Here is a 57,671-nt window from a genome sequence, read left to right as displayed (position 1 = left end):
AACGTCGCCCTGGGCGGCACCCTCGTCCAGCACATCGAGGGGCACGCCGAGGTGGTGGGCGTGTTCGGCGGCCACCTGGTCCAGCCGGTGCCGGGGACGCTGTACGCCGGTGCGGTGCCGGAGGAGACGTTCGTGCCGACGTACCACCACCAGGCGGTGGACCGGCTCGGTACGGGCCTGGTCGCCTCGGCCCACGCGGCGGACGGCACCGTGGAGGCCGTGGAACTGCCGTCCGGCCCCGGCTGGGTCCTGGGCGTGCAGTGGCACCCGGAGATGGGCCAGGACGTCCGCGTGATGCGGGCCCTGGTGGACGCGGCCCGGGCGAGCTGAGCGGGGCCCGAGGGACTGCCTACGGGTCAGTGACAGCAGCCGGCGGGCCGGACCCGGGCGACGGTGACCGGTCCCGCCCCACCGCTCGCATGCCCGCGGACGAGAACGGAGCCACACGCACCCCCACCGGGCAGGCGGACCCGCCCACCCCCGCCGGCACCTGCCCACCCCCCCGCCGGCACGCCTACGCCCGGGTCGGGGACAGCAGCCGGCGGGCCAGGCCCGGGCGACGGTGACCGGTCCCGCCACACCCCTCGCAGGCCGCGGACGAGAACGGAGCCGCACGCACCCCCCACCGGGCAGGCGGACCCGCCCACCCCCGCCGGCACCTGCCCACCCCCCGCCGGCACGCCTACGCCCGGGTCAGGGACAGCAGCCGACGGGCCAGGCCCGGGCGACGGTGACCGGTCCCGCCACACCCCTCGCAGGCCGCGGACGAGAACGGAGCCGCACGCACCCCCACCAGGCAGGCGGACCCGCCCACCCCCGCCGGCACCTCCCCACCCCCCGCCGGCACGCCTACGCCCGGGTCAGCGACAGCAGCCGACGGGCCGGGCCCGCGGGGCGGTGGCCGGTGGGCCATACCGCTCGCAGGTCGCGGGCCAGGACGACGTCCGCCACGGGGACGCTCACCAGGCGCCGGGTGGTCAGTTCCTCGCCGACGGCGAGTTCGCTGAGGACGGAGGGGCCGGCGCCGCCCACCGCGGCCGCCTTCACCGCCGTGGTCGAGGACAGTTCGATCAGGGGGCGGGCCAGGCCGCCCAGCGCCGCGTCCAGGACCTGCCGGGTGCCCGAGCCCTTCTCCCGCAGGATCAGCGGGGTGGCCGCCAGCTCCGCCGCCTCAAGGGGGCGCCTGCGGCGGGCCCAGGGATGCCCCGGCGCGGTCACGACGATGAGCCGGTCGTGACCGATGACCGCGGAGTCGAGGCCGGTCGGCACACTCACCCCCTCCACGAAGCCGAGGTCGGCGTCGTCGGCCAGCAGACGTTCCGCGACCGCCGCCGAGTTGCCCGCGAGCAGCGACACCGCGGTGTCCGGCAGCTGGGCCCGCAGGGCGACCAGCCAGCCCGGCAGCAGGTACTCGGCGATCGTCATGCTCGCCGCGACCCGCAGCCGCGAGTCCCGCCGGTCCCGCAGCGCCTGCGCGCCCGCGTCGAACGCCTCGGCGGCCTCCACGATCCGCCGTGCCCAGTCCGTGACCAGCGCGCCCGCGTCGGTGAGCCGGGAGCCGCGCGGCGAGCGGTCCACCAGGGCGACGCCCAGCTGCCGTTCCATCGAGCGGATGCGGCTGCTGGCGGCCGGCTGCGTGATGCCCAGTTCGCGCGCCGCGCCGCCGAGGCTGCCCAGGCGCGCCACCGCCAGCAGCAGCTCCATCGCCCCGAGGTCCGGCACCCGGTGCGCCAGCGAGCCCGCCACGGACCGTCCCCGGTCGTCGTGGCCGCCCTCCAGACCGCCCAGGCCACCACCCGCGCCGCCCACGCCACCGCCCGTGCCGCTCCCCGTACCGCCCGCCGTACTCCTGCTCATAACTCCAGCTTATGTCCTCATAGGGACATGGTCCCTGGTCAGGGCTTTCACCGGACGGGACCGTGGAGCCATGGTCACCGCAGCCCAGCCCCGCTCCCCTTCCCCCTCCCCCGCCGTCGGCCCGGCCGTCCGGCGGGTCCCGGCCGTCCGCCATCTCGGACCCAACTGGTACGCCTGCGTCATGGGTACCTCCATCGTCGGCACGGCGGGAGCCGCGCTGCCCGGGCACGTACCCGGCCTGCGTGCCGCCTGTGCCGCGGTCTGGGCCCTGTCCCTCGTCCTGCTGGTGGTCCTGCTGGCCGCCCGGTCCCTGCACTGGCTCCACCACCGCGACCAGGCCCGCGCCCATCTCCTCGATCCGGCCGCGGCCCCGTTCTACGGCTGTCTGTCGATGGCCCTGCTGGCCGTCGGCGGCGGCGCCCTGACCGTCGGCAGGGACTGGATCGGCACCCGGGCCGCGGTCGCCCTGGACACCGTGCTGTTCACCGCCGGAACGGTGATCGGGCTCGCGGCGGCGGTCGCCGTGCCGTACCTGATGGCCGTACGCCACCGCATCGAGCCGGGCTCGGCCAGTCCGGTCTGGCTGCTCCCGCTCGTCGCACCGATGGTGTCCGCGGCCGTCGGTCCGCTGCTCGTCCCGCACCTCGCACCCGGGCAGCCCCGGCAGACGCTGCTCCTCGCCTGCGTCGCGATGTTCGGGGTGAGTCTGTTCGCGACCCTGGTGACGCTGCCGGTGGTCTTCGGACGGCTGCTCACCGGCGGACCGCTGCCGCTCGCGCTCACCCCGTCGCTGTTCCTCGTCCTGGGGCCGCTCGGGCAGTCGACGACCGCCGTGGGGAAGTTCGCGGACGCGGCACCGGGAATCGTGCCGGCGCCGTACGCCGAGGGCTTCTCGGTCTTCGCCGTGCTGTACGGGGTGCCCGTGATGGGCTTCGCGCTGATGTGGCTGGCCCTCGCCGCCGCGCACGTCGTACGGGCCCGCCGGGAGGGCATGGGCTTCTCGATGACGTGGTGGTCGTTCACCTTCCCGGTGGGCACCTGCGTCACCGGCGCCGAGGCGCTGGCCCGGGAGACGGGGCTGGTCGTCTACGACGGGCTCACCGTCGCTCTGTACGCCCTCCTCGTCGCCGCCTGGGCTGTCGCCGCCGTCAACACCTCGCGGGGCCTGCTCAGCGGCGCGCTCCTCGCAGGGCCGCGGCCAGTGTCCGGGGCGCCTCGGCCAGTGACGGCCCGTACCACGTGAGGTACCGCCCGTCGACGAGGGCGCAGGGCAGGCCGGGGAAGGCCTCCGGGCCGTCGTCGGCGGTGAAGCGGTACGGCTCGTCCGGCAGGACCACGACGTCCGGGCGGGCCGCCCGCAGTTCGTCCACCGGGACCTTCGGGTAGCGCTCGGGGTGAGCGGCGTACAGGTGGTCGACGCCGAGGCGGGCCAGGACGTCCCCGGCGAAGGTGTCGCGGCCCAGCACCATCCAGGGCCTGCGCCAGACGGGTACGACGGCTGTGGCACGCCGCTCGGGGGCGGGCGGGTCGGCCCAGGCCGCCTCCGCCTCGTCCAGCCACCGGGGCCGGGAGGGCGCGCCGCAGGCGGTGAGCGTCCGGTCCAGCTCGGTGAAGGCCTGCGGGACGGTGCGCACCTCGGTCACCAGCACCTCGACGCCCGCGGCGCGCAGGGCGTCGAGATCGGGAGCGCGGTTCTCCTCCTCGTTGGCGATCACCAGGTCGGGGGCGAGGGAGAGGATCCGGTCGGTCTTCGGGTTCTTGGTGCCGCCGACGCGTACGACGTCCAGGCCGGACGGACGGGTGCACCAGTCGGTCGCGCCCACCAGCGCCCTGGGGACGGTGCGGGCCACCGCCTCGGTCAGCGACGGCACCAGGGAGACGACCCTCACCCGTGCGCCCTCACCTGCGGGGGCCTTCCCGGACCGCCTCGATGTGCTCGGCGACGGCGACGACGATCAGGCGGGTGTCGGGCACCGTGGCCCGCCAGCGGTGTCGCACCCCGCCGGTGAGGTACAGAGTGTCGCCGCGCCCGAGCCGGTAGGCGCGGCCCTCGGCCTCGATCTCCACGGCGCCCTCGGCGACGAACATCAACTGGTCGTTGCGGTATTGCAGTTCCCGGCCGGCGTCGTGGTCGCCGGTGAACTCGGAGGCGTGCATCTGGTGGTGTCCGCGCACCAGCGAGCGCACCTTGGGTGCCAGTTCGGGGTCGGGGTCCTCGGCGCGGACCACGTCGACGCTGCACGCGGGGTCGGCCGCGGCGAGCAGTTCCACGGCGGTGGTGCGCAGGGCGTCGGCCACCTTCTCCAGGGAGCTCTGGCTGGGCCGCGCCCGGTCGTTCTCGATCTGGCTGAGGAAGGGCACGGACAGGCCGCTGCGCTCGGACACCACGGCGAGGGTGAGTTCGAGGTCCCGGCGCCGCCGCCGTACGGCCGCGCCCACCCGGAGGTGCTGATCTTTGTGGTCGCCCATCGCTCCGGCTCCCTCCTTCACCCGTCGTCGTGCCGTCGACGTGTCCCGTGCGGGGCGCCGTCCTCCTGATGAGTTCTCTGCACCCTACGCATGTTCGGCAAACTGTTTCATGCGGCCGTCACATCGATGTCACGGTGCGGTGGCCGCGACCTCACGGTTCTCGCCACCGGCGGGACGGTCCGCGGGCCCTGTCGGTTCAAGGCGCGGGCGGCCTTCCGTGTTCCCGCCAGCCGATCCGGCCCCGGCGCGGTCCTGCTCAGGCGCGGGGTTGGCGCTCCGTGGTTGGCCGAATCCTTACCGTGTCCGGCTCCAGGACGACTCGAGGGGTGGGCCCGGCGGCGCGCCGTCAGGAGGCGCCGCCGGGCCCACCCCTCGGGGTGACCGTCACGGAGTACACCGAGCACCACGTGCCGCGGAGTACCCCGGTCCGGGCTACTGCGGGGTCATCCGGCCGACCATGTCCGGGTGCTCCTTCAGCCAGGCCGCGACGGCTTCCTCCTCGTGGCCCTGGCCGCGGTCCTTGATCTCGGCCTCCAGGCTCCCCAGCTCGTCCTCGCTCATCTTGAAGTTCTTGATCCACTCGGTGAGCTGCGGGTACTGCTCGGGGAACTTCTTGCTGGAGATGGTGCGGATCGTGTTGCCCTCGCCGAAGGCCTTCTTGGGGTCCTTCAGCTTGGTCAGCTCGTAGTCGCTGTAGGCCCAGTGCGGTGACCACAGAGTGACCGCGACCGGCTCCTTCTTGGCGAGGGCGCGCTTGAGCTCGGCCAGCATGGCGGGCGTGGAGCCGTCGACGACCTCGTACTCGTCCTCCAGGCCGTAGCCCGGCAGCACCTCGTTCTTCAGCAGCTGCATCTCACCGGTGCCGGGCTCGATCCCGATGATCTTCCCGTCGAAGAGGTCGCCCTTGCCCTTGAGGTCCGCGAGGGACTTGACGTCCTTGACGTACGAGGGGACGGCGACCTCCAGGGAGGTCGGCTCGTACCAGGTGCCCAGGTCGGTGAGGTTGTCCTTGTGCTTCTTCCAGTAGTTGCTCTGGGCGTAGGGCAGCCACGCGTCGAAGTTGAGGTCGATGCCGCCGGAGGCCAGGCCGGTGTAGACCGGGCCGACGTCCATCTGCTTCAGGTTCATCTTGTAGCCGCGGCGCTCCAGGACGTTCTTCCACAGGTAGGTGACGGCGACGTCCTCCTCCCACGGGAACCAGGCCACGTCGAGGGTCTGCTTGGCCTCGGCGGGGGTGGCGCCGGTGCCGCCCTCGACCGGGGCGAGCTTGTCGACGACGCCCGGGTTGGCCTTGAGCCAGGTGCGGACGGCCTCCTGCTGCTGGCCCTTGCCGGCCTTGTTGATCTCGGCCTCGAGGCTGGTGAGCTGCTTCTCCGTCATGGAGAAGTCCTTCAGCCACTTGGCTACGACCGGGTTGTCGTCCGAGAAGCCCTTGCGGGACAGCGAGTGCACGCCGTCGCCCTTGCCCCAGGCGCCCTTGGGGTCCTTCAGCTTCTTCAGGTCGTAGTCGTTGTACGCCCAGTGCGGGGACCACAGCGGGACGACGATCGGTTCCTGCTTGCTGTAGGCCCGCTTCAGCTCGGCCAGCATCGCCGGCGTGGAGCTGTCGACGACCTTGTACTCCTTGTCGAGACCGTACTCCTTGAGGATCTTGGTCTTGAGGAGGTTCGTCTCGCCGGCGCTCGACTCGATGCCGGTGATCTTCCCGCCGAAGAGGTCGGCCTTGCCCTTGAGGTCCTCGAGGGAGTTGATGTCCTTCATGTACGCCGGGACGGTCAGCTCCAGGGACGTCTCGTCGTACCAGGAGCCGAGGTCCTCGAGCTGCTTGCCGTACTTCTTCCAGTACTGCTCGTGGGTCGTGGGCAGCCACGAGTCGGTCTGGAAGTCGACGTTGCCCTGGGCGAGCGCGGTGTAGAGCGGGCCGGCCTCGAACTGCTTGGCCTCGACCTCGAAGCCGCGCTGTTCGAGGATCTCCTTCCACAGGAACGTGGAGGCGACGCCCTCGTCCCAGGGGATGTAGCCGATGGAGACCTTCTTGCCCGCGCCGATGTTCTTGCCGTCGGCGGCCGTGTCGGTGTCGTCGGCGGTGCCGCCGAACAGGCCCATGCCGCCGGCCACCAGGCCGAGGATCACGATGCCGATCACGGCGACCTGCGGCTGGGGACGGTAGGACCAGATCTTCAGGCCCTTGGCGGCGCGTGCCTTGGCTGCGGCGCGGCGGCCCAGCGGGGAGACGTGCGTGCCCAGCGCGCTGGTCATGCGGTCCAGGTAGATCGCCAGGATCACGATGGCCACACCGGCCTCGGCGCCGAGGCCGACGTTGAGCTGGCCGATGGACTCCATGACGTCGCCGCCGAGGCCGCCGGTGCCGACCATGCCGGCGATGGCGGCCATGGACAGGCCGAGCATGATGACCTGGTTGACGCCCGCCATCACCGTGGGCAGCGCCAGCGGGAGCTGGACGCGCAGCAGGGTGTTGCGGGGCGTGGTGCCGAACGCCTCGGCCGCCTCGACCAGTTCCTTGTCGACCTGGCGGATGCCCAGCTCGGTCATGCGGACGCCGGGGGCGAGCGCGAAGATCAGCGTGGCCACGATGCCCGGGGCGGAACCGGTCCCGAAGAACAGGATCGCCGGGATCAGGTAGATCATCGCGGGCAGCGTCTGCATGAAGTCCAGGACCGGCCGGACGAACGCGCTGACCCGGTCCGAGCGTGCCGCCCAGATGCCCACCGGCACCGCCACCACCAGGGCGATGATCGTGGCGACCAGCAGGAGTGCCAGGGTGACCATCGCGTTCTCCCACAGACCGAGGGAGTCGATGAAGGCGAATCCGGCGAAGGAGAGGACACCGGCGACCGTGCCGCGCAGCCAGAAGGCCAGCACGGCGAAGATGCCGGCGAGCAGCAGCGGCTCGGGGGCCTGGAGGACGGCGTTGATGCCGTCGTAGGCGCCGGTGAAGAGGCTCTTGAGGAAGGTGAAGAGCCAGGAGACGTTGTCGAGCAGCCAGTCGACGGTGCTGTTGACCCAGTCACCGAGGGGAATCCTAGGCACGGCTGATCACCTTCTTGCCGCCCTTGTCCCGCGGGGACTGGCAGACGCCGGGAGCGACGTCCTCGTCGCCGAGGAAGCCGATGAGGCGCTGGGCGGGGACGACGCCGACGAGCCGGCGGTCGCCGTCGAGCACCGCCACCGCGTGGGGCACCCGGGCGCTGATCGCGCACAGCTCCGAGAACGGTGTGCCGGGCGTGGCGGTCTCGCAGTCGCAGTCGGCCTCGTCGCCGCGCACGTCGGCCTCCATGACGGCGCCGGCGGTCAGGACGCGGGAGCGGTCGACGTCCTTGGTGAAGGAGGCGACGTAGTCGTTGGCGGGACGTATCAGGATGTCCTGCGCGGTGCCTATCTGCACGATCCGGCCGTCGCGCATCATGGCGATGCGGTCGCCCAGGCGCATGGCCTCGTTGAGGTCGTGGGTGATGAAGACGATGGTCTTCTTCAGGGTCTTCTGCAGGTCGAGCAGCTGGTCCTGCATGTCGCGGCGGATCAGCGGGTCGAGGGCGCTGAAGGACTCGTCCATCAGCAGCAGGTCGGCGTCCGTGGCGAGGGCGCGGGCCAGGCCGACACGCTGCTGCATGCCGCCGGACAGCTCGTCGGGCCAGGACTTCTCCCAGCCGGCCAGGCCGCACAGGGCGAGCGCCTCGTCGGCGCGGCGTTCGCGCTCGGCGCGGGGCACGCCCTGCACTTCAAGACCGTAGGCAGCGTTGTCACGGACGCTGCGGTGGGGGAAGAGCGCGAAGTGCTGGAAGACCATGCTGATCTTCTTGGAACGGACCTCGCGCAGATCGCGGTCGCTGAGCTCGGTGAGGTCCTGGCCCCCGAAGCGGACGTGCCCGGCGGTCGGCTCCGACAGACCGTTGAGCATGCGCAGCAGCGTGGACTTTCCTGATCCCGACAGGCCCATGACCACGAAGATCTCGCCGGGCTCCACGGTGAAGGACGCGTCGATGACGGCCGCCGTGGTGCCGTCGGTGCGCAGTTCCTCCCGGACGTCTCCCTGGTCCTTCCGGACGTCCCCCTGGCGCAGTCGTTCGACTGCCTGATCCGGTTTCCTGCCGAAGACCTTGTACAGGTTCTCGGCCTCTAGTCTCGCTGACACGCTTACCTCTTGGCTCGGGGGCAGGGGCAGGGTGCGAAGCCTCCCTAACAGTTGAATGCATCAACCAGCTTCGGCCCGGCTGCGCGCCTGCCCCGATGCTTATACGCCAAACATTTAAGTGAGCCAGTTCACACGTCCTCCCCCGTCCACCCACACGACCTGCGGCATGATTGCGAGGCGTGACCGGACGACTGATGCTTCTCGACACCGCCTCCCTCTACTTCCGCGCCTACTTCGGCGTGCCGGACTCGGTGAAGGCGCCCGACGGCACGCCGGTGAACGCCGTGCGCGGGCTGCTGGACTTCATCGACCGCCTGGTGAAGGACCACCGCCCCGACCAGCTGGTGGCCTGTATGGACGCCGACTGGCGGCCGCACTGGCGGGTGGAGCTGATCCCCTCCTACAAGGCGCACCGGGTGGCCCAGGAACGCCCGGCGGGTCCCGACGAGGAGGAGGTGCCCGACACCCTGTCCCCGCAGGTGCCGGTCATCGAGGCGGTCCTCGACGCGCTCGGCATCGCCCGCGTCGGCGTTTGCGGGTACGAGGCGGACGACGTCATCGGCACCTACACCGCGCGGGCCACGGGCCCGGTCGACATCGTCACCGGCGACCGGGACCTCTACCAGCTCGTCGACGACGCCCGCGGCGTGCGCGTGCTCTACCCGGTCAAGGGGGTCGGCACGCTCAACCTCGTCGACGAGGCCGAGCTGCGCGAGAAGTACGGCGTCGACGGGCGCGGCTACGCCGATCTGGCGCTGCTGCGGGGCGACCCGAGCGACGGTCTGCCCGGCGTGCCCGGCATCGGCGAGAAGACGGCGGCCAAGCTGCTCGCCGAGTTCGGGGACCTGGCCGGGATCCAGGCCGCCGTCGGCGATGCGAAGGCGAAACTCACGCCCTCGCAGCGCAAGCGGCTGACGGAGGCCGGGCCGTATCTCGCGGTCGCCCCGAAGGTCGTGCGGGTGGCGGACGACGTCCCGCTGCCGGACGCCGACACGGCGCTGCCGCACGGCCCGCGCGATGCCGGGGCGCTGGACGCGCTGGCCGCCCGCTGGGGGCTCGGCGGGTCACTGCAGCGACTGCTGACCACGCTCACCGCCTGAGCCGTGCAGCGCGGCCACCGTTTCTTGAGCGACAAGCAAGACCGGGATGCTAGCTTAGGTATACCTAACTCAGGGAATCACCCGCAGGTAACAGGGAGGCCGTCATGGCAGACCGTCCGGCACGCAAGCCGCGCAAGCCGCACACCGCGCAGGTCGTCCGCACCGAGCGGCTGACCCCGCACATGCAGCGCGTGGTGCTCGGCGGCGAGGGACTGGCCGCGTTCTCGGCGGACACCTGTACCGACCACTACGTGAAGCTGCTCTTCCCCTCCGGGGGCGCGACGTATCCGGAACCCTTCGACATGGAGCGGATCCGCGAGGAGTTCCCGCGCGAGCAGTGGCCGGTGACCCGGACGTACACCGTGCGCCACTGGGACGCCGAGCACCGCGAGATGGCGCTGGACTTCGTCATCCACGGCGACGAGGGTCTTGCCGGGCCGTGGGCCAAGCGTGTGCGGCCGGGCGAGCGGGTCCACTTCATGGGCCCGGGCGGGGCCTACGCCCCCGACCCGGCCGCCGACTGGCACCTGCTCGCCGGTGACGAGAGCGCGCTGCCCGCGATCGCCCGCTCCCTGGAGGCGCTGCCCGACGGCACCCGCGCGTTCGCCTTCGTCGAGGTCGAGGGGCCCGAGGAGGAGCAGAAGATCGACTCCGACGTGGAGGTCGTCTGGCTGCACCGCGCGGGGCGTCCGACCGGGCAGGCCCTGGTCGAGGCCGTGCGCGCGCTGGAGTTCCCCGAGGGCAGGCTGCACGCGTTCGTCCACGGCGAGGCGGCCTGCGTGAAGGAGCTGCGCCGGTACCTGCGCCTGGAGCGCGAGGTCCCCCGCGAGGACCTGTCCATCTCCGGCTACTGGCGGCTCGGCCACAACGAGGACGGCTGGCAGGCCTCGAAGCGCGAGTGGAACGCCGTCATCGAGGCCGAGCAGGAGGGCACGACGGCGGCGTAACGTCCCTCCCCCCGCCGCGGCCGCACGACTTCGCCCTCGGTGCCGTCCAGGGCGACTCCCGCGCCGCAAGCCGATCCCGCCCGCCTGCCCCGCGCGGCAACACTCCGATCACGCCGCGCGAACCCTGTCGCCCCACCGCCCGGCCCGGCCGGCGACGACGCGCCCTCTCACAGTCGCCGCGCACGCACGCGCGCGTGCAGGTGCATGCCGTGCCGGCCGTCGCGGTGGAGCAGGGCCCTGCGCTGTGGTCCACCAGAGGCGCCCACGCCCGAAGCCGGCCCGTCCGTGCCCAGCGGGCAAGCGCGCACCCGCCGCCCGACCGCCGGACCGCCCGGCGGGCTCGCCGGCCCGCGACCACGCTTCCGGCCACGCCCCGCCGTCCCACCGCGCCCGGCGCGTCCGGTCGGCCCGCGACGACGCGCCCCACTCAGTCGCCGCGCACGCGCGCGTGCAGGTGCATGTCGTGCCAGCCGTCGGGGTGGAGCAGGGCGCTGCGCTTGGTGCCCTCCAGGGCGAAGCCTGCCTTCTGGGCCACTCGGCACGAGGCCTCGTTGGCCACGGCGTGCAGGAGTTCCAGGCGCTGGAAGCCGATCTCGTCCAGGGCCCAGTGGGCGAGCGTTCGCGTGGCCCGCGCGGCGACGCCACGGCCGCGGGCACCCGCCGTCGTCCAGTAGGCGATCTCCGCCACCCCGTCGCCGAGCAGTACCTGCCGCAGGGCGACCCGGCCGAGCAGCCGGTCGTCGGCCGCGTCGGCGACCGCCCACTGGACGCTGCGCTCCCGCTCCCACGCCTGCTGCCACTCGGTGATCCAGCCCCGTACCTCCTCCTCGGAGTCGGCGGCGCGGACGTGCCACTGGTGCATCACCGGGTCCTGGAAGGCCGCGTGCACGGCGGGCGCGTCCTCGGTGCGCCACGGGCGCAGCACCAGCCCGTCGCCGGTGGGGAGGGCGGGCTGCGGGGTGCGGGAAAGGGTGCCGGCGGGGAGGACCGGGCGGGTCAAGTAGGGCATGGCGGCATCCTGCCAACGGGGGCGGCCGGCGGCCCAGCGGTTTTCCGGGACGGTCACCACTGCCTCGGACCACCGCCGCACGTCACCGCCTCGTACGCTGGCAGGTGATGAGACGCCGTACCCCTCCCCCGCCCTCGCCGCTGCCGCAGCGCGACGGCATCGACGCGGTGCGGGTGCGGCTGCCCGCGGACGGGCCGTGGCCCACGGTGCGGGAGTACCTGGCGGAGCGGCTGTCGGGCGCGGGCGCCGGCGTGGTGGACGGCATGTTCGACGCCGGGCTGTTCGTCGGGGCGGACGGGCGCCCCGTGGCGGGCGACGCGCCGTACGGGCCGGGCATGTTCGTGTGGTTCCACCGCGAGCCGCCCGCGGAGGTGCCGGTGCCCTTCCCGCTGGAGGTCGTGCACCGCGACGAGCACATCGTCGTCGTGGACAAGCCGCACTTCCTGGCCACCACCCCGCGCGGCGGCCACGTCACGCAGACCGCGCTGGCGCGCCTGCGCCAGGAGCTGGGCATTCCGGCGCTCGGCGCCGCGCACCGCCTCGACCGGCTCACGGCGGGGCTGGTCCTGTTCACCGTGCGCCCCGAGGAACGCGGCGCGTACCAGAGCCTGTTCGCCGACCGGCGGGTGGGCAAGGAGTACGAGGCCGTCGCCCCGTACGATCCCTCGCTCGCCCTCCCCCGGACGGTCCGCAGCCGGATCCTGAAGGAGCGCGGCGTCCTCGCCGCCCGCGAGGTGGACGGCGAGCCGAACGCCGTCACCCGCGTCGAGCTGCTCGCCCACCGACCGGAACGCGGGCTCGGCCGGTACCGGCTGGTGCCCGGTACCGGCCAGACCCATCAGCTGCGCGTGCACATGAGCGCGCTCGGCGTGCCGATCCTCGGCGACCCCCTGTATCCCGAGGTGGCCGCCCCCGTGCCGGCCGGTGACTTCCGGCGCCCGCTGCAACTGCTCGCGCGGGAGCTGGCGTTCACCGATCCGGTCACGGGGAGCGAGCATCGTTTCCGCAGCGGCCGGTCCCTCGGCGCCTGGACGGCGTACGAGGACTGGGCGGCGTACGAGGAGCGGGACGGCCGTCAGTAGCCGCGCCACCAGCGCAGGAAGCGCTGCCAGGCACCGCGGGGGCGGGGGCCGTCCGGTTCCGGCACCTGCTGGGGTTCCGCGGCCGTCACCGACACGGGCTGCGGCGGGTGGGACGGGAGGGGCGGCTGGGCCCGCTGTTCCGGCTTCGGGATGCCGACGTGCCAGGGGGCGCGCCGCGCCGGTGCGGGGGCGTGGCTCGGCTGCTGCCTGATGTCCTGCTGTGCCCTGGGCTCGAACCGCACCGGCAGTTCCACCAGGTGCCGCGAGGCGATCGACGACCGCCACCGCAGTTCGTCCTCGTCGCAGTCGAGCTGGATGTCGGGCAGCCGCATCAGCAGCGCGTCGATGCCGGCGTCGGCGATGGCCCGCCCGATGTCCTGCCCGGGGCACTCGTGCGGGCCGCCGCCGAAGGCGAGGTGGGCGCGGTTGCCCATCATGCTCGCGTCCAGGTCCGGACGGATGCGCGGATCGACGTTGCCCGGCGCGATGCCGAACAGCAGGCCGTCGCCGGCGCGGATGCGCTGACCGCCGAGTTCCGTCTCCTGTTTGGCGAAGTAGGCGAAGACCGTGCTGAACGGCGGCTCGTCCCACAGGGACTGCTCGACCGCCTGGGGCACCGTCATCTGCCCGCCGCTGAGCTGGGCGCGGAAGCCCGGGTCGGTGAGCACCACCCGCATCACGTTGGCGATCAGGTTGACAGTCGCCTCGTAGGCGGCCAGCAGCACCACCCGCAGGTGTTCGCGGACCTCGTCGTCGGTGAGGCCGGCCGGGTGGGTGACGAGGTGGCCGGCGATGTCGTCGGCCGGTTCGGCCCGTCGGGCGGCGGTGAGCCGTCCCAGTGCCTCCATGACGTAGGCGTGGCTGGCGATCGCCGTCTCGGTGCCCTTGAGGGTGTCGCGGGCGGCCTCCACCAGCCGGTCGTTGTACTCCTCGGGCATGCCGAGCAGGTGGCACATCACGCCCATCGGCAGATGCTCGGCGAACTGGCCGACCAGGTCGGCGCGGCCCTCCTCGCAGAACCGGTTGACGACGCGCTGGGTGTAGCGCTTGATGTGCCGGCGCAGCTCCCGGAAGTCGAGGTCGGACATGGCGCTGGTGACCGCCCCGCGCAGCCGCTTGTGCTCGTCGCCCTCGGCATGGGAGCAGATGGGCTGCCAGGCGATGTGCGGCATCAGCGGGTGGTCGGGTTTGACCATGCCCTCGTTGAGCGGCGTCCAGATCCGGCTGTCGCGGCAGAACTGGGAGGGGGTGCTGACCATGTGCAGGTTCTCGGCGTGCCCGAGGACCACCCACATGGGTACGTCGTCGTGGAGCAGCGCGGGCGCCACCGGCCCGTGCCGCTCGCGCAGCTTCTCGTACAGCTCCTCCAGGTCGTCCGCCTCGTGCAGCCGGTGCAGTCCGCCCGGCCCGAGGCCGTGCGCGGGGCAGCCGGGGGGTGGTTCGAGCAGGGGTTCGCCCGTTCCGGTCGGGGAGTGGCGTTCAGGCGTCACAGTCTCGCTCCGCAGCAAAGGGTGTGGTTCACGTCAAAGGGGTGTCGGTGGGCACGCGGCTCAGGTCAGCGCGCCCTTCATGGCGAGGGAGTGCAGGAAGCGCATCAGGGTCATCAGGACGTCCCGGCTGGAGGCCCGGCGCCGCACGTCGCAGTCGAGGATGGGGATCTCCTCGGGCAGGTCGAGCGCGGTGCGCAGTTCCGCGACGGGGTAACGGGGCGCGTCGGGGAAGGTGTTGACGGCGACGACGAAGGGCACGCCGCGCTCCTCCAGGCGCCCCATCACATCGAAGCTGACCTCCAGGCGGCGGGTGTCGACGAGGACGACCGCGCCGAGGGCCCCTTCGAACAGGCCGTTCCACAGGAACCAGAAACGCTCCTGGCCGGGCGTGCCGAAGAGGTAGAGCACCAGTTCGTCGGTGATGCTGATGCGGCCGAAGTCCATGGCGACGGTGGTGGCCGTCTTGGAGGCGGAACCGTAGTTGTCGTCGACGCCGATGCCGGCCTGGGTCATCGTCTCCTCGGTGGTCAGCGGTCTGATCTCGCTGACCGAGCCGACCATCGTGGTCTTGCCGACCCCGAAGCCGCCCACGATGACGATCTTCACGGCGGCCTCGGCCGTGTGCGGCAGCCGGTCCTCGGTCCGTGGGCCCGGGATCGTGTCAGAGCTTTTGAAGTCCATGCATCACCGCTTCGAGGAGGTTTCGGTCGGCGACCTTCTGGCGGACGATCGGGGCGCGGGCCTGCACCAGTTCCTTCGCCAGCAAGTCGGTGAGCAGCACGGTCACCACGCTGAACGGCAGGCTCAGGTAGGCCGACAGCTCGGCTGTGGACAGGGGCGCGGCGCACAGTCGCAGCAGGGCGGCCTGTTCCGGGGTGGCGGACACCGGGGGGTCGGCGCGGGCCACGATCAGGGTGACGAGGTCGATGTCCGCGCGTTCGCCGCCCCCTTCGCCGCCGATGACGAAGAGCCGCTCGGGGTTGGGGAGCTCGCCTTCCTCGGCGGGTGCGCGGGGCGGGGCCGGCGCGGCGGGCCGGTCCGGCCCGGGGGATCGCCTCTGGCGCCTGGGAGGAGTCATACGGTCTGCCCGTTGCGCCGTGCGGGACTGGTCAGGTGGGGGCCGATCCGGGCGACCAGGTCGGCCATGCTCAGGCCCATCCGGCCGGGTTCGCAGCGGACGTCGGAGAGCACGGCGAGGTAGGCGTTGGGTCCCGCGGCCATCAGGTAGAAGTAGCCGCCGTTCATCTCGATGAGCACCATCTTCATGTCGCCGTCGCTGGTGGGGATCTCCTGGCTGACGGCGCTCGCGAGGCTCTGCAGGCCGGCGCAGGCGGCGGCGACGCGGTCGGCGGCGTCCGGGTCGCCGGAGTAGCGGGCGATGCGCAGGCCGTCGGCGGAGAGCACCACGATCATCTCGATACCGGGAACGCCGTCGTAGAGGTCCCGGAGCATCCAGTCGAACTTGCCTTGCTGCTCGATCACTTGAGGTTCCCCTCGTCGTCTGCCGGGGCGTGGGCCGGCTCGTTGCTGCTGGACTGCTGGTGGGCCTGGGTGCTGCCCGGGTGCTGCTTGAGCCCCTCCCAGAAGGCGCCGATGAAGTGGCCCGGCGGGAGGCCGCCCTGGTCCTTCTCCTGCGCGGGCTCCGGCTCCGCGGGCGCCGGGATGCCGTTGCGGGCGCGTTCGGCGGCCTGGCGGGCCTCGCGTTCGGCGTCCTCCCGCTCCCACGCCGCCTGCTCGGCGAGGCGCTGGCTGAGTGGCATCTTGACCCGGCTGCGGCGCTGCGGGAGGCCGCCCGCCGTCCACTCGGTCACCTCGGGAACGTCGTCCTCGAGGGAGACCGTGGCGGGGATCCGGGGGCTGGTGGGGCGGCGCTTCTTGGGCTTGCGCTCCGGTCCGGGCAGGGCGTCCGGGCCCGGGGTGGGGATCGAGGTGGCGCCGATGCCGTGGGCGAGGCCGACGCCGGGCTCGGTGGTCATCATCTTGCTGGGCACGATGAGGATGGCGCGGACGCCGCCGTAGGCGGAGGCGCGCAGCGAGACGTCCATGCCGAACTGCGTGCACAGCCGGCCGACCACGGACAGGCCGAGGCGCGGGTGCTGGGCGAGGTCCTGCACGTCGGTGCCGCGCTTGGCCTGTTCGAGCAGGCCCTCGATGCGGGCGCGGGACTCCTCGCTGAGGCTGACGCCGGCGTCCTCGATCTCGATGCACACACCGCTCTGCACCTCGGTCGCGGTGACGTGCACCTTGGCCGCGGGCGGCGAGTAGCGGGTGGCGTTGTCGAGGAGTTCGGCCGCGGCGTGGATGACCGGTTCGACCGCGGTGCCCTTGATGTTGACCTTGGCGATGGAGGCCAGGTTGATCCGGCGGTACTCCAGGATCCGGGACATGGCGCCGCGCAGCACGCTGTAGAGGGCGACCGGCTGGGGCCACTGGCGTCCGGGACGGCCGCCGCCGATCACGGAGATGGAGTCGGCGAGGCGGCCGATCAGCGAGGTGCCGTGGTCGATGCGCAGGAGGTCGTCGAAGACCTCGGGGTTGCGCCCGTGATCCTCCTCCATCTCGCGGAGTTCCTTGTTCTGCTGGTGGACGATCGCCTGGACGCGGCGGGCGATGTCGACGAAGGAGCGCTCGGCGGACTCGCGCATGGAGTCCTCGTGGTCGACGATCTCGCAGACCATGCGGATCAGCTTGCGCTGGGGTTCACCGAGTTCGGTGTAGGAGGGATCCACCTCGCCGAGGCGGTTCATCACCTCTCGGGGCGTGGTGCCCCCGCGCATGAAGTGCAGGACGTTCGGGATGACTTCGGCGCCGAGGCGGACCATCTCCTCGTGGTGGCTCGCGGCCCGGTGTTCCAGATACGCGTTGTGACGGGCGTGCTCGGCACGCAGGGCCCGCAGCGCGCGGCCGCGGCGGACCGCTTCGGCGGCCGCGGTGAGCACCAGGAGGGTGGCGACGGCACCGCACAGGCCGACGGCGAGCCGGGCCGGTTCCGTCACGAGGGCGACGGCGGCCCCGGTGGCCGCGGCCATCAGTATGGCCGGCAGCAACAGCGTTCGCGCGTAGGGAAGTTCACGGCGACCTGGAGGGGAATCAACACTCACCATGTAGGCCCTCTGAAAACGAATCGGCTGGGATGGGGGAGCTTGCGGCGGGGTATGTCTGGGAGTTGTCGGGATCTTCGGCGCATTGGGAACAAACGCGCGATTACACCCCAACTCGGTGCGCTGCGGGCGAGCTTAGTCCGACCGGATCATCGCCGTGTCATATTCGGCAAGCACCTGAAACGGGCATGGGGACTGGAGTATGGTCGGGCCCATTTGCACGCCGGGGAGTCATTCGAACGCATGGAGTAATGCCTTCAGGGCGTACGGAAATCACTCACCGTGATGAGGGAAAGCGGCCCGGAACGCGCGCGGGCCCGGCGGGGTTTCCCGCCGGGCCTGTGAGGTGGGGCCGGGGTCAGCCCACGGACGAGTAGGCGACCACCCCGCGCAGCAGTTCGTCGACCGCCTTGCGCGCGTTCTTCGGGACGGTGGAGCCCGCGCCGGGCGCGGCGGCCGCGATCTGGCCGAGGACGTCGATGACCTGCTTGCACCAGCGCACGAAGTCACCGGCCGGCATCTCCACCTCGCGCAGCACCTCGTCGAGGCCCTTGCCGGAGGCCCACATGTACGCCGCCCAGGCGAAGCCGAGGTCGGGCTCGCGCTGGCCGACCCCCTCGGTCTGGCTGATCCGGAAGTCCTCCTCCAGCGCGTCGAGGCGGCCCCAGATGCGGACCGTCTCACCGAGCGCGGCCTTGGCCTTGCCCGAGGGCACCTTCGGCGCCATCGCGTCGTCGGCGGCCCGGGACTCGAAGACCAGCGCCGAGACGCAGGCGGCCAGCTCGGCCGGGGACAGCCCCTCCCACACGCCCTCGCGCAGGCACTCGCTGGCGAGCAGGTCCAGCTCGCCGTAGAGCCGCGCCAGGCGCTTGCCGTGCTCGGTGACCTCGTCGCCGCGCAGGTAGTCCAGCTCCGTCAGCAGCGCCACGATCCGGTCGAAGGTGCGGGCGATGGTGTTCGTCCGGCCCTCGATCCGGCGCTCCAGCTGCGAGGTGTCACGCAGCAGCCGGTGGTAGCGCTCGGCCCAGCGGGCGTGGTCCTCGCGGTCGTCGCAGCCGTGGCAGGGGTGCGCGCGGATCGCCTTGCGCAGGCGGGCGATCTCCCGGTCGTCGGCCGCCTGGGAGCGCTTCTTGCGGGCCCGCTCCGGCGGGATGTGCCCGGCCTTGGTGCGCAGCGCGGAGGCCAGGTCGCGGCGGGACTGCGGCGAGCGCGGGTTGAAGGACTTGGGGATCCGCATCCGGTCCAGCGCCTCGACGGGCACCGGGAAGTCGATCGACGCCAGCCGCTTGACCTGCCGCTCGGCGGTCAGCACCAGCGGGCGCGGCCCGTCGTGGTGGTCGAAACCGCGGTGGCCGTTGGACCGCCCGGCGGGCAGACCCGGGTCGAGGACCAGGGCGAGGCCCGCGTACTTGCCCGTGGGCACGTGGATGACGTCGCCCGGCTTCAGCTTCTCCAGCGCCACGGCGGCCTCGGCACGCCGCTGGTTGGCGCCCTGCCGGGCCAGCTCCTGCTCCCGGTCCTTCAGCTCGCGGCGCAGCCCGGCGTACTCCTCGAAGTCGCCGAGGTGGCAGGTCATGGAGGCCTTGTAGCCCTCCAGGCCCTCCTCGTTGCGCTGCACCTGCCGGGAGATGCCGACGACCGACTTGTCCGCCTGGAACTGCGCGAACGACGTCTCCAGCAGCTCGCGCGAGCGGTGCCGGCCGAACTGCTCGACCAGGTTGACCGCCATGTTGTACGACGGCCTGAAGCTGGAGCGCAGCGGATACGTGCGGGTGCCGGCCAGTCCCGCGAGGTGTTCGGGGTTCATGCCGCGCTGCCACAGCACCACGGCGTGACCCTCGACATCGATGCCGCGCCGGCCGGCCCGGCCGGTCAGCTGGGTGAACTCGCCGGGAGTGATGTCGGCGTGCTGCTCGCCGTTCCACTTGACGAGCTTCTCCAGCACGACCGAGCGGGCGGGCATGTTGATGCCGAGGGCGAGGGTCTCGGTCGCGAAGACGGCCTTCACCAGGCCGCGGACGAACAGCTCCTCGACGACCTCCTTGAAGGTGGGCAGCATGCCCGCGTGGTGGGCGGCGATGCCGCGCTCCAGTCCCTCCAGCCACTCGTAGTAGCCCAGGACGTGCAGGTCCTCGCGGGGGATGGAGGCGGTGCGCTCCTCGACGAGGGCCCTGACCCGCTCACGGGCACCCTCGTCGTTGAGCCTGAGACCCGCGTACAGGCACTGCTGGACGGCGGCCTCGCAGCCGGCCCGGCTGAAGATGAAGGTGATCGCGGGCAGCAGCCCCTCGGAGTCCAGCCGCTCGATGACCTCGGGCCGGCTCGGCGTCCACACGCGCGAGCGCTGTCTGCGCTCCCGCTCCCGGTCGGCCTCCTTCATGGCGCGCCCGCGCCTGCGGTCCTGGTAGGACGGGCGGCTCGCCTCCAGGCGTGCCATGCGCGTCAGGTCGGGGTTGACGGCCTTCTTGTGGCCCTCGGCCTCCTCGAACAGGTCGTACATCCGGCGCCCGGCCAGCACGTGCTGGAACAGCGGCACGGGCCGGTGCTCGGAGACGATCACCTGGGTGTCGCCGCGCACGGTGTCGAGCCAGTCGCCGAACTCCTCCGCGTTCGACACGGTCGCCGACAGTGAGACCAGGGTCACGGACTCGGGGAGGTGGATGATCACCTCCTCCCACACGGCGCCGCGGAAGCGGTCGGAGAGGTAGTGCACCTCGTCCATGACCACGTAAGCGAGGCCGAGGAGGGTCTGCGAGCCCGCGTACAGCATGTTCCGCAGCACCTCGGTGGTCATCACGACCACCGGGGCGTCGGAGTTCACGCTGTTGTCGCCGGTGAGCAGGCCCACCTTGTCCGTGCCGTAGCGGCGGCACAGGTCGGCGTACTTCTGGTTCGACAGCGCCTTGATGGGCGTCGTGTAGAAGCACTTCCTGCCCTGCTGGAGGGCGAGGTGGACGGCGAACTCGCCGACGATCGTCTTGCCGGAGCCGGTGGGCGCGGCCACGAGCACGCCCTTGCCCGCCTCGAGCGCCTGACAGGCCTCGATCTGGAAGGGGTCGAGGCCGAAGTCGTACATCTCGCGGAAGGAGGCGAGCGCGGTGGCCTGCTCGACAGCGCGCTGACGGGCTGCCGCGTACCGCTCGGCCGGTGAGAGATCCTCTGTCATCGTGCTTTCGAGCGTACCGGGCCGCACTGACAACAGGACGATCATTATCCGGATCGGCCGTGTGGGGGTTCCGTGGGGGCGGCGACGCCTGCCGTCACCGCCCCGGCGGTCCTCAGGTCACGTCGTCGTACCCGTTGACCCGGTCCTTCGTGGCCTGCTCGGGCAGGGCGCGGGCGGTGGTCACGGGTTCGATCTCGCCGATGTCCTCGGGCGTGAGGTCCAGCTCGGACGCCTCGTCGTCGTCGGGCTCCAGGGCCTCGCTGCGGGCCTTGCGGCGGTCGTTCAGCAGGGAGACGGTGACCGCGGCGAAGTACAGGATCCAGATCGGTCCGGCCAGCATGAGCATGGTCAGGGGGTCCGTGCTGGGCGTGGCGATGGCCGCGAACAGCGTGATCCCCATGATCATCGCGCGCCACCAGCCGAGCATCCGCTTGCCGGAGAGCACTCCGGTGAAGTTGAGCATCACCAGCAGCAGGGGCAGCTCGAAGGAGAGACCGAAGACGACCACCATGCGTGTGACGAGGTCGAGGAGCTCGTCCAGCGGCAGCAGGTTGTCGACGTCGCTCGGGGTGAAGTCGATCAGCACCTTCGCGGAGGTGGGCAGCACCGCGTAGGCGAAGTAGGCGCCGACCAGGAACAGCGGGGCGCCGCTGGCGACGAACGCGTAGGCGTACTTCTTCTCGTTCCGGTGCAGTCCCGGGGCGACGAACGCCCACAGCTGGTAGAGCCAGACCGGGGACGCCAGCACGACGCCCGCAGTCAGGGACACCTTCAGAGCCAGGGTGAAGGGACCGAGCAGACCGTTGATGGTGATCTGCGCGCACGGCTCGGAGCCGGTCTCCGACTGGGCCAGATCCGCGAACGACTTCTCGCAACCGATCGACTCGAGGATCGGATCGGTGAGGACGTTGATGATCTCTCGGTAGAAGAAGGCGGCGACCACGGTGACGACGACAATGGCCAGCAGCGCCTTCGCGAGCCGGTTGCGGAGCTCACGAAGGTGCTCCGCGAGCGGCATCCGCCCCTCGGGATCCTTCTCCTTGTTGCGGGCAGACTTCAGCAACCCACGTTCCCATCTCGTGCGGCGGGCCGGGAGGTCACCGGCCCTGCGTCAGCGCTTGGTCGTGTCCGTCGGCTCGGTGACCGGCCGGGAGCTGGTCACGTCGCCGGGGGCGGCCTGGATGGTGCGCTGCGCCGCGGACTGCTCCGGGTTCGGCGGGTCGGCGGGGGCGGCCTCGTCGGACTTGCCCTCGCTCTTCATGGCCTTGGCCTCGCTCTTGAGGATGCGCGCCGACTTGCCGAGCGACCGCGCCATGTCCGGAAGCTTCTTCGCGCCGAACAGCAGGATGATGACGACGAGGATGAGAATGATCTCGGGGGCGCCGAGCCTTCCGAACATAAGTCTTTACCTTCTCACCGAGGCGGCTGGGTGGGGGTGCTGTCCGACCGGCCGGACACGTGTCCGATCGATCGGCTTGTGCAGCGATCGTAACGCTCAGGGGTGAACGTGAGGCAATCCCCGTACGTACTCCCGTCCGCGACCGGGCCTCGTTTTCCTGGCCGCGACCAGCAGCGTACCGTCCGGAACCCGTGTGGTGACAGGGCGAAGTGTCCCAAAACATAACTCACACCCGCCCGTAGGGTCATCGACGCCGTCTCGCGAGGGACTTCAGCCGTTCACAACGCGTCCACGGCACGGGCGGCGCTCTCGGTCGCGCGCTCCAGGTCCTCCGCGGCCCGGCTGATCCGGCGGGCGGAGTCCGTCACCTGCCGGCCGAGGCGCTGCGCCTCCACGAACACCTTCACGGCGAACACCGCGAGGACGGCAAGACCCAGGAAACCCACGGCAACCGCGAACATCGGCCAGAACATGACGTCGAGACTAGACGGTGGAGTGCAGCCGCAGCGTCCTGACCCCGCCGCCGGTGAGCAGCTCCACGACCCGCTCCCCCGCCGGCTTGCGCACGGCCGACCCGCACTCGGGGCAGGTGAACGAGTAGAACGTGGTACGGCTCGTGGCGCCGATGGCCAGGCGCAGGGCGCTCGCGGCGAGCTCGAAACGGCCCCGGCAGTCCGGGCAGCCCGCCTTGAACACGACCGGTGACACGCGTCTCATGCCGGCGAACGCGGCCGCCGCCGTCATGCCCTGCCCGGTCGGCCCGGACGTCCCGGTCGGCCCCAGGGGGTCGCTCACAGTCCTCGCTCCTGCCTGTCGTGCCGCCCCTCGACCGTCCCGGTCCGCCGGCGCTCACCGGCCACCGCGACCGTCTCGGTCCCGCCGGGCGTCCCGGCCGCCTCGACCCCGTCGTACGCGGCCAGCGCCTCGCGGGCGGCCTGCCGGGCGCTGTCGGCGAGCGCGGGCGGGGAGACGATCCGCCCGTCGCGCCCGAGCCGCAGCGCCAGCCGCCGCAGGGAGGCCGGGTCGGGGGTGCGCAGAGTGATACGCAGGCCGCCGTCGGGGAGTTCGTCCGCGCTGTCGTGCGGGTAGTACTCGGCGACCCAGCGCCCGCCGGGGCCGACCTCCACGACCACCTCGGGGTCCTCGGCCGCGGGCTGCACCAGTCCCTCCGACAGGTCCCGCAGCTCCACCTCCGGCGGTGCGGACGGCTCGTCCAGGATGCGGATCTCGGCCACCCGGTCCAGTCGGAAGGTGCGCCGGGCCTCGGAGCGGCGGCACCAGGCCTCCACGTACGTGTGCCCGACGCTGACCAGCCGGACGGGGTCGATCTCGCGCTCGGTGACCTCGTCACGGGCCGGCGAGTAGTAGCGGATCCACAGCCGGCGGCGCTCGGAGATGGCCCGGTCGACGTCGGCGAAGACGCCGCCCTCGGACTCGAAGGTGACGGACAGGCGCGAGCTGGCACCGGCGGCCTCGCCGGCCGAGGTCTCCACCTTCGCCGTCGCCCGCAGCAGCGCCTGCCGGTCGCTCTCGCGCAGGCCCGGAAGGGTCGCGACCGCCCGGGCGGCGACCAGCAGCGCGGTGGCCTCGTCGGCGGCCAGCCGCAGCGGCTCGGCGGCGTCCGCGCCGAGAGCGGCGGGGTTGTGCCACCAGATGCGCTCACCGTCGGTGTCGATGTCGAGGAGGTCGCCGCCGCGGAAGCTGGTCCCGCACATCGGGAGCACGTCGAGGTCGGAGACCAGCTCGTCCTCGGTGATGCCGAAGGCCCGCGCGACGTCCTCCACCCGGGCCCCGGGGCGCTCGCGCAGATACGTCACCAGGGACAGCAACCGTCGGGTCTGGTCGATGGCGTTCACGGGCCTGACCGGTTTGCCTGCCACAGTGTTGTCCGCTCCCCCTCAGCCCTTGGCCACGGCACGCAGCCGGTCCACCACGTCCGCACGCAACTCCGCCGGCTCCAGCACCACCACGTCCGGCCCGAACTCCACCAGCCAGGCGTCCAGGCCGTGCCCGTACGGAATCTCCAACTCGTCCCAGCCGTCACCCAGTTCCCGCACTCCGGTGGCCTTCGCCCGAAGCGGGTACCCCGCGCCCTTGCGCAGCCGGATCAGCGCGGACCGGTCGGCGGTCTCCCCCGCCCAGCTCGCGACCGTCTCCCGGACGGTGACGACGTCCGGCACGGGAGCGGTGAAGCGCGCGCCGCGCGACCGCACCTTCCCCGTGATCCGCGACAGCCGGAACACCCGCTCCGCGCCCCGGTCGCGGTCGAAACCCGCCAGGTACCAGTGACCACGCCAGCACTCCAGCGCCCACGGCTCCACGTGCCGGGGCTCGGGCTGCGCGGCATTCGCCTTGCGGTAGTCGAAGACGACCGGCCGGCGGTCGCGGCAGGCCAGCATCAGCGGCTCGAAGGCGGCCTCGTGCACCGGGATGCGCGGCTCCAGCGCACCGTGCGCCTCGTACGGATCGACGTCCTCGGGCAGCCCGGCCGCCCGCAGCTTCTGCAGCGCGCCGCTCGCGGCACCGGCGAGCCGGGCCTGCTGCCACACCTTCGCGGCCAGCCCCAGAGCGGCGGCCTCCTCGGCGTCCAGGGTGATGGGCGGCAGCCGGTTGCTGTCCCGGCGGGCCAGGTAGCCGATCTCGCCGTCGAGACTCTCCACGGTCTCGATGACCAGTCCGAGTTCGCGCAGATCGTCCTTGTCGCGCTCGAACATGCGGTTGAAGGAGTCGTCGGAGCCCGCCTCGAGGTAGGCCTCGAGGGACTCGCGCAGCTCGCGCTTGCTGAGTGGCCGCCGTGTCCCGAGCAGACACAGCGCCAGGTTCATCAGCCGCTCGGCCTTGGCAATGGCCATCGACGCCCTTCTCCCTGTGGTGCTTACGACGGATGACCGTACCGCCCCGCGGTGGCGCGGCAAAAGCCGAGGGCCCATGCCCGGACAGGCATGGACCCCAGGTGACCGGCTCTGATCGTCGTCCGCTCGGACTTCGATCAGACTCCGAGCAGATCGACCACGAAGATCAGCGTCTCGCCGGGCTTGATCGCCGGGGTCGGGCTCTGGTTGCCGTAGGCGAGGTGCGCGGGGATGGTCAGCTGGCGGCGGCCGCCGACCTTCATGCCCTGCACGCCCTGGTCCCAGCCCGCGATGACGCGGCCGCCACCGAGCGGGAAGCGGAACGGCGCACCGCGGTTCCAGCTGGCGTCGAACTCCTCGCCCGTGCTGAAGGCCACGCCCACGTAGTGGACGGTCACGGTCTGACCGGCCTCGGCAACCGGGCCGTCGCCCTCCCAGATGTCCTTGATCTCGAGGTCCGCCGGGGGCTCGCCGCCCGGGAAGTCGACCTCGGGCTTGTCGATGCTCACGTGTTCAGCTCCTGCTTGTCTGCGGAAAGGCAACGGCCCAAGTCTTACATCTCCGACGGGTCACATCTTCGCGAGGATGTCCACGGAGAACACCAGCGTGGAGTCCTTCTCGATACCGCTGCCCTCCGGCGGGCTGTCGCCGTAACCCAGGTCCGGCGGAATGACGATGAGGACGCGGCTGCCGACCTTCCTGCCCGTCAGACCCTGCGCCCAGCCCTTGACGACCTGCTGCAGCGAGAACGACGTCAGCTGCTGCCGGTCGTACGTCGAGTCGAACCCCTTGTCCGTCGACGAGAACGTCTTGCCCTTCTCCCACAGCACGCCCTTGTACTGCACGAGCACACTGTCCTGGGCGCCCACCTCGGCACCGTCGCCCTCCAGGACGTACTCCGCGGCGAGCTTCTTCGGCGCGTCGGCGTCCGGCACCTCGATGGAGGGCGCCTTGCCGTCCGTGTCGGTACCGACCTTCGGCAGCGCGGCGTCGTCCTGCGGGACCTTCTTGCCCCTGGCGCTGCTCCTGGCGTTGAAGGTGTCCTGGATGTCGACCACGAACACCAGCGTGTCGTCACCCTTGATGCCCGCCTGCTCATTGCCCTGCTCCCCGTACCCCCAGGTGGGCGGCACGGAGAACTGGACGCGGCTGCCGGTCTTCTTGCCGGTGAGCGCGTACCGCCAGCCGTCGATGATGCTGCCCTGGGCGAGCTGGATGACGAGAGGGGTCTTGCGGTCGTAGGAGTTGTCGAAGACCTTCGCGCTCCGCCAGACCTGGCCGAGGTAGTTCGCCGAGACGAAGTCGTTCTCCGCGACGGCCTTGCCGCCGCCCGCGATGACCGTCTTGACCGCGAGGTCCTTGGACGGCTCACCACTGCCCTTGGCGACGGTCGGCTTCTCGTCGAACTTCGTCCCCGCGGTGATCGCCGGCAGCGGACCGTCGACGATCTTCGGCGGCGGTGGCGCCGAGGTGGCCGACGCCTCCGGCGACGCGCTGTCGCTCGCGTTGCTCGATGAGCCGGAGTCGTCGTCACCGCAGGCGGCGAGCGTGACCAGTCCCGCGGGGACGGCGATGAGGAGTGAGCGTCGGCGCACGGTGGGGGCCTCGTATCGGTATCGGGTCGGTCCTGATGGCTGGCGTGCGCGCAACTCTACGGCGTGAGAAGGGCACCGTACGGCTAACGTACGGTGCCCGTGTGGCGTTCCGCCCTTTCGTGCGGAGACGCGTGTCTCACCCGTCCGGCCTCACCGCGTCCGGGTCACATGCCGGCGATCAGCTTCTCCACCCGGTCGTCCACCGAACGGAACGGGTCCTTGCACAACACGGTGCGCTGCGCCTGGTCGTTGAGCTTGAGATGGACCCAGTCGACCGTGAAGTCCCGGCGCTGCTCCTGGGCCCGCCGGATGAAGTCGCCGCGCAACCGGGCCCGAGTGGTCTGCGGCGGAACGGACTTGCCCTCGAAGATCTTCAAGTCGTTGGCGACCCGGGCGGCCTGGCCCTTCTTCTCGAGCAGGTAGTACAGACCACGACGACGGTGGATGTCGTGGTAGGCGAGGTCTATCTGCGCGACCCGCGGATGCGACATGGTCATGTTGTGCTTGGCCCGGTACCGCTCCAGCAGCTTGTACTTCATGACCCAGTCGATCTCGGTGTCGATGCGGTCGAGGTCCTCGGCCTCGATCGCCTCCAGCGTGCGGCCCCACAGCTCCAGCACACGCTCCACGGTGCCGGTGCGAATACCGCGCCGGTCGACGAAGTCGACCGCCTTCTCGTAGTACTCCCGCTGCACCTCCAGCGCGGACGCCTCCCGGCCGCTGGCCAGGCGCACCTTGCGCCGCCCGGTGATGTCGTGGCTGACCTCGCGGATCGCCCGGATCGGGTTCTCCAGGGTCAGGTCCCGCATCACCGTGCCCGCCTCGATCATGCGCAGCACCAGGTCGGTCGCGCCGACCTTGAGCAGCATGGTCGTCTCGGACATGTTCGAGTCGCCCACGATGACGTGCAGACGCCGGTAGCGCTCCGCGTCGGCGTGCGGCTCGTCCCGCGTGTTGATGATCGGCCGGGACCGGGTCGTCGCCGAGGAGACGCCCTCCCAGATGTGCTCCGCCCGCTGGCTGACGCAGTACACCGCACCGCGCGGCGTCTGCAGCACCTTGCCCGCACCGCAGAGCAGCTGCCTCGTCACCAGGAACGGAATAAGGATGTCCGCGAGCCGCGAGAACTCCCCGTGCCGGGCCACGAGGTAATTCTCGTGACAGCCGTAGGAGTTGCCCGCGGAGTCGGTGTTGTTCTTGAAGAGGTAGACGTCGCCCGCGATTCCCTCCTCGTGCAGGCGTCGTTCGGCGTCCACCAGGAGTCCTTCGAGAATGCGCTCGCCCGCCTTGTCGTGGGTGACGAGTTCGGTCACGTTGTCACACTCGGGTGTCGCGTACTCCGGATGTGATCCCACGTCGAGATACAGGCGGGCGCCGTTGCGCAGAAAGACGTTGCTGCTGCGGCCCCATGACACGACACGGCGGAAGAGGTACCGCGCCACCTCGTCAGGCGACAGGCGGCGCTGTCCCCTGAACGTGCACGTGACGCCGTACTCGTTCTCCAGCCCGAAAATGCGGCGGTCCATGACTGAACATTACGCCTGATGACCCGAACTGAAACGGGGTTCGACGGCACGGTTTGGATCATTTTCCGATGAAGCCGCAACGACCGCACCCCGCGCGGGAGCTGCGAGGACCCGCCCGGTGCACGCCAGCACGAGCAGCGAGACGCACCCCGCCGCCCCCGGCACCGCGAAGCCCCACAGCGCCCCGCCGTGCTCCACGACGGGCCCCGCGAGGCCCGTACCCACCGAGGCACCCACCGTGAACGTCGTCACCAACCACGAGAACGCCTCCGTCACCGTGCCCTGCGGCGCGTGCACATCGACGAGGACGAACGCACACGCGATGCACGGCGCCAGGAACACCCCCGCCACGACCGTCAGCAGCACCATGGCCACCGCGCCCGGCATCAGCATCAACGGCAGATAACAGACCGCCAGCAGCGCCACCAGCATCCGCAGCCGCCGCGCCGGCTCACCGGCCCACCGCCGCGCCCCGTACACCACTCCCCCGACCAGCGCGCCCAGCCCCAGAGCGGCCATCAGCCACCCGTACACGGCGTCACCACCGTGCTCGTCGGCGTACGGCACCGAAGCGACCGTGATCGACCCGAGCGCCATCCCGATGAACAGGAAGGCCCCCAGCAACGCCAGCAGCCCACCCGAACGCAACGCCCCCAGCCAGTGCGCCTCCCGGGGCGCCGACCGCCACGCCCGCGAGGGCGGCGACACGACCACGGACAGCGCACCCAGCACACCGACGCCGTTCAGCACGAGCAGGGCCGCCTGCGGCGACCACAGCGACACGCACACCGTCACCAGCAGCGGCCCGACGGTGAACATGACCTCCTGCGCCACGGCGTCCATCGCGTACGCCGTGTGCACCTGGTCCTCCTTGCCCAGCACGCTCGGCCACAACGCCCGCAGCCCGCCCTCCAGCGGCGGCGTGAACAAGCCCGCCGCCCCCACGGCCACATACGCGAGCACGGCCGTCCCGGTGCCCGAGAAGGCGAACACGGCCATGGCCAGCGCCGACAGCACCGCGGCCGGCAACTGCACCCGCGGCTGCCCGTGCAGGTCCACCAGCCGCCCCAGCACCGGCTGCCCGACGGCGTTGGCGACGCCGTAGACGGCCGCCAGCGCGCCCGCCAGGCTGTACGAGCCGCCCTCGGCCCGCACGAACAGCACGATCGCGATCGCCGCGGTCGCGTTGGGCAACCGCCCGACCAGCGTGCCGGCGAGCAGCCGTACGGCATGCCGCGCCCGGAGAATGTCCAGATATCCGGCGACCACGACGCACCTCCCTGTCCTCACTCACCCAAGTGTTACGTATAACTTCTGCCGCCATACGTACCATGTCGCCTGTTCAGCAGTCCAGACGAAAGCGCAGGCGAACGGTGGCACGAGGCAGCACCCGCCCCACGAGCCGGGACGTCGCCCAGGCCGCCGGCGTCTCCCAGGCAGCCGTCTCGCTGGTCCTGGGCGACAAGTGGCGCGGCCGCGTCTCCGAACCGACGGCCCAGCGGGTCCGCGAGGCCGCATCGGAACTGGGCTACCGCCCCAACCTCGCGGCACGCAATCTCCGCCTCGGCCGCACCCGCACCGTCCTGCTGGTCGTCCCCGCCCTCACCACGGAGTTCTTCGCCGAGGTGTACACGGGCGCCGCCCGGGTCGCCGCCGAGCACGGCTTCGGCGTGGTCCTCTACCCCTCACCCGAAGGCGTGGGCCCCGCCCGGGACCCCTTCGCCTCCGCACAGGCCGCACTCGACGGCGTCATCGCCTCCTCCATGGCCGCCGACGCCCTCTCCGCCATCCGGGGCGACCAGCTCCCCCTGGTCATGCTGGACAGCGACCCCGAGGGCAGCCTGGGCGCCGCGACGGTCAACCTCGACATCGCCGACGGCATCCGCCAGGTCACCGAACACCTGCTGTCCCTGGGCCACCGCAGCTTCCTCCACCTCGCGGCCGACATCCCGTCCTGGACCTTCGAGGTACGCGCCCGCGAACTCGCCACACGCCTCGCCGACGTCCCCGGCACCGACCTCCGCACCATCCGCGCCCCCATCTCCATCGAGGGCGCCCTGAACGCCACGGAGGCCGCCCTCGCCGCACCCGGGCCCCGGCCCACGGCACTGGTCTGCGACGACGACAAACTGGCGGCCGGCGCGTACAAGGCCGTCCGGCGCGCCGGACTCCGCGTCCCCGACGACCTCTCGGTCACCGGCCTCGACGACCTCGGCCTCGCCACCGCCATCGACCCCGAACTCACCACCGTCCGCCTGGACGCGGAAGCCTTCGGCGAACGGGGCATGCGCGCACTGCTGGCCGTAATGGAAGGCAGGCCCCCCGAGAAGGGGGACCTGCCGGTGAGCCTTGTGGTACGGGGGTCTACAGCCCCGCCGCGGTGACCCGAGCCGCTACTCCTCGTCCGACCCGGAGCCGGTCTCGGTCTCCGTCTCGCTCTCCGCCGACACCTCGCCCGCAGCCGCACCGGAATCCAGCAGCCGCGACAGCTGGCTCCCCACGATGCGCTTGAACTTGCGCTGCTGCGGACGCGTCCGGTCCAGCACCGCGACCTCCAGACGCTCCGCCGGAATCTCCCGCTCACTCCCGTTCGTGTCCCGGGACAGCGCCTGCACCGCCAGCTTCAGCGCCTCGGCCAGCGTCATGCCGTCCCGGTGCCGCTGGTCCAGATACCCGCTGATCTGCTCCGCGTTGCCCCCGACCGCCACCGAGCCGTGCTCGTCCACGATCGAACCGTCGTGCGGCAACCGGTAGATCTGGTCGTTCTCCGGACTGTCGCCCACCTCGGCGACGACCAGCTCCACCTCGTACGGCTTCTCGGCCTGGCTGGAGAAGATCGTGCCCAGCGTCTGGGCGTACACGTTGGCCAGACCGCGCGCCGTCACGTCGTCACGGTCGTAGGTGTAACCACGCAGGTCGGCGTAGCGCACCCCACCGATCCGCAGGTTCTCGTACTCGTTGTACTTGCCGGCGGCCGCGAAGCCGATCCGGTCGTAGATCTCGCTGAACTTGTGCAGCGCGCGGGACGGATTCTCACCGACGAACACGATGCCGTCGGCGTACTGCAGCACGACCAGGCTGCGGCCACGGGCGATGCCCTTGCGGGCGTACTCCGCCCGGTCGGCCATCGCCTGCTGAGGAGATACATAGAACGGCGTCGACACCGGTTATCCGTCCCTTTCTGTCGAAGTCACTGGACCACCTGACAACACGACCGCACCCGCTACAGCAGCGCGGCCCGCGGACCGTCGGGCTGCTCGAGCCGGGCCTGCAGCACCGAGCCGGCCAGCTCCGCGGCCTCGTCCTCACCGAGCCGGCGGAAACCGCCCTCGGTGATCACAGTGATGATCGGATAGATCCGGCGGGCGACATCGGGACCACCGGTCGCCGAGTCGTCGTCAGCCGCGTCGTACAGCGCCTGCACCACGAGCGTCGTGGCCTGCTCCTCGGTCAGGTCGTCGCGGAACAGCTTCTTCATCGCACCGCGCGCGAAGACCGAGCCCGACCCCGTGGTCGCGTAGTTCCGCTCCTCGGACCGGCCGCCCGTCACGTCGTACGAGAAGATGCGGCCCCTGCCCCGGTCCACGTCGTACCCGGCGAACAGCGGCACCACGGCCAGCCCCTGCATCGCCATGCCCAGGTTGGACCGGATCATCGTCGACAGACGGTTCGCCTTGCCCTCCAGGGACAGCTGGGCGCCCTCGACCTTCTCGAAGTGCTCCAGCTCCAGCTGGAACAGCTTCACCATCTCCACGGCCAGACCCGCCGTACCGGCGATGCCCACCGCCGAGTACTCGTCGGCCGGGAAGACCTTCTCGATGTCCCGCTGGGCGATCATGTTGCCCATGGTGGCCCGCCGGTCACCGGCGAGGACGACCCCCCCGGGGAACGTGACCGCCACGATCGTGGTGCCGTGCGGTGCCTCGATGACGCCCTGCACCGGCGGGAGCTGCCGGTTGCCCGGGAGCATCTCCGGCTGGTGCTCACCGAGGAAGTCCATGAAGGAAGAGGACCCGGGCGTCAGGAAGGCAGCTGGTAGACGCCCGGTGCTACGAGTGTTGGCTTCCACGAAGTTCCCTCCAGGTAGGCGGCAGCCCGACGAACAGCGTCGGGATCGTCTCCCAACTTGCCGATGGCCGAATTGCAGTTGAAGCACAGTACGCCACGGACCTTACCCGTCTTGTGACAGTGATCCACATGAACGGCAGGAGCCTTCAAACAGATCACGCAGAGACCTTTTTGAGAGGCGACGATCTTGTCCCGCTCAGCCTCGGTGAGGCCGTACTGGCGTTTTAGGTGGCGCGCACGCCCCGCCACTGCCCGGCAGGCCTTGCAACGCGTCGACAGCCCGTCCGAGGCCGCCGCGTTGCGATGCCACTCGCTCCACGGCTTGACCTCGTCACAACCCAGGCAGTGCTTGTACCCCTCGGGCACGTCCGCACGACGGACCTTCTTGCCCTCAGCCTCCCGGCGGCGGCGGTATGCCTGGGACCCGCATTCGCGGCAACGGTCCTGAAGCCTGTCGAGCCTGGACCTGTTGGCCGCGAATGCACTGGCAGGCAGAGTCCGCTTGGATGCCGAGCATCTCTTCTCGGCATCCAAATTGGACATTAAGGACTATTCCCCACCTTTTTGGACGAATGACCTCACGAAATCCTCGGCGTTCTCCTCGAGTACGTCGTCGATCTCGTCCAGGACGGAGTCCACGTCGTCGTTCAGCTTTTCCTGGCGCTCCTTGAGGTCCTCCGATGCCTGCGCGTCCTGCGCCTGCTCCTCGACCTCCTCGGTGGACCGCGTGGCCTTCTGCTGCCCGCCGCCGGTGTCCTTGGTCGCCATAACCCTCACCCCGCTCGGTTCGCCCGACACAGTTGCTCGGTCAAGATCAGACCCTACAAGCCCGGTCCGACATCGGCCCCGCACTTTCCTCAACGTACGGGGACCATCTCCATGGTTCCCGGACCTGGGGTATTCCACCCCGTCCGGCTGTCTACTCCCCGGTACCCGCTCGGTCCGCTCACCCGCCGGACAGGACCCTGACCAGGTCGTCCGCGGTGCGGCAGCGGTCCAGGAGCTCCTTGACGTGATTACGCGTTCCGCGAAGCGGTTCCAGGGTTGGGACCCGCTGCAGCGAGTCCCGGCCCGGCAGGTCGAAGATCACCGAGTCCCAGGAGGCCGCCGCGACGTCGTCCGCGTACTGCTCCAGGCAGCGTCCGCGGAAGTAGGCGCGGGTGTCCTCCGGGGGCTTGGTACGGGCCCGCTCGACGTCGTTCTCGTCCAGCAGACGCTTGATGCGGCCGCGGTCCACCAGACGGTTGTAGAGGCCCTTGTCGGGCCGTACGTCGGCGTACTGGAGGTCGACGAGGTGCAGCCGGGCGGCGTCCCAGTCGACGTTGTCGCGGCGGCGGTAGCCCTCCATGAGCTCCCGCTTGGCGACCCAGTCCAGTTCACCGGCGAGGCTCATGGGGTCGTTCTCGAGCCGGTTGAGGGTGTCCTCCCAGCGGCCGAGGACGTCCTTGGTCTGGTCGTCGGCGTCCGCGCCGTACCGTTCCTCGACGTACTTGCGGGCCAGCTCGTAGTACTCCATCTGGAGCTGTACGGCGGTCAGTGTGCGGCCGCTGCGCAGCGTGACGAGGTGCTTGAGCGTCGGGTCGTGCGAGACCTGGTGGAGGGTGCGTACGGGCTGGTCGACGGCGAGGTCGACGGCGATGAAGCCGTCTTCGATCATGGACAGGACCAGGGCCGTCGTGCCCAGCTTGAGGTACGTCGAGATCTCCGACAGGTTCGCGTCGCCGATGATCACGTGCAGTCGGCGCCATTTCTCGGCGTCGGCGTGCGGTTCGTCGCGGGTGTTGATGATGGGGCGCTTCAGCGTCGTCTCCAGGCCGACCTCGACCTCGAAGTAGTCGGCGCGCTGGCTGAGCTGGAAGCCGTGTTCGTGGCCGTCCTGGCCGATGCCGACGCGGCCGGCGCCGGTGAAGACCTGGCGGGAGACGAAGAAGGGCGTCAGGTGGCGCACGATGTCCGAGAAGGCGGTTTCCCGCTTCATCAGGTAGTTCTCGTGCGTGCCGTAGGAGGCGCCCTTGTTGTCGGTGTTGTTCTTGTAGAGGTGGATGGGCTGGGCGCCGGGCAGCTGGGCGGCGCGTTCGGCGGCTTCGGCCATGATGCGTTCGCCGGCCTTGTCCCACAGGACGGCGTCGCGCGGGTTGGTGACCTCCGGAGCGCTGTACTCGGGGTGGGCGTGGTCGACGTAGAGCCGTGCTCCGTTGGTGAGGATGACGTTGGCGAGGCCGATGTCCTCGTCGGTGAGCTGGCTGTTGTCGGCGGCCTCGCGGGCGAGGTCGAAGCCTCGCGCGTCCCGGAGGGGGTTCTCCTCCTCGAAGTCCCAGCGGGCCCGGCGGGCCCGGTGCATCGCCGCCGCGTAGGCGTTGACGATCTGGGACGAGGTGAGCATGGCATTGGCGTTCGGGTGGCCGGGGACGGAGATTCCGTACTCCGTCTCGATGCCCATTACTCGCCGTACGGTCATGCGGCCCTCCTTGCCCGGCAGCGCCCGTAGTGGGCGCCGCTCAAGTACCGCTGGCGCTCCGATGCGTGTGCGGTGCCCGTCCCCGCACTGCGCGACTCGGCGGTATGGAAGAGCCTAGAACGCCTTTGCGCTGGTGGGGAGATCATTTGCGTCATTGCCTTGCTCCAGCCGGGGCTCCGGAAAACAGTCGGCTGCGGGTACCCGGTGAGGGCACCCGCAGCCGCCCAGCCTTTTACAGGTACTGACCGGTGTTTGCCACCGTGTCGATGGAGCGTCCGGTGTCCGCGCCCTGCTTTCCGGTGACGAGCGTACGGATGTACACGATCCGTTCGCCCTTCTTTCCGGAGATGCGGGCCCAGTCGTCCGGGTTGGTGGTGTTGGGCAGGTCCTCGTTCTCCTTGAACTCGTCCACGCAGGCCTGGAGGAGGTGGGAGACGCGGAGGCCCTTCTGGTTCTTGTCGAGGAAGTCCTTGATCGCCATTTTCTTGGCGCGGCCCACGATGTTCTCGATCATGGCGCCGGAATTGAAGTCCTTGAAATAGAGGACTTCCTTGTCGCCGTTGGCGTAGGTGACTTCCAGGAAGCGGTTTTCCTCGGATTCGGCGTACATCTGTTCCACCGCCGTCTGGATCATGCTCTGGACGGTGGCCGCCTTGTCCTTCTCGTGCTCCGCGAGGTCGTCGGAGTGGAGGGGGAGGCGTTCGGTGAGGTACTTGCCGAAGATGTCCTTGGCCGCTTCGGCGTCCGGACGTTCGATCTTGATCTTCACGTCGAGCCGGCCGGGCCGCAGGATGGCGGGGTCGATCATGTCCTCGCGGTTGGAGGCGCCGATGACGACCACGTTCTGCAGGCCTTCCACGCCGTCGATCTCGGCGAGCAGCTGCGGGACGATGGTGTTCTCCACGTCCGAGCTGACGCCGGAGCCGCGGGTGCGGAAGAGGGATTCCATCTCGTCGAAGAAGACGATGACGGGGGTGCCCTCGCTGGCCTTCTCCCGGGCTCGCTGGAAGACGAGGCGGATCTGCCGCTCGGTCTCGCCGACGTACTTGTTGAGGAGCTCGGGTCCCTTGATGTTGAGGAAGAAGCTCTTGCCGGCGGCCTGGCCGGTGACCTCGGCGACCTTCTTGGCCAGCGAGTTGGCGACGGCCTTGGCGATGAGCGTCTTGCCGCATCCGGGGGGCCCGTAGAGCAGGACGCCCTTGGGCGGGCGGAGCTCGTGCTCCCGGAACAGGTCGGGGTAGAGATAGGGGAGCTCGACCGCGTCGCGGATGGCTTCGATCTGTCCGCCGAGGCCACCGATCTGCTCGTAGCCGATGTCGGGGACTTCTTCGAGGACGAGTTCTTCGACCTCGCTCTTGGGGACGACCTCGTAGACGTAGCCGGAACGGGGTTCGAGCAGGAGGGCGTCGCCGGCGCGGATGGTGAGGCCGCGCAGGGGTTCGGCGAGCCGTACCACCCTTTCCTCGTCGGTGTGGCCGAGCACCAGGGCGCGCTCGCCGTCCTCGAGGATCTCCTTGAGGGTGACGATGTCGCCGACGCTCTCGAACTCCATGGCCTCGACCACGTTGAGTGCTTCGTTGAGCATCACTTCCTGGCCGCGCCGGAGCTCGTCGAGCTCGACGCTCGGGCTGACGTTCACCCTGAGTTTGCGGCCGCCGGTGAAGATGTCGGCGGTGCCGTCCTCGTTGGCCTGCAGGAAGACGCCGAAGCCGGCGGGCGGCTGGGCCAGCCGGTCGACCTCTTCCTTGAGGGCCACGATCTGGTCGCGGGCCTCGCGGAGTGTGCCGGCGAGTCGCTCGTTCTGGGCGGACACGCCGGCCAGGTTGGTCTGCAGTTCGACGATCCGCTCTTCGAGAATTCTCGTGTGTCGCGGAGATTCGGCGAGCTTGCGTCGCAGGACGGCGATCTCCTGCTCAAGGTAGGCCACCTGCCCGGCCGGGTCCTCGGACCCGCGTCCCGGGCGGATGCCGCGGTTCATGTCGTCGTCGTGGGCTGCCACGGTCCTCACCTCCTCCAAGGGGAGCTGGACGCTTCCAGACCCTACCTGGGTGGGTGTCGATTGAAACCCCTAGATCACAAAGACGGTAGGGGTGTGTCCGATCTTCACCCTTGCGCTCTCCCTCACGCCAGGGGAATACCCACGGAACGTGATTGGAACCCAGGCGGGGGTAGGGTCGAAGTGTTCAACACCCGTCAGAGCTGGCCGGATTCCCGAACGGCTCGGCGCAGGAAACGGCAGGAGAGATGAGCGTGCAGCAGGAGGCCGGAGTCGGCGGCGAGGCTCTGGAGGTCTGGATCGACCAGGACCTGTGTACCGGTGACGGCATCTGCGCCCAGTACGCGCCCGAGGTGTTCGAGCTGGACATCGACGGTCTGGCCTATGTGAAGGGCGCGAACGACGAGCTTCTGCAGGCCCCGGGGGCGACAACGCCCGTGCCGCTGCCGCTTCTCACGGATGTGGTCGACTCGGCGAAGGAGTGTCCGGGCGAGTGCATCCACGTGCGTCGCGTTTCGGACAGGGCCGAGGTCTACGGCCCGGACTCAGAGTGACCAAATCGTGACTTGGCGCGTACGTTCCGTGACTGCTGTCTGGTGTGTCACACCGTCCGTCCCGGGAGCACCGGTCAGACGGTGCGTGCCTGCGAGGGCGTGTCGCTGACGAACGTGCCGTTCTTCCACTGCCACTTCACGTCGTCGGTGACGTCGGGGCAGCAACTGGGCACGTCGGCCGAGGAGTAGCCGAGGAGCGTGGCGCGGACGACGCCGTCGCGCACCGAGAGTTCGGTGGCCGTGTGGCGGTCCTCGGGGTCGACGAGGGTGGCCACGACGCGGGGCTTGCCGCCGTCGGCGTTCCGCGTGATGACGTACACGCCGTCGGGCGGGGTGCCCATGGGCGCGTCGCAGTGCACGACGGCCACCGTCTCGGGCCGGCCGTCGCCGTCGAGGTCGCCGGAGGCCTTCTTCTGCACGAGGGCTTTGACGGGGCCGCATTCCAGGGGGAAGGCCACGGCGGCGGGATCGGGCGGTGCGATGTGTGCCGGCGCGCTCTTCGGGCCGGCGGCGGCTGCCTGGTCGGCGGTCTGGGCCGCTGTCGCGGCGTCGGGCTGGAGGACCGAGGACAGGGCGACCACGCCGGCGACGGCCGTGGCGGTGGCGACCCAGTGGATCGGCCGCGTGTGCGTGTGCGAGAGCTCCGGAACGGCGGGGTGCTGCACGAGGAGGGTCTCCTGTGAGGGCTGTGCCGGTGGGGTGGCCAGCATCGTGCCACATGTCACAGTGCGGGGGAACGGCGGGGTGGGTACTGGTTCCGTTTTCCGCGGGGTCGCTTCTCTCGTGGGGTGGTGCTGGTCAACGCGACGACGCCGTGGTGGAGTTCCGGGACGCGGCCGGAACTGCCGGACGCCCCTCAGGCGGCGCTCTCCGGGTACGGGCTGTTCTGGGGGCTGTTCATCGGCCAGCTGATGGTGCTCGTGGTGCTGACGGTGTTCGTGATGGGCACGNGAGACCGCCGATACTTCCACGCCCGTCATGTTCCTCACCGACGCCAACATGATGGTGACGACCGGGGGACGCGAACGGACCGAAAGCGAGTTCCGGGACGCGGCCGGAACTCCACCACGGCGTCTGTACGTTGTGTGCGGCACGGGGCCGCTTCAGCGGCCGGAGCCTCCGCCGGCGTTGGGGCCGTCGTAGTCCTCGCCGTAGGCGCCCTTGGCGGGGCGGCGGCGGCGCATGGGCGGCTCGACGCCGTCGGCGAGGCGGCGGGCGGTGAGCAGGAAGCCGGTGTGGCCGATCATCCGGTGGTCGGGGCGGACGGCGAGGCCCTCGACGTGCCAGTTGCGGATCATGGTTTCCCAGGAGGTCGGCTCGTTGAAGCAGCCGATCTCGCGGATGGACTCGACGGTCCGGGCGAGCTGGGTGGTGGTGGCGACGTAGCAGCACAGGATGCCGCCGGGCACGAGCGCCTTGGAGACGGCCTCGAGGCACTCCCAGGGGGCGAGCATGTCGAGGATGACGCGGTCGACGTCGGCGTCGGACAGGTTGTCCTGGAGGTCGCCGACGGTGAGCTGCCAGGCGGGGTGCGGGCCGCCGAAGTAGCGCTGCACGTTCTGCTGGGCGATCTCGGCGAAGTCCTCGCGGCGCTCGTAGGAGTGCAGCATGCCCTGGTCGCCGATGGCGCGCAGCAGGAAGCTGCTGAGGGAGCCGGAGCCCACGCCCGCCTCGACGACGCGTGCGCCGGGGAAGATGTCGGCGAAGGCGAGGATCTGTCCCGCGTCCTTCGGGTAGACGACGGCTGCCCCGCGGGGCATGGACAGGACGTAGTCGGGGAGCAGGGGGCGCAGCGCGAGGTAGGCGACGTTCCCGGTGGTGCGGACAACGCTGCCCTCGGGAGCACCGATCAGTTCGTCGTGGGGGAAGGAACCCTTGTGGGTGTGGAAGTTCTTCCCGGCCTCGAGCGTGAACGTGTAGTGGCGGCCCTTGGGGTCGGTCAGCTGAACCTGGTCCCCGACCTTGAAGGGCCCGCGCCTGCGGGCGGCACCGGTCGGTTCGGACATGTGACCAGCCTACCGGTCCCGGGCGGGGGCTCCGACCACCGCTGGGGAGAGCGGGGCTCAGGAGGGCCGGGCCATGGCCTTGACGAAGGCCCGCTCCACGTCGGCCGCGGACAGGACGCCGTAGATCTCGCCGGTCTCCTCGACGACGAGGTACTCGGTGGCCGGGTTGGCGCGCAGGGCGTCCAGAAGTTCCTCGCCGGACAGTTCCGCGGAGACGCGCATGCCGTCGGTGAGGTCCTGGGCGAGGGTGCTGACCGGTACCCAGGGGCGGCGGTGCTCGGGTACGCCGACGATGGCGGCCTCGCGGACCAGTGAGGCGGGAGTGCCGTCGGCGTCGACGACGACCAGGGCGCGGGCGCCGGAGGCGTTGGCGCGGCGCAGGGCCTCGGACAGGGGGGTGTCGGCCTGGACGGGGACGGCGCGCCGGGTGAGGGCGCGGGCGCGCAGTTCGGGGAGGTGTTCGCGCAGGCGGGCCATGCGGAGGCTGTTTCCGGCGCCGGTCCAGATGATCGCGGCGAGGATGGCGGCGAGCAGGGCGTCCATGACGGTGTCCATGCCGACGTCGTCGGCGGCGTCGCTGCCGAGCGACTGGGTGAGCAGCGGCAGGCCGATCAGTACGGCGATGGCGAGGGCGCGGCCGACCCAGGCTGCGGCGATGGTCCCGCTCATCGGCTTGCCGGTGATCTTCCAGACGACGGCGCGGAGCATGCGGCCGCCGTCGAGGGGGAGGCCGGGCAGCAGGTTGAAGACGGCCACGATGAGGTTGGAGACCATCAGCCCTGCCAGGAGGACGCCGGGGACGCTGTCGGGTTCGACGGGCAGCAGGGCGGCGTAGAAGACGCCGGAGAGGACGAGGGAGAGCAGCGGGCCGACGAAGGCCAGCACGAACTCGCGGCCGGGGGTCTCGGCTTCCTTCTCGATCTCGGAGACGCCGCCGAAGAACTGGAGCTGGATGCGGCGGACGGGGAGCTTGAAGCGGAGGGCGGCGACGGTGTGGGCCAGCTCGTGGACGAGGACGGAGGCGTAGAAGGCGACCGCGAAGAAGAGGGAGACGAGGTAGCGGGCGGCGCCGAGCTCGGGTAGTACGCGGTCGAGCTGGCCGCCGAACACCCAGGTGATGAGGGCGGCGACCAGGAACCAGCTGGGGGCGACGTACACGGGTACGCCGAAGGGCCGGCCCATGAGCAGTCCGCCTCCGGGTTCCGGTCGACGCTGCGGCGGCCGCCCCGGTCCGCCCGCGCCGGGGGTGTGGGCCTCGGTGCGGTGGCGTGGGGTGCCGGTGCCGTGAGCGGCGTGCCGGTGGTCGGCGTCCGGTTCGGAGGGCTCGGAAGCGGGTGTGGAGGGGCGGTCGTGGTCCGAGGGCCGTTTCGTCCAGGCGCTGGTGTCGCCCTCGCCGCCGGCGGACGGACCTGCCGGCGGACGAGCGGTGCCGTCGTCTCCGGAGGCCGGCTGCTCCGACGGTCCCCCTGCCGTGCCGCGCGCGGTGCCGGCGGCGGCCGGGGTGGAGCCGGCGGGGCTGCCGGGGAGGGGCGGGTTCTGGGGAGCCGGGGCGGTGCCCGAAGCGCGATTCGCGTCCGGGGCGGTGCCCTCGGCGGAGTCGGCGCCCGGGTCGGGCTTGCCGGTCGCGGCGGCGGTGTTCGGGTCGGGCTCCTCGCGTGGGGCGGAGTCGGCGGGGCTCTCCCCCGGTTTCGCGGGCGCCGGTGTGCCGACGGCCGGCGACTCGGTGCCCGGCGTCCCGGCTTCCGACTCCTCGTGGCCCGGCGAGCCGGGGCCCGTGGCCGGGGGGCCGGTGGGTTCCGGCTGTGCGGTGTCGGCGGGGTCGGCGGCCGGGGCCGTGGGATGCGCCTGGGGCTCGGCCGACTCGTCGTTGCCGGACCGCGGCTGCCCGCTCCCGCCGCTCACGTCCACGATGTCCCCTCGTTCGAAGCGTCTCCCGCCTGCCGGACGGGAGGGTCTCGTGTCGATGGTATGCGTCCGTCCCGGCCCGTTCAGCCCCGGCACCCCTGTGCTTGCCTTCCGTCACACGGGTCACAGCCTGCGGGCTGGGTCGCTGTCAGTGGCCGGCCGTAAGGTCTGTGGTCATGGAGACGAGTACCGAGGATGTCGCGGAGGACGCCGGCGGACCCGCCCGACCGGCGGCGGCTGCGGCGGACCAGGCGGGCCTGGTGGTGGAACCGACGGTCGTGGCGTTGGACGCGACGGCCGCGGCCGCCTCGCCCGCGCCCGTGGCGATACCGCCCGCCTCGCTCTCGCCCTCGCGGGCCGGCGACTTCATGCAGTGCCCGTTGCTGTACCGGTTCCGGGTCATCGACCGGCTGCCGGAGAAGCCCAGCGAGGCGGCGACCAGGGGCACCCTGGTGCACGCGGTGCTGGAGCGGCTCTTCGACGCCCCGGCGGCCGAGCGCACGGCGCCGCGGGCGAAGGCGCTGGTCCCGGGCCAGTGGGACCGGCTGCGGGAGAGCAGGCCGGAGGTCGGTGAGCTGTTCGCGGACGACCCGGAGGGTGAGCGGCTGGCGCAATGGCTCTCCGAGGCGGAGCGGCTCGTCGAGCGCTGGTTCACTCTGGAGGATCCGAGCCGGCTGGAGCCCGCCGAGCGGGAGCTGTTCGTCGAGGCCGAGCTGGACTCCGGGCTGCGGCTGCGCGGCATCATCGACCGGGTCGACGTGGCCCCCACCGGCGAGGTGCGGATCGTCGACTACAAGACGGGCAAGGCGCCCCGGCCGCAGTACGCGGAGGGCGCGCTGTTCCAGATGAAGTTCTACGCGCTGGTGGTGTGGCGGCTGAAGAAGGTCGTCCCGCGACGTCTGCAGCTGGTGTATCTCGGCAGCGGTGACGTGCTCACGTACGACCCGGTCCTGGCCGACCTGGAGCGTGTCGAGCGCAAGCTGCTGGCGCTGTGGGAGGCGATCCGGCTGGCGACCGAGACGGGCGACTGGCGGCCCCGGCCGACGAAGCTGTGCGGCTGGTGCGATCACCAGGCGCACTGTCCGGAGTTCGGCGGTACTCCCCCGCCCTATCCGCTGCCGGTGAGGGCGGCCGACTCCGGCGGCGCCGAGCAGGGCAGAATGGGGCCGGACTAGGGCCTGTCCCATCGAAGGAGACTTACGTGGCCATCCGCGTCCTACTGGTCGACGACCAGCCGCTGCTGCGCACGGGCTTCCGGATGATTCTGGAGGCGGAGCAGGATCTCGCGGTCGTCGGCGAGGCCGGAGACGGCCTCCAGGCTCTGGACCAGGTGCGGGCGCTGCAGCCCGATGTGGTGCTGATGGACATCCGCATGCCGCGGATGGACGGTGTGGAGGCGACCCGGCAGATCACCGGGCCCGAGCGGGACGGCCCGGCGAAGGTGCTGGTGCTGACCACCTTCGATCTGGACGAGTACGTGGTGGAGGCGCTGAAGGCGGGCGCCAGCGGCTTCCTGCTCAAGGATGCCCCGGCCAACGAGCTGGTGCAGGCGATCCGGGTGGTGGCGAACGGTGAGGCGATGCTCGCACCGAGCATCACCCGGCGGCTGCTCGACAAGTACGCCACGCATCTGCCGTCCGGTGACGAGCCGGTGCCGGACACTCTGCACACGCTGACGGACCGTGAGGTGGAGGTGCTGAAGCTGGTGGCTCGCGGGCTGTCCAACGCGGAGATCGCCGCGGACCTGTTCGTCAGCGAGACCACCGTCAAGACGCACGTGGGTCATGTGCTGACCAAGCTGGGTCTGCGGGACCGGGTTCAGGCCGCGGTGTACGCGTACGAGAGCGGTCTGGTCCGTCCCGGCGCGCAGTAGCCGGCCGTCGCGGCACGTGCTCACACCGAAGGGCGCCCTCTTCCGGCCGGAAGAGGGCGCCCTTCGGTGTGAGCGGGGCGGGCGTCAGTCGCTCACGCCCCGGCCCAGCTCCCACAGCTGGAGCGTCGAGGACGCGTTGAGGAGGTAGGCCGCGCCCGTGACGTCGTCGCGGGTGGCGACGTACTGCTTGCCCTGCCACAGCGGGATCAGCGGCACTTCTTCGGCGGTGATGTCCTGGATTTCGGTGAGGGCGTCCGCCGCGGAGAGCCGGTCGGCCTCGCCGCGGGACTCGGGGATCAGCTTGTTGATGATTTCCTTGTTCTGGTAGGGCGAGTTGAGGGTGTTGCGCTTGTCCAGGAACGGTGCGATGAAGCTGTCGGCGTCCGGGAAGTCGGGGAACCAGCCCATGCCGAAGGCGGCGTACTGGCGGTTCAGCTCGGCCTTGCGGAACTTGGTCCAGGGCGTGCCCTTGATGTCCACGTCGAACAGGCCGCTGTCGTTCAGCTGCTTCTGGAGCTGCTCGAACTCCTGCTTGGTCGCGGCGCCGTAGTGGTCCGTCGTGTAGTTGAGCGTCAGCTTGACCGGCGTGGTGACGTCCGCGTCCTCCAGCATCGCCTTCGCCTTGCCGACGCTCGGGTCGCCGTACTTGTTGAAGAACGAGTTGGAGTGGCCGGTGATGCCGGCCGGGACCATCGAGTACAGCGGCTGGGCCTGCGAGCCGTAGACCGCGGAGACGAGTTCGCTGCGGTTGATGAGCTGGGCCATCGCCTTGCGTACGGCCTTGTCCTTCACCTCGGGCGCGTCCGTGTTGAAGGCGAGGTAGCGGATCTCCAGGCCGGACACCTCGACGAGGCTGACGTCGCCGTCGGTGGCCTTCGCGAGCTGCTGGACCTGTCCCGGAGTCATCGCGCGGGTCATCACGTCGATGTCGCCCTTGTCGATCGCGGCGCCCATGGCCTCCGCGTCGTCGAAGAAGACCATCTCGACCTTGTCGTTGTTCACCTTCGCGCTCCCCTTGTAATTGGGGTTCTTGGTGAACACGGCCTTGGTGAGTATGTCGTCCTTGACCTCGGCCTTCATGGTGTACGGGCCGGAACCGTCCAGTTCCCAGCCGTCGCGCAGCTTGTCCTTGGGGTACTGGTCCGGGTTGACGATGCCCGAGACCGGCGTCGACAGCTTGTACGGGAAGGTGGCGTCCGCCGTCTTGAGGTGGAAGATGACCTCGCGGTCGCCCTGCGTCTCGACGGTGTCCACGGTGTTGAGCAGCGAGGCCACCTCGGTGTCGGCGTCGATGGCCAGGGCGCGCTCGATGGAGTACTTGACGTCCTCCGCGGTGACGGGGTCGCCATTGGCGAACTTCAGTCCGTCCCGCAGGGTGCACGCGTACCGTTCGTTCCCGGTGTCGGTGAAGCCGCACTTCTGGGCGGCGTCCGGCACCGGTTCGCCGCCTCCGCGGGGCTGCGCCATGAGTGTCTGCGTGGTCTGACGCAGCACGTTCCAGAGGCCGACGTCGTAGGCGTATGCCGGGTCGAGCGGCGCGGGCGTCTCCTCTGAGGCGCTGAACCGGTCCGTGGTGCCGACGGCGATCGCGTCCCCGCCGCTGCCGCTGTCCGATCCTCCGCAGGCGGCGAGCACCGGCGCGAGCAGGCCGACGACGGCCGGCAGCACCAAAGTCTTGCGGTTCATGCTCGAGTTTCTCCAGAGCTGTCGGTCCGTGTATCCGGCATGCAGGGGTGTCGCGGCGGATCACGGGGGTAGTGGCCGATGTTCTCGCGACGAGATTAGTCCGCGCCCGCACGGGGGTTCGCAGCCACCGGAGTTGAGGACTCATCACGGAGCGAAACCGGGTGTGGACACACCGAAAACCCGACAGTGGAAGGATTAGTGCAGGGTTTCACCAATCAGGACACAAAGGTTCCTCGACAACGTTCGCCAAGCTGGATGTGGCACACGTACGCACCTCTGTCGACCCCTGTCGACGTGGCGAACGTCACAGTTGGACTTCGGCCGCCGGTGCTGGAATTCGGCCACCCGAGGTGGTGGAAATAGCCCGGGAACACCGTTCGGGTCGCCCGGGGCGGCCCTTCCCGGAATTGCCGCTTAACGCCGCGGCACGCTCGGTGCACGGCTAGCGCATTTGTGTCATCAGGCCGCGCAGAAATGTCAGGTCGACCTCTTCCAGGGAGGCGACCACCGTGCGCCGGGCGGCCGGTGTGATGGGGGCGACCGAGGGCACCGCCACGACGTGGCAGCCGGCGGACTCCGCGGCGGCGACCCCGGTCGCGGTGTCCTCGACGACGGCGCAGCGGGCCGGGTCCGCACCGAGCCCGGCCGCGGCGGCCAGGTACGGGTCGGGGTGGGGCTTGGTGCGCGGCACCTCGTCGCCGGCGACGGTGAGCGCGAAGTGCTGGGGGCCGAGCGACTTCAGGACGCGGTCGATGATGCGCCGGTGCGAGGCGGAGACCAGGGCCGTGGGGATCTCGTGTGCGGACAGCTCCGCGAGCAGCCGGGCGGCGCCGGGCATGAGCGGCAGGTCACGGCCGATGCGCTGCTCGAAGCCGTCGTTGAGCAGGACGCTGAGTTCGGCGAGGGTGATGTCGGCGCCGGTGGCCTCGATCAGGAAGCCCGCGCTGCGGGTCATGGGGCCGCCGACCACGACGTGGCGCCAGGAGTCGTCGAGGGTGTGGCCGAGGGAGGCGAAGACCTCCTTCTCGACGTCCCACCAGAAGCCCTCGGTGTCCACCAGGGTGCCGTCCATGTCCAGGAGCACGGCCTGGAGGGCGGAGCCTTCGGCCGTACGGGTTCCGAGCGCGGGGACCGTGCTGGTCATCCACGTACCTCCTTGAGGGACGATCAGGCCGGCTCCCACGAAGGGAGCCGGCCTGCAGTGGACCGACCAGTGTACGTCGTGCGGGACGCGAACGCCTGGTGTGGCCGGTGAAGCGGGTACGGAGCGCCTAGCGGGCGTTGAAGTACTTCGCCTCGGGGTGGTGGATGACGATGGCGTCGGTGGACTGCTCGGGGTGGAGCTGGAACTCCTCGGACAGGTGGACGCCGATGCGCTCCGGCTCGAGGAGCGCGGCGATCTTCGCGCGGTCCTCCAGGTCGGGGCAGGCGCCGTAGCCGAGGGAGAAGCGGGCGCCGCGGTACTTCAGGGCGAACATGTCCTCCATCTCGGCCGGGTCCTCCCCGGCGAAGCCGAGTTCGGAGCGCACGCGCGCGTGCCAGTACTCGGCGAGGGCCTCGGCGAGCTGGACGGACAGGCCGTGCAGTTCGAGGTAGTCGCGGTAGGCGTTGGCCTCGAACATGCGGGCCGTCTCCTCGCCGATGCGGGAGCCGACGGTGACGACCTGGAAGCCGACCACGTCGGTCTCGCCGGACTCCTCCGGGCGGAAGAAGTCCGCCAGGCACAGGCGCCGGCCTCGGCGCTGGCGCGGGAAGGTGAAGCGGGTGCGTTCGTTGCCGTCGTCGTCGAGGACGATCAGGTCGTCGTCCTTGGAGACGCACGGGAAGTAGCCGTAGACCACGGCCGCTTCCAGCAGGTTCTCCGTCTGGAGCCGGTCGAGGAGGCCGCGCAGTCGCGGCCGGCCCTCGGACTCGACCAGTTCCTCGTACGAGGGTCCCTCGCCGGTGCGGGCCTGCTTGAGGCCCCACTGGCCCTTGAAGAGGGCGCCTTCGTCGAGCCAGGAGGCGTACTCCTTGAGCTGGATGCCCTTGACGACGCGGGTGCCGCGGAAGGGCGGCTCGGGGACCGGGTTGTCGGTGGCGACGTCGGAGCGGACGTGCCCCTCCTCCGGCCGCTCGTCGATCTCGACGGTGGCGGCCCGCACGCGGCGCTGTTTCAGCTCGGGCAGCTTGGCGCCGGGCACGCCGCGCTTGATGCCGATGAGGGCGTCCATCAGGCGCAGGCCCTCGAAGGCGTCGCGGGCGTAGCGGACCTCGCCGTCGTAGATCTCGTGGAGGTCCTGTTCGACGTAGGCCCTGGTGAGGGCGGCGCCGCCGAGGATGACGGGGTAGTCGGCGGCCAGCCCCCGCTGGTTGAGCTCCTCCAGGTTCTCCTTCATGATCACCGTGGACTTGACCAGGAGCCCGGACATGCCGATGACGTCGGCCCTGTGCTCGTCGGCGGCCTCCAGGATCGCGGAGACCGGCTGCTTGATGCCGAGGTTGACGACGGTGTAGCCGTTGTTGGACAGGATGATGTCGACGAGGTTCTTGCCGATGTCGTGGACGTCACCGCGGACGGTGGCCAGCACGATGGTGCCCTTGCCGTCGTCGTCGGTCTTCTCCATGTGCGGCTCCAGGTGGGCCACCGCGGTCTTCATGACCTCGGCGGACTGGAGCACGAACGGCAGCTGCATCTGGCCGGAACCGAACAGTTCGCCGACGACCTTCATGCCGTCGAGCAGGGTGTCGTTGACGATGTCGAGGGCCGGGCGCTCCTGGAGGGCGTCGTCGAGGTCCTGTTCGAGGCCGTTCTTCTCGCCGTCGATGATGCGGCGCTTGAGGCGCTCCTCCAGCGGGAGGGCGGCCAGCTCCTCGGCCTTGGAGGCCTTCAGCGACTTGGCGGTGGCGCCCTCGAAGAGCTGCATCAGCTTCTGCAGCGGGTCGTAGCCCTCGCGGCGCCGGTCGTAGATCAGGTCGAGGGCGGTGGTGACCTGTTCCTCGTCGAAGCGGGCGATGGGCAGGATCTTGCTCGCGTGCACGATCGCCGAGTCCAGGCCGGCCTTGACGCACTCGTCGAGGAAGACGGAGTTGAGCAGGATGCGGGCGGCCGGGTTGAGGCCGAAGGAGATGTTGGACAGGCCGAGGGTGGTCTGCACGTCCGGGTGGCGCCGCTTCAGCTCGCGGATGCCCTCGATGGTGGCCAGGCCGTCCCTGCGGGACTCCTCCTGGCCGGTGCAGATGGTGAAGGTCAGACAGTCGACGAGGATGTCGGACTCGTGGATGCCCCAGTTGCCGGTGAGGTCGTCGATGAGCCGTTCGGCGATCTCGACCTTCTTCTCGGCGGTGCGGGCCTGGCCCACCTCGTCGATGGTCAGCGCGATCAGCGCGGCGCCGTGCTCCCGCGCCAGCTTCGTGACGCGTGCGAACCGGGACTCGGGTCCGGCACCGTCCTCGTAGTTGACCGAGTTGATCACCGCGCGGCCGCCGAGCTTCTCCAGGCCGGCGCGGATGACGTCGACCTCGGTGGAGTCCAGCACGATCGGCAGCGTGGAGGCGGTGGCGAACCGTCCGGCCAGCTCCTCCATGTCGGCGACGCCGTCCCGGCCGACGTAGTCCACGCACAGGTCGAGCATGTGCGCGCCCTCGCGGATCTGGTCGCGGGCCATCTCCACGCAGTCGTCCCAGCGGCCGTCCAGCATGGCCTCGCGGAACTTCTTGGAGCCGTTGGCGTTGGTGCGTTCGCCGATGGCGAGGTAGGAGGTGTCCTGGCGGAAGGGCACGGTCTGGTAGAGCGAGGCGGCGCCGGGCTCGGGCCGCGGGTGGCGCTCGGTGGGCTCGGCGCCGCGGACCCGCTCGACGACCTGGCGCAGGTGCTCGGGGGTCGTGCCGCAGCAGCCGCCGACCAGGGACAGGCCGTACTCGCGGACGAAGGTCTCCTGCGCGTCGGCCAGCTCGGGCGCGGTCAGCGGGTAGTGGGCGCCGTCCTTGCCGAGGACGGGCAGACCGGCGTTCGGCATGCACGACAGCGGGATGCGGGAGTGCCGGGCGAGGTAGCGCAGGTGCTCGCTCATCTCGGCCGGGCCGGTGGCGCAGTTCAGGCCGATCATGTCGATGCCGAGCGGCTCCAGCGCGGTGAGCGCGGCGCCGATCTCGGAGCCGAGCAGCATGGTGCCGGTGGTCTCGACGGTCACCGACACGATGACGGGGAGGTCCAGGCCGAGGGCGTCCAGGGCGCGCCGGGCGCCGAGCACGGAGGCCTTGGTCTGGAGCAGGTCCTGCGTGGTCTCCACGAGCAGCGCGTCGGCGCCGCCGGCGACCAGGCCCTCGGCGTTGCGCTGGTAGGCGTCGCGCAGGACGGGGTACGGGGCGTGGCCGAGGGTGGGGAGCTTGGTGCCGGGACCCATGGAGCCCAGCACCCAGCGCTGCCGGCCGTCGCGGGCGGCGAACTCGTCGGCGACCTCGCGGGCGACGCGGGCGCCGGCCTCGGACAGCTCGTGGACGCGCTCGGGGATGTCGTACTCGCCGAGGGCGGAGTGGTTGGCGCCGAAGGTGTTGGTCTCGACGCAGTCGACGCCGGCCGCGAAGTACTCCTCGTGCACCGAGCGGACGATGTCGGGCCGGGTGAGGTTGAGGACCTCGTTGCACCCCTCCAGCTGCTGGAAGTCGTCCAGCGTGGGGTTCTGGGCCTGGAGCATGGTGCCCATGGCGCCGTCGGCGACCACCACGCGGGTGGCGAGGGCCTCTCGGAAGGCGGACACGCGGGTGCGGGTGTCGGCGGGCGGGGTGGATGGCGACGAGGCCATGAAAGGGCTCCCTAGGATGCGACGGCTGTCGGCTTTGCCTCTGCCCGGTACCGCCCGTCGTGGACGTCCCCGGGGAGAACGCACGCCGCCAGGGTAGCCGGGTCCGGGGGCCGATGGTCAGGGCGTCCACGAGACGGACGAGGATGGCGGGGCGAATACCGGCCGAACGGACGAGCCTCCCCTCCGGGAACGGCCGCGAAGGGGGAGGCACGTCCGGTACGCGCGCTTGCTGGACGCTGTGCGCGCTTGCTGGACGGTGTGCGCGGTCACCGGGAGGTGGCCGAAGTGCAACAGTTGCCCGCCGACCATTAGCGGAGGTCGGCATCGACCGGTAGTGTTCGGCATTGCCGAACGACGTCAGCGACGCCGAGGTCGGCAGTCGAAGGGGACGGAGGCAGTACGTCGATGGCACGGAACATCCAGTCGCTCGAGCGGGCGGCCGCGATGCTGCGCCTGCTCGCGGGCGGCGAGCGGCGGCTCGGCCTGTCGGACATCGCCTCGTCGCTGGGTCTGGCCAAAGGCACCGCGCACGGCATTCTGCGCACCCTCCAGCAGGAGGGCTTCGTCGAGCAGGACGACGCCTCCGGGCGCTACCAGCTGGGCGCCGAACTGCTGCGCCTGGGCACGACCTACCTGGACGTGCACGAGCTGCGGGCCCGTGCCCTGGTCTGGACGGACGACCTGGCCCGTTCCAGCGGCGAGAGCGTGCACCTCGGGGTCCTGCACCAGCAGGGCGTCCTCATCGTGCACCACGTCTTCCGGCCCGACGACAGCCGGCAGGTCCTGGAGATCGGGGCCATGCAGCCGCTGCACTCGACGGCGCTGGGCAAGGTGCTGTCGGCGTACGACCCGGTGGCGCACAGCGAGGCGCTGGAGGCCGACCGCAAGGCGTTCACGGACCGGACGGTCTGCGAGCCGGACAGCTTCGAGCACGTCCTGGACATCACGCGCGCGCGTGGGTACGCGGCCGACGTCGAGGAGACCTGGGAGGGCATCGCCTCCATCGCGGCCCCCATCCACGACCGCAGGCGGATGCCGGTCGGCGCGGTCGGCATCACAGGGGCGGTGGAACGGCTGTGCCGGGAGGGCGAGCTGCGGCCCGAACTGGTCGCGGCGGTACGGGACTGCGCCCGCGCGGTGTCGCGGGACCTGGGCGCCGGGCGGTTCTAGGGCGCGCCGGCGCGGGCCGGGAGGACGAGGGCCGGGGCGCCGAGCGCGTTCCGGCCCTCGGTGTCTTCCCCGCGCGCCCCGCCGGAAGATCGATAGCCGACGACGATCAATAACGATCGTGCTTTCGATAACACAGCTCTTGACGCGCGCGTGACGTCGAACGAGACTCGCGTCCAGCGGTCGGCATTGTCGAACACCTACCGGCAATACGCGTTAGAGTGTGCGGCGCAGTGCCAAGGGCCGCCATCGCTCTCACACCGAGGGCGCCGGAACACCCGGAGGGACCCGGGGGTTCGGCTTTCCCTGGACGAAGGACAAAGGAGTCGCGGGTGTCCAGCTCCGACATCTTCATCGGCGAGACCATCGGTACCGCCCTGCTCATCCTGCTCGGCGGCGGCGTGTGTGCCGCCGTGACGCTCAAGGCCTCCAAGGCGCGCAACGCCGGCTGGCTCGCCATCGCCTTCGGGTGGGGCTTCGCCGTCATGACGGCGGCGTACATATCGGGTCCGCTCTCCGGAGCACACCTCAACCCGGCCGTGACGGTCGGCATCGCGATCAAGGACGGCGACTGGAGCAACACGCCGACCTACTTCGCGGGCCAGATCCTCGGCGCCATGATCGGCGCGGTCCTGGTCTGGATCGCCTACTACGGCCAGTTCCAGGCCCACCTCACCGACCGGGAGATCGTCGGCGGCCCCGGCGCACAGGACACGACGGCCAAGTCCGTCGAGGCGCAGGAGAAGGGCGCAGGTCCCGTCCTGGGCATCTTCTCCACCGGCCCGGAGATCCGGCACACGGTCCAGAACCTCGCCACCGAGATCATCGGCACCTTCGTGCTGCTGCTCGCCATCCTCACCCAGGGCCTGAACGACGAGGGCAACGGCCTCGGCGTCCTGGGCGCCCTGATCACCGGGTTCGTGGTGGTCTCCATCGGTCTGTCGCTCGGCGGCCCGACGGGATACGCGATCAACCCGGTCCGCGACCTCGGCCCGCGCATCGTGCACGCCCTGCTGCCCCTTCCCAACAAGGGCGGATCCGACTGGTCCTACGCCTGGATCCCGGTCGTCGGTCCGCTGATCGGCGGTGCGATCGCCGGAGGTGTCTACAACGTCGCGTTCGCCTGAGCGGGCCCCCGCTCGGCGATCATCGAGCCGCAGACCACGCGCCGTACGCACCGGCCACCCACCACGGAACCCCAGGAGCACACAGTGACCGACGCCCACACCGCCGGAATCGCCTCGCACGGCCACGGGCCGTTCATCGCCGCGATCGACCAGGGCACGACCTCCTCGCGCTGCATCGTCTTCGACCGCGACGGCCGCATCGTCTCCGTCGACCAGAAGGAGCACGAGCAGATCTTCCCCAAGCCGGGCTGGGTCGAGCACGACGCCACCGAGATCTGGACCAACGTCCAGGAGGTCGTCGCCGGAGCCGTCGAGAAGGCCGGCATCACCCGTGACGACATCAAGGCCATCGGCATCACCAACCAGCGCGAGACCACCCTCGTCTGGGACAAGAACACCGGTGAGCCCGTCCACAACGCCATCGTCTGGCAGGACACCCGTACCGACGCCCTGTGCAAGGAGCTCGGCCGCAACGTCGGCCAGGACCGCTTCCGCCGCGAGACCGGCCTTCCCCTCGCCTCCTACTTCGCCGGTCCCAAGGCCCGCTGGCTGCTCGACAACGTCGACGGTCTGCGCGAGCGCGCCGAGGCGGGCGACCTGCTCTTCGGCACCATGGACACCTGGGTCATCTGGAACCTCACCGGCGGCGTCAACGGCGGCAAGCACGTCACCGACGTCACCAACGCCTCGCGCACCATGCTGATGAACCTGCACACCATGGCGTGGGACGAGAAGATCGCCGAGTCGATCGGCGTGCCGATGCAGATGCTTCCGGAGATCCGCTCCTCCGCCGAGGTGTACGGCGAGATCACGGGCGGCCGCCTCGGCGACCTGCTCGGCGGCATCCCGGTCGCCTCGGCGCTCGGCGACCAGCAGGCGGCCCTGTTCGGCCAGACCTGCTTCTCCGAGGGCGAGACCAAGTCGACGTACGGCACCGGCACCTTCATGGTGATGAACACCGGTGACAAGCTGATCAACTCCTACTCGGGCCTGCTGACCACGGTCGGCTACAAGATCGGCGACCAGGACACGGTCTACGCCCTGGAGGGCTCGATCGCCGTCACCGGTTCGCTGGTGCAGTGGATGCGCGACCAGATGGGCCTGATCTCCACGGCCGCCGAGATCGAGACCCTCGCCCTGACCGTCGAGGACAACGGCGGCGCCTACTTCGTACCGGCCTTCTCCGGCCTGTTCGCCCCGTACTGGCGCTCCGACGCCCGCGGTGTGATCGCCGGCCTCACCCGGTACGTCACCAAGGCGCACCTCGCGCGCGCCGTCCTGGAGGCCACCGCCTGGCAGACGCGGGAGATCGCGGACGCCATGACCAAGGACTCCGGTGTGGAGCTGACCGCCCTCAAGGTCGACGGCGGCATGACCTCCAACAACCTGCTGATGCAGACCCTCGCCGACTTCGTGGACGCGCCCGTGGTGCGCCCGATGGTCGCCGAGACCACCTGCCTCGGCGCCGCCTACGCCGCCGGCCTGGCCGTCGGCTTCTGGAACAGCACCGACGACCTGCGCGCCAACTGGCGGCGGGCCGCCGAGTGGACCCCCCGCATGGACGCGGACACCCGCGACCGTGAGTACAAGAGCTGGCTCAAGGCCGTGAAGCGGACCATGGGCTGGCTCGAGGACGAGGAGTAAGAACCGCAATGACCACTCAGTCCGCCCTGCAGTCCGTGCCTGCCCTGGGTACGCACCCGGCCTCCGGCTCGAACCCGAGCCGGGCCGAGACCCGGGAGCAGCTCTCCAAGGCGTCGTACGACCTTCTCGTGATCGGCGGCGGCATCCTGGGCATCTCCACCGCCTGGCACGCCGCGCAGTCCGGCCTCAGGGTGGCCGTGGTCGACGCCGGCGACTTCGCCGGCGCCACCTCCTCCGCCTCCTCCAAGCTGCTCCACGGCGGACTGCGCTACCTGCAGACCGGCGCGGTGAAGCTGGTGGCGGAGAACCACTTCGAACGCCGTGCGGTCTCCCGCCAGGTGGCCCCCCACCTGGCGAACCCGCTCACCTTCTACCTCCCCGTGTACAAGGGCGGGCCGCACGGCGCGGCGAAGCTCGGGGCCGGTGTCTTCGCGTACTCGGCGCTGTCCGCCTTCGGCGACGGCGTCGGCCACCTGCTTTCCCCGGCCAAGGCCGCGCAGGACGTGCCGGAGCTGCGCACCGACAACCTCAAGGCCGTGGCCGTGTACGGCGACGACCAGATGAACGACGCCCGCATGGCGCTGATGACCGTCCGCGCGGCGGTCGACTCCGGGGCGGTGGTCCTCAACCACGCCGAGGTCACGGGGCTGCGCTTCACCAACGGCCGGGTGACCGGCGCCGAGCTCAAGGACCGGCTGTCCGGCGACGAGTTCGGGGTGAACGCCCGCCTGGTGCTCAACGCCACCGGCCCGTGGGTCGACCACCTGCGCCGCATGGAGGACCCGGCCGCGGCCCCGTCCATCCGCCTGTCCAAGGGCGCGCACCTGGTGCTCAAGCGCACCGCGCCCTGGAAGGCCGCGCTGGCCACCCCGATCGACAAGTACCGGATCACCTTCGCCCTCCCCTGGGAGGACATGCTGCTGCTCGGCACGACCGACGAGGAGTTCGAGGGCGACCCGGCGGACGTCGCGGTCAACGACAAGGATGTGGCCCAGATACTCGACGAGGCCGCGTTCTCCATCCGCGACCAGCAGCTGGACCGTGACCTCATCACGTACTCCTTCGCGGGCCTGCGGGTGCTGCCCGGCGGCCCCGGAGACACGTCGAAGGCCAAGCGCGAGACGGTCGTCACCGAGGGCCGGGGCGGCATGCTGTCCGTCGCGGGCGGCAAGTGGACCACCTTCCGCCACATCGGCCGTACGGTGATGAAGAAGCTGGAGGCGCTGCCCGGTCATCCGCTGGGAGACGACTTCGAGCCGATCGCGTCGCTGCCGAAGAAGCTGCCGCTGCCCGGCGTCGCCAACCCGCGCGCGGTGGCCCACCGGCTGCTGGTGGACGGCTCCGCGCCCGGCCCGCGCATGGCGGCGGACACCGCCAGGCACCTGGCCACGCACTACGGCTCGCTCGCCTTCGACATCGCCCGGCTCGCCAACGAGAGCCCGGAGCTGGCGCAGCGTGTCCACCCGGACGCCCCGGAGATCTGGGCGCAGGTCGTGTGGGCCCGGGACAACGAGTGGGCCGAGACGGCGGACGACGTGCTGCGCCGCCGTACGACGCTGACGATCCGCGGCCTGGCCACGGACGACGTCCGCGCGAAGGTCCAGGACGTGCTCGACAAGAAGTAGGACCGGCCCCTCCCGCGGCGGGTGTCCGGACGCCGGGTACGGGGCAGTGATCCGTTCACTGCCCCGTGCAAAGGGGCTGCGGGCGGCCCCTCGGCACGCCGTAAGGTTGGGGGGTACGCGAGGGCACGTCGGAAGGAGGCGCTGGGTGATCGAGCTCGAGGGGGTTCCCGAGCTGGTCGACCCGGTCATGGTGGCCGCGTTCGAGGGCTGGAACGATGCCGGTGACGCCGCCTCCACCGCGGTCGCACATCTCGACAAGGAGTGGAAGGGCGAGGTGTTCGCGGCGCTGGACGCCGAGGACTACTACGACTTCCAGGTCAACCGTCCCACCGTCTTCATCGAGGACGGCGTCCGCAAGGTCACGTGGCCGACGACGAGGCTGTCGGTGGTCCGGGTCGGCGGTGACAAACCGCGCGACCTCGTGCTCGTCCGGGGCATCGAACCGTCCATGCGCTGGCGCTCGTTCTGCAACGAGCTGCTCGGCTTCGCCCACGAGCTGGGCGTCGAGCTGGTGGTCGTCCTGGGCGCCCTGCTGGGCGACACCCCGCACACCCGTCCGGTCCCGATCAGCGGGACCACCTCGGACGCGGACCTGGCCCGGCGCATGGACCTGGAGGAGACCAAGTACGAGGGGCCCACGGGCATCGTCGGCATCCTCCAGGAGGCGTGCACGCACGCGGGCGTGCCGGCCGTGTCGCTGTGGGCGGCGGTGCCGCACTACGTGTCGCAGCCGCCGAACCCGAAGGCGACACTGGCCCTGCTGAACCGGCTCGAGGACCTGATCGGCGTGCGGGTACCGCTGGGCGAGCTGCCCGAGGACGCGCGTGCCTGGCAGGTGGGCGTGGACCAGCTGGCCGCCGAGGACACCGAGGTCGCCGAGTACGTGCAGTCGCTGGAGGAGGCCCGGGACACGGCGGAGCTGCCGGAGGCGTCGGGCGAGGCGATCGCGCGGGAGTTCGAGCGGTATCTGCGGCGGCGGGACGGGGCGGGGCCGGGCGGGCCCGGACCCGGGGGTCCTGGTGGGCATGCCACGGCGGACGGGGGCGACGGACCGTCCGGGGCGCCGTTCCTGCGGGACAACCCGAGTGGGCGGACGCGGCCGCCGAAGCCGCCGAAGCCGCCGCAGGCGGGCGGGGACGACGAGGAGTCGTCGGAGGACTGAGCCCGGTCAGGTGTGAGTGAGGGGCGCTTCCCTGGTGGGAGCGCCCCTCAGTCGTTTTGGTGCGGGTCACTGCGGGGTGCGCGGACCGGCGCTGGGCGGGTGCCGCCTGCGCCCACCCGTGCCGCCCTGGGGGTACTTCCCAGGCCGTTCAGCACTGGGGGAGGCACGATTGCCCGCAGCTTTTGCGCTACAGCGCCACGCCCAGCAAGGCGTCCACAGCTCGGGAGACGACGCCCGGGGCGCCGATGTCCGTGCCGCCGGACTCCTGCTGGAGCGCGGCCCAGCGGTCGACCGCGTCGAGGGCGGCCGGGGAGTCCAGGTCGTCGGCGAGGGCCGCGCGGATCTGCTCGACGAGGGCCTCGGCGGGCGGGCCGTCGGGGCGGGAGACGGCGGCGCGCCAGCGGTCGAGCCGGGCGAGGGCGTCTTCCAGCACCTGGTCGGTCCACTCCCAGTCGGAGCGGTAGTGGTGGGCGAGCAGCGTGAGCCGGATGGCGGCCGGGTCGACGCCCTCGCGGCGGAGCCGGGAGACGAAGACCAGGTTGCCCTTGGACTTGGACATCTTCTCGCCGTCGAGACCGACCATGCCGGCGTGCACGTACGCCTTGGCCATCGGGAACTCGCCGGTGAGTGCCTGGGCGTGGGAGGCGCCCATCTCGTGGTGCGGGAAGGCGAGGTCGGAGCCGCCGCCCTGGACGTCGAAGCCCATGCCGAGGTGGTCGAGGGCGATGGCCACGCACTCGATGTGCCAGCCGGGGCGCCCGCGGCCGAGCGTGGCACCGTCCCAGCTGGGCTCGCCCTCGCGGGCGGCCATCCACAGCATCGGGTCGAGCGGGTTCTTCTTGCCGGGCCGGTCGGGGTCGCCACCGCGCTCGGCGGAGAGCAGCCGCATCGCGGAGGCGTCGAGGTGGGAGACGCCGCCGAAGTGGGGGTCCGCCTCGACGGAGAAGTAGATGTCGCCCTCGAGTTCGTAGGCCGCGCCGGCGTCGCGCAGCCGCTCGACGAGCGGGACGATGCCTGGTATGGCCTCGACGGCGCCTATGTAGTGCCGGGGCGGCAGCATCCGCAGCGCCGTCATGTCCTCGCGGAAGAGGGCGGTCTCCTGCTCGGCGAGGGCGGTCCAGTCGACACCGTCGCGCACGGCCCGTTCGAGGAGCGGGTCGTCGACGTCGGTGACGTTCTGGACGTAGTGGACCTGCCGCTTGGTGTCGAGCCACACGCGCTGCACGAGGTCGAACGCGTTGTAGGTCGCCGCGTGCCCCATATGGGTGGCGTCGTACGGCGTGATGCCGCAGACGTAGATGCGGGCGACGGGACCGGGGTCGAGGGTGACCAGGCCGCCGGTCGCGGTGTCGTGGATCCTCAGGTCGCGGCCCTGACCAGGCAGGGCGGGGACCTCGGAAGCGGGCCAGGCATGCATGTCATGAGCCTAACCGGACGGATGTTCCGTACACGAACCGGACCGGGCCGGATGGCCGGTAAGGCGCTCTTGCGCGAAACCGGCCGACGTGCTGATCAACCCCTCCGAACGCTAGACGGGCGGCCAGGGGATGGCCGGCCACTCGCCGCTGGGTTCGGGGTGCTTGCCGGAGGCCAGCAGGGCGTCGACACGCGCGCGCGTGGCGTCGAGTTCGGCGGGGGTGACGAGCGCGGCGAGCCGGGTCGCCAGGGTGCCGCCGTCCTTCAGTGACTCCTTGAGGGCGTCCAGGACCGCCAGGGCCTCCGTGGTGAGCGGGTCTCCCGCCCAGCCCCACAGGAGGGTGCGGAGCTTGTTCTCGGCGTTGAAGGTGACCCCGTGGTCGATGCCGTACAGCCGCTCCCCCGCCGCGGGCAGCAGGTGGCCGCCCTTGCGGTCGGCGTTGTTGATCACGGC

50 protein-coding genes (2 of these 50 running past the window's edge) are annotated in these 57,671 nt (G+C 70.9%); 14 read left to right on the top strand and 36 right to left on the bottom strand.

The window, feature by feature from the left end:
- Positions 1–330 carry the 3' end of a gamma-glutamyl-gamma-aminobutyrate hydrolase family protein gene (locus ABS735_RS10120; protein WP_373906424.1) on the top strand. The gene continues 363 nt to the left of window position 1, outside the view, so 330 of the gene's 693 nt are visible here — the last part of the coding sequence; its start codon lies beyond the left edge, outside the window; the stop codon is at positions 328–330.
- Positions 331–849: 519 nt separating this feature from the next.
- Here ABS735_RS10120 and ABS735_RS10115 read toward each other — a convergent pair.
- Positions 850–1,704: a LysR family transcriptional regulator gene (locus ABS735_RS10115; RefSeq protein ID WP_373906577.1), complete on the bottom strand. Its 855-nt coding sequence runs from the start codon at positions 1,702–1,704 to the stop codon at positions 850–852.
- A gap of 223 nt (positions 1,705–1,927) precedes the next feature.
- Between ABS735_RS10115 and ABS735_RS10110 the strand changes: the two genes are divergently transcribed.
- Complete coding sequence (locus ABS735_RS10110; protein ID WP_373906425.1) at positions 1,928–3,100, top strand: TDT family transporter; 1,173 nt, start codon at positions 1,928–1,930, stop codon at positions 3,098–3,100.
- Here the strand turns inward: ABS735_RS10110 and ABS735_RS10105 are convergent.
- The 4 genes from ABS735_RS10105 to ABS735_RS10090 all read right to left on the bottom strand — a co-directional run bounded on the left by ABS735_RS10105 (position 3,027) and on the right by ABS735_RS10090 (position 8,479).
- Complete coding sequence (locus ABS735_RS10105) at positions 3,027–3,746, bottom strand: helical backbone metal receptor (protein ID WP_373906426.1); 720 nt, start codon at positions 3,744–3,746, stop codon at positions 3,027–3,029. The genes ABS735_RS10110 and ABS735_RS10105 overlap by 74 nt on opposite strands.
- A 10-nt stretch (positions 3,747–3,756) precedes the next feature.
- A complete protein-coding gene (locus ABS735_RS10100) occupies positions 3,757–4,326 on the bottom strand; it encodes a helix-turn-helix domain-containing protein (RefSeq protein ID WP_373906427.1) in 570 nt (189 codons plus the stop codon).
- 432 nt (positions 4,327–4,758) lie between these two features.
- The gene (locus ABS735_RS10095) at positions 4,759–7,377 is read right to left on the bottom strand and encodes an ABC transporter permease/substrate binding protein (protein ID WP_373906428.1); all 2,619 of its coding nucleotides are present in this window, start codon (positions 7,375–7,377) and stop codon (positions 4,759–4,761) included.
- Complete coding sequence (locus ABS735_RS10090; RefSeq protein WP_373906429.1) at positions 7,370–8,479, bottom strand: quaternary amine ABC transporter ATP-binding protein; 1,110 nt, start codon at positions 8,477–8,479, stop codon at positions 7,370–7,372. The genes ABS735_RS10095 and ABS735_RS10090 overlap by 8 nt, the downstream gene beginning before the upstream one ends.
- 194 nt (positions 8,480–8,673) lie before the next feature.
- Here ABS735_RS10090 and ABS735_RS10085 point away from each other — a divergent pair, with 194 nt between their 5' ends.
- Both ABS735_RS10085 and ABS735_RS10080 read left to right on the top strand, forming a co-directional pair.
- Positions 8,674–9,579: a 5'-3' exonuclease gene (locus ABS735_RS10085; RefSeq protein WP_373906578.1), complete on the top strand. Its 906-nt coding sequence runs from the start codon at positions 8,674–8,676 to the stop codon at positions 9,577–9,579.
- A gap of 104 nt (positions 9,580–9,683) precedes the next feature.
- Positions 9,684–10,526, top strand: a complete 843-nt coding sequence (locus tag ABS735_RS10080; RefSeq protein WP_373906430.1) for a siderophore-interacting protein — start codon at positions 9,684–9,686, stop codon at positions 10,524–10,526.
- A gap of 427 nt (positions 10,527–10,953) precedes the next feature.
- Here the strand turns inward: ABS735_RS10080 and ABS735_RS10075 are convergent, their stop codons facing one another.
- A complete protein-coding gene (locus ABS735_RS10075) occupies positions 10,954–11,535 on the bottom strand; it encodes a GNAT family N-acetyltransferase (protein ID WP_373906431.1) in 582 nt (193 codons plus the stop codon).
- Between the two features lie 107 nt (positions 11,536–11,642).
- Here ABS735_RS10075 and ABS735_RS10070 point away from each other — a divergent pair, with 107 nt between their 5' ends.
- The gene (locus tag ABS735_RS10070; RefSeq protein ID WP_373906432.1) at positions 11,643–12,617 is read left to right on the top strand and encodes an RluA family pseudouridine synthase; all 975 of its coding nucleotides are present in this window, start codon (positions 11,643–11,645) and stop codon (positions 12,615–12,617) included.
- On the opposite strand, the gene ABS735_RS10065 is transcribed toward ABS735_RS10070, so the two are convergent.
- The 16 genes from ABS735_RS10065 to ABS735_RS09990 all read right to left on the bottom strand — a co-directional run bounded on the left by ABS735_RS10065 (position 12,611) and on the right by ABS735_RS09990 (position 29,015).
- The gene (locus tag ABS735_RS10065; RefSeq protein ID WP_373906433.1) at positions 12,611–14,107 is read right to left on the bottom strand and encodes a cytochrome P450; all 1,497 of its coding nucleotides are present in this window, start codon (positions 14,105–14,107) and stop codon (positions 12,611–12,613) included. The genes ABS735_RS10070 and ABS735_RS10065 overlap by 7 nt on opposite strands.
- Positions 14,108–14,167: 60 nt before the next feature.
- Positions 14,168–14,788: a GTP-binding protein gene (locus ABS735_RS10060; protein ID WP_115741270.1), complete on the bottom strand. Its 621-nt coding sequence runs from the start codon at positions 14,786–14,788 to the stop codon at positions 14,168–14,170.
- Positions 14,769–15,185 (bottom strand): DUF742 domain-containing protein, encoded by a 417-nt coding sequence (locus tag ABS735_RS10055; protein WP_373906434.1) that lies wholly within the window; start codon positions 15,183–15,185, stop codon positions 14,769–14,771. Before ABS735_RS10055 ends, ABS735_RS10060 begins: the two co-directional genes overlap by 20 nt.
- The gene (locus tag ABS735_RS10050) at positions 15,182–15,559 is read right to left on the bottom strand and encodes a roadblock/LC7 domain-containing protein (protein ID WP_167308645.1); all 378 of its coding nucleotides are present in this window, start codon (positions 15,557–15,559) and stop codon (positions 15,182–15,184) included. The genes ABS735_RS10055 and ABS735_RS10050 overlap by 4 nt, the downstream gene beginning before the upstream one ends.
- Positions 15,560–15,585: 26 nt before the next feature.
- The gene (locus ABS735_RS10045; RefSeq protein ID WP_373906435.1) at positions 15,586–17,211 is read right to left on the bottom strand and encodes a sensor histidine kinase; all 1,626 of its coding nucleotides are present in this window, start codon (positions 17,209–17,211) and stop codon (positions 15,586–15,588) included.
- Between the two features lie 355 nt (positions 17,212–17,566).
- A complete protein-coding gene (locus tag ABS735_RS10040) occupies positions 17,567–20,419 on the bottom strand; it encodes a DEAD/DEAH box helicase (RefSeq protein ID WP_373906436.1) in 2,853 nt (950 codons plus the stop codon).
- Positions 20,420–20,486: 67 nt separating this feature from the next.
- A complete protein-coding gene (gene tatC, locus ABS735_RS10035) occupies positions 20,487–21,437 on the bottom strand; it encodes a twin-arginine translocase subunit TatC (protein ID WP_373906437.1) in 951 nt (316 codons plus the stop codon).
- Positions 21,438–21,485: 48 nt separating this feature from the next.
- The gene (gene tatA, locus ABS735_RS10030) at positions 21,486–21,773 is read right to left on the bottom strand and encodes a Sec-independent protein translocase subunit TatA (protein WP_102930518.1); all 288 of its coding nucleotides are present in this window, start codon (positions 21,771–21,773) and stop codon (positions 21,486–21,488) included.
- 278 nt (positions 21,774–22,051) lie between these two features.
- On the bottom strand, positions 22,052–22,246 hold the full coding sequence (locus ABS735_RS10025) for a membrane protein (protein ID WP_003977192.1): 195 nt from the start codon (positions 22,244–22,246) through the stop codon (positions 22,052–22,054).
- A gap of 10 nt (positions 22,247–22,256) precedes the next feature.
- Entirely contained in the window at positions 22,257–22,568 is a 312-nt protein-coding gene (locus ABS735_RS10020; RefSeq protein WP_373906438.1) for a hypothetical protein, read from the bottom strand.
- Positions 22,565–23,653 carry a helix-turn-helix transcriptional regulator gene (locus ABS735_RS10015; protein ID WP_373906439.1) on the bottom strand — a complete coding sequence of 363 codons (1,089 nt, stop codon included), beginning with the start codon at positions 23,651–23,653 and terminating at the stop codon, positions 22,565–22,567. Before ABS735_RS10015 ends, ABS735_RS10020 begins: the two co-directional genes overlap by 4 nt.
- Positions 23,654–23,671: 18 nt before the next feature.
- Complete coding sequence (locus ABS735_RS10010; RefSeq protein WP_373906440.1) at positions 23,672–24,625, bottom strand: helix-turn-helix transcriptional regulator; 954 nt, start codon at positions 24,623–24,625, stop codon at positions 23,672–23,674.
- A 137-nt stretch (positions 24,626–24,762) separates the two neighbouring features.
- Positions 24,763–25,134, bottom strand: a complete 372-nt coding sequence (locus ABS735_RS10005; protein WP_373906441.1) for an FKBP-type peptidyl-prolyl cis-trans isomerase — start codon at positions 25,132–25,134, stop codon at positions 24,763–24,765.
- A 60-nt stretch (positions 25,135–25,194) separates the two neighbouring features.
- Positions 25,195–26,220, bottom strand: coding sequence for an FKBP-type peptidyl-prolyl cis-trans isomerase (locus tag ABS735_RS10000; RefSeq protein WP_373906442.1), 1,026 nt, complete (start codon positions 26,218–26,220; stop codon positions 25,195–25,197).
- A gap of 164 nt (positions 26,221–26,384) precedes the next feature.
- Entirely contained in the window at positions 26,385–27,746 is a 1,362-nt protein-coding gene (gene pafA, locus ABS735_RS09995) for a Pup--protein ligase (protein ID WP_061445640.1), read from the bottom strand.
- A 9-nt stretch (positions 27,747–27,755) separates the two neighbouring features.
- Positions 27,756–29,015 carry an MFS transporter gene (locus tag ABS735_RS09990; protein ID WP_373906443.1) on the bottom strand — a complete coding sequence of 420 codons (1,260 nt, stop codon included), beginning with the start codon at positions 29,013–29,015 and terminating at the stop codon, positions 27,756–27,758.
- Positions 29,016–29,119: 104 nt separating this feature from the next.
- Between ABS735_RS09990 and ABS735_RS09985 the strand changes: the two genes are divergently transcribed.
- Positions 29,120–30,130 carry a LacI family DNA-binding transcriptional regulator gene (locus ABS735_RS09985; protein ID WP_373906444.1) on the top strand — a complete coding sequence of 337 codons (1,011 nt, stop codon included), beginning with the start codon at positions 29,120–29,122 and terminating at the stop codon, positions 30,128–30,130.
- A 9-nt stretch (positions 30,131–30,139) separates the two neighbouring features.
- Here the strand turns inward: ABS735_RS09985 and prcA are convergent, their stop codons facing one another.
- The 6 genes from prcA to arc all read right to left on the bottom strand — a co-directional run bounded on the left by prcA (position 30,140) and on the right by arc (position 36,271).
- Entirely contained in the window at positions 30,140–30,910 is a 771-nt protein-coding gene (prcA, locus tag ABS735_RS09980) for a proteasome subunit alpha (protein ID WP_373906445.1), read from the bottom strand.
- Positions 30,911–30,969: 59 nt separating this feature from the next.
- Positions 30,970–31,815: a proteasome subunit beta gene (gene prcB / locus ABS735_RS09975; RefSeq protein ID WP_373906446.1), complete on the bottom strand. Its 846-nt coding sequence runs from the start codon at positions 31,813–31,815 to the stop codon at positions 30,970–30,972.
- Positions 31,767–32,357, bottom strand: a complete 591-nt coding sequence (locus ABS735_RS09970; RefSeq protein WP_373906447.1) for an endonuclease VII domain-containing protein — start codon at positions 32,355–32,357, stop codon at positions 31,767–31,769. Before ABS735_RS09970 ends, prcB begins: the two co-directional genes overlap by 49 nt.
- 6 nt (positions 32,358–32,363) lie before the next feature.
- Complete coding sequence (locus tag ABS735_RS09965; protein ID WP_043374843.1) at positions 32,364–32,582, bottom strand: ubiquitin-like protein Pup; 219 nt, start codon at positions 32,580–32,582, stop codon at positions 32,364–32,366.
- A gap of 178 nt (positions 32,583–32,760) precedes the next feature.
- Positions 32,761–34,272, bottom strand: a complete 1,512-nt coding sequence (gene dop / locus ABS735_RS09960) for a depupylase/deamidase Dop (RefSeq protein WP_373906448.1) — start codon at positions 34,270–34,272, stop codon at positions 32,761–32,763.
- 232 nt (positions 34,273–34,504) lie between these two features.
- Positions 34,505–36,271 (bottom strand): proteasome ATPase, encoded by a 1,767-nt coding sequence (arc, locus tag ABS735_RS09955; protein WP_373906449.1) that lies wholly within the window; start codon positions 36,269–36,271, stop codon positions 34,505–34,507.
- A 245-nt stretch (positions 36,272–36,516) separates the two neighbouring features.
- On the opposite strand from arc, the gene ABS735_RS09950 reads away from it, so the two are divergent.
- Positions 36,517–36,822 (top strand): ferredoxin, encoded by a 306-nt coding sequence (locus ABS735_RS09950; RefSeq protein WP_373906450.1) that lies wholly within the window; start codon positions 36,517–36,519, stop codon positions 36,820–36,822.
- Positions 36,823–36,896: 74 nt separating this feature from the next.
- On the opposite strand, the gene ABS735_RS09945 is transcribed toward ABS735_RS09950, so the two are convergent.
- From ABS735_RS09945 to ABS735_RS09935, 3 genes are all read right to left on the bottom strand, one after another.
- A complete protein-coding gene (locus tag ABS735_RS09945; protein WP_373906451.1) occupies positions 36,897–37,487 on the bottom strand; it encodes a hypothetical protein in 591 nt (196 codons plus the stop codon).
- A 438-nt stretch (positions 37,488–37,925) separates the two neighbouring features.
- Positions 37,926–38,828: a tRNA (adenine-N1)-methyltransferase gene (locus tag ABS735_RS09940; RefSeq protein ID WP_030190757.1), complete on the bottom strand. Its 903-nt coding sequence runs from the start codon at positions 38,826–38,828 to the stop codon at positions 37,926–37,928.
- A gap of 57 nt (positions 38,829–38,885) precedes the next feature.
- On the bottom strand, positions 38,886–40,736 hold the full coding sequence (locus ABS735_RS09935; protein ID WP_373906452.1) for a site-2 protease family protein: 1,851 nt from the start codon (positions 40,734–40,736) through the stop codon (positions 38,886–38,888).
- Positions 40,737–40,909: 173 nt separating this feature from the next.
- On the opposite strand from ABS735_RS09935, the gene ABS735_RS09930 reads away from it, so the two are divergent.
- Positions 40,910–41,908, top strand: coding sequence for a RecB family exonuclease (locus tag ABS735_RS09930; RefSeq protein ID WP_373906453.1), 999 nt, complete (start codon positions 40,910–40,912; stop codon positions 41,906–41,908).
- A gap of 26 nt (positions 41,909–41,934) precedes the next feature.
- A complete protein-coding gene (locus ABS735_RS09925) occupies positions 41,935–42,606 on the top strand; it encodes a response regulator (RefSeq protein ID WP_003977171.1) in 672 nt (223 codons plus the stop codon).
- 84 nt (positions 42,607–42,690) lie between these two features.
- Here ABS735_RS09925 and ABS735_RS09920 read toward each other — a convergent pair whose 3' ends face one another.
- The 3 genes from ABS735_RS09920 to metH form a co-directional block, all read right to left on the bottom strand.
- Positions 42,691–44,292, bottom strand: a complete 1,602-nt coding sequence (locus ABS735_RS09920) for an ABC transporter substrate-binding protein (RefSeq protein ID WP_373906454.1) — start codon at positions 44,290–44,292, stop codon at positions 42,691–42,693.
- 442 nt (positions 44,293–44,734) lie between these two features.
- Positions 44,735–45,436 (bottom strand): HAD family hydrolase, encoded by a 702-nt coding sequence (locus ABS735_RS09915; protein WP_373906455.1) that lies wholly within the window; start codon positions 45,434–45,436, stop codon positions 44,735–44,737.
- Positions 45,437–45,563: 127 nt separating this feature from the next.
- On the bottom strand, positions 45,564–49,076 hold the full coding sequence (metH, locus tag ABS735_RS09910) for a methionine synthase (protein ID WP_373906456.1): 3,513 nt from the start codon (positions 49,074–49,076) through the stop codon (positions 45,564–45,566).
- Positions 49,077–49,481: 405 nt separating this feature from the next.
- Between metH and ABS735_RS09905 the strand changes: the two genes are divergently transcribed.
- From ABS735_RS09905 to parJ, 5 genes are all read left to right on the top strand, one after another.
- Positions 49,482–50,246, top strand: coding sequence for an IclR family transcriptional regulator (locus ABS735_RS09905; protein ID WP_003977167.1), 765 nt, complete (start codon positions 49,482–49,484; stop codon positions 50,244–50,246).
- A gap of 329 nt (positions 50,247–50,575) precedes the next feature.
- A complete protein-coding gene (locus ABS735_RS09900; protein ID WP_373906457.1) occupies positions 50,576–51,370 on the top strand; it encodes an MIP/aquaporin family protein in 795 nt (264 codons plus the stop codon).
- Between the two features lie 84 nt (positions 51,371–51,454).
- Positions 51,455–53,014 carry a glycerol kinase GlpK gene (glpK, locus tag ABS735_RS09895; protein WP_373906458.1) on the top strand — a complete coding sequence of 520 codons (1,560 nt, stop codon included), beginning with the start codon at positions 51,455–51,457 and terminating at the stop codon, positions 53,012–53,014.
- An 8-nt stretch (positions 53,015–53,022) separates the two neighbouring features.
- Positions 53,023–54,639, top strand: a complete 1,617-nt coding sequence (locus ABS735_RS09890; protein ID WP_373906459.1) for a glycerol-3-phosphate dehydrogenase/oxidase — start codon at positions 53,023–53,025, stop codon at positions 54,637–54,639.
- 145 nt (positions 54,640–54,784) lie between these two features.
- Positions 54,785–55,801 (top strand): filament polymerization regulator ParJ, encoded by a 1,017-nt coding sequence (gene parJ / locus ABS735_RS09885; RefSeq protein ID WP_373906460.1) that lies wholly within the window; start codon positions 54,785–54,787, stop codon positions 55,799–55,801.
- Positions 55,802–55,988: 187 nt separating this feature from the next.
- On the opposite strand, the gene mshC is transcribed toward parJ, so the two are convergent.
- Both mshC and ABS735_RS09875 read right to left on the bottom strand, forming a co-directional pair.
- Positions 55,989–57,218, bottom strand: coding sequence for a cysteine--1-D-myo-inosityl 2-amino-2-deoxy-alpha-D-glucopyranoside ligase (gene mshC, locus ABS735_RS09880; RefSeq protein WP_373906461.1), 1,230 nt, complete (start codon positions 57,216–57,218; stop codon positions 55,989–55,991).
- Positions 57,219–57,329: 111 nt separating this feature from the next.
- Positions 57,330–57,671 carry the 3' portion of an SCO1664 family protein gene (locus tag ABS735_RS09875; protein ID WP_373906462.1) on the bottom strand. 489 nt of this gene lie beyond the right edge of the window, so 342 of the gene's 831 nt are visible here — the last part of the coding sequence; its start codon lies off the right edge, out of view; it ends in the stop codon at positions 57,330–57,332.

This window comes from Streptomyces sp. MMCC 100 (genome assembly GCF_041538145.2).
Classification (GTDB): Bacteria; Actinomycetota; Actinomycetes; order Streptomycetales; family Streptomycetaceae; genus Streptomyces.
The sequence above is the reverse complement of the archived record's forward strand: the minus strand, read 5'-3'. Positions and strand labels throughout refer to the sequence as shown.

What these genes read in the sequence shown, in the direction of transcription:
- ABS735_RS09970 (WP_373906447.1), bottom strand. Translation starts at nt 32,357, where the DNA reads ATGTCCAATTTGGATGCCGAGAAGAGATGCTCGGCATCCAAGCGGACT.
- ABS735_RS10085 (WP_373906578.1), top strand. Translation starts at nt 8,674, where the DNA reads ATGCTTCTCGACACCGCCTCCCTCTACTTCCGCGCCTACTTCGGCGTG.
- ABS735_RS09905 (WP_003977167.1), top strand. Translation starts at nt 49,482, where the DNA reads ATGGCACGGAACATCCAGTCGCTCGAGCGGGCGGCCGCGATGCTGCGC.
- ABS735_RS09890 (WP_373906459.1), top strand. Translation starts at nt 53,023, where the DNA reads ATGACCACTCAGTCCGCCCTGCAGTCCGTGCCTGCCCTGGGTACGCAC.
- ABS735_RS10075 (WP_373906431.1), bottom strand. Translation starts at nt 11,535, where the DNA reads ATGCCCTACTTGACCCGCCCGGTCCTCCCCGCCGGCACCCTTTCCCGC.
- mshC (WP_373906461.1), bottom strand. Translation starts at nt 57,218, where the DNA reads ATGCATGCCTGGCCCGCTTCCGAGGTCCCCGCCCTGCCTGGTCAGGGC.
- ABS735_RS10055 (WP_373906434.1), bottom strand. Translation starts at nt 15,185, where the DNA reads ATGACTCCTCCCAGGCGCCAGAGGCGATCCCCCGGGCCGGACCGGCCC.
- ABS735_RS10070 (WP_373906432.1), top strand. Translation starts at nt 11,643, where the DNA reads ATGAGACGCCGTACCCCTCCCCCGCCCTCGCCGCTGCCGCAGCGCGAC.
- metH (WP_373906456.1), bottom strand. Translation starts at nt 49,076, where the DNA reads ATGGCCTCGTCGCCATCCACCCCGCCCGCCGACACCCGCACCCGCGTG.
- ABS735_RS10050 (WP_167308645.1), bottom strand. Translation starts at nt 15,559, where the DNA reads ATGCTCCGGGACCTCTACGACGGCGTTCCCGGTATCGAGATGATCGTG.
- ABS735_RS10060 (WP_115741270.1), bottom strand. Translation starts at nt 14,788, where the DNA reads ATGGACTTCAAAAGCTCTGACACGATCCCGGGCCCACGGACCGAGGAC.
- ABS735_RS10100 (WP_373906427.1), bottom strand. Translation starts at nt 4,326, where the DNA reads ATGGGCGACCACAAAGATCAGCACCTCCGGGTGGGCGCGGCCGTACGG.
- pafA (WP_061445640.1), bottom strand. Translation starts at nt 27,746, where the DNA reads ATGGACCGCCGCATTTTCGGGCTGGAGAACGAGTACGGCGTCACGTGC.
- ABS735_RS09950 (WP_373906450.1), top strand. Translation starts at nt 36,517, where the DNA reads ATGAGCGTGCAGCAGGAGGCCGGAGTCGGCGGCGAGGCTCTGGAGGTC.
- dop (WP_373906448.1), bottom strand. Translation starts at nt 34,272, where the DNA reads ATGACCGTACGGCGAGTAATGGGCATCGAGACGGAGTACGGAATCTCC.
- tatA (WP_102930518.1), bottom strand. Translation starts at nt 21,773, where the DNA reads ATGTTCGGAAGGCTCGGCGCCCCCGAGATCATTCTCATCCTCGTCGTC.
- ABS735_RS10110 (WP_373906425.1), top strand. Translation starts at nt 1,928, where the DNA reads ATGGTCACCGCAGCCCAGCCCCGCTCCCCTTCCCCCTCCCCCGCCGTC.
- ABS735_RS09940 (WP_030190757.1), bottom strand. Translation starts at nt 38,828, where the DNA reads ATGTCCGAACCGACCGGTGCCGCCCGCAGGCGCGGGCCCTTCAAGGTC.
- ABS735_RS09965 (WP_043374843.1), bottom strand. Translation starts at nt 32,582, where the DNA reads ATGGCGACCAAGGACACCGGCGGCGGGCAGCAGAAGGCCACGCGGTCC.
- ABS735_RS10025 (WP_003977192.1), bottom strand. Translation starts at nt 22,246, where the DNA reads ATGTTCTGGCCGATGTTCGCGGTTGCCGTGGGTTTCCTGGGTCTTGCC.
- ABS735_RS09915 (WP_373906455.1), bottom strand. Translation starts at nt 45,436, where the DNA reads ATGACCAGCACGGTCCCCGCGCTCGGAACCCGTACGGCCGAAGGCTCC.
- ABS735_RS10080 (WP_373906430.1), top strand. Translation starts at nt 9,684, where the DNA reads ATGGCAGACCGTCCGGCACGCAAGCCGCGCAAGCCGCACACCGCGCAG.
- ABS735_RS10040 (WP_373906436.1), bottom strand. Translation starts at nt 20,419, where the DNA reads ATGATCGTCCTGTTGTCAGTGCGGCCCGGTACGCTCGAAAGCACGATG.
- ABS735_RS10010 (WP_373906440.1), bottom strand. Translation starts at nt 24,625, where the DNA reads ATGGCCATTGCCAAGGCCGAGCGGCTGATGAACCTGGCGCTGTGTCTG.
- ABS735_RS09920 (WP_373906454.1), bottom strand. Translation starts at nt 44,292, where the DNA reads ATGAACCGCAAGACTTTGGTGCTGCCGGCCGTCGTCGGCCTGCTCGCG.
- ABS735_RS09930 (WP_373906453.1), top strand. Translation starts at nt 40,910, where the DNA reads ATGGAGACGAGTACCGAGGATGTCGCGGAGGACGCCGGCGGACCCGCC.
- ABS735_RS10045 (WP_373906435.1), bottom strand. Translation starts at nt 17,211, where the DNA reads ATGGTGAGTGTTGATTCCCCTCCAGGTCGCCGTGAACTTCCCTACGCG.
- ABS735_RS10115 (WP_373906577.1), bottom strand. Translation starts at nt 1,704, where the DNA reads ATGGAGCTGCTGCTGGCGGTGGCGCGCCTGGGCAGCCTCGGCGGCGCG.